Origin of the sequence: Paenibacillus sp. FSL R10-2771, from assembly GCF_038000205.1 — a bacterium.
Classification (GTDB): Bacteria; Bacillota; Bacilli; order Paenibacillales; family Paenibacillaceae; genus Paenibacillus_AQ; species Paenibacillus_AQ phytohabitans.
Window position 1 is genome coordinate 2,998,919 of record NZ_JBBOBM010000001.1, and the last position, 57,671, is coordinate 3,056,589.

The window sequence follows — 57,671 nt, forward strand, 5'->3', positions numbered from 1 at the left end:
GGTGCGGTTACGGGTTGGGCTGGAAAGTGACATATCAAAGACGATAAATTCCCCTGCATCTGTTGCAACTCTGAAGCTCACGGAACGGTCCTGCTTCTGTATCCGTACTTCTTCCATATGATTCAACCTCCTAAGACTTTCCTCTAACCATAAATATTATACATAATTATTCCATTCCAGGCATAGCGAAGAAGCTCCGTTGATTGTATTCTCCTGCCAGCTCTGAACTGGCGGGATTTTTGTATACATCTGTGCCGGAAATAACCCGGCCCTCCCAGATAGAAATTTCTCCTAACGTACGCGCGATTTGTTAACGCTGCTGAAAATAAGATAATATGAAACTACGCATAATGTATGCATAGAAATCTTTTACTTCATTGGAGGCGTTGCACCATGTCAGACTTTAAAGCCCATAACGAGAATGATCCGCTCAACCGCACATTGCTGAACGAAGCCGGTCTGGAACTGAATGAATCGCTGGACCTCACGAACTGCGACAAGGAGCCGATCCATATTCCCGGGCTTATTCAGCCGCATGGCGTGCTGCTGGCAGTGACGCAAGGCAAGGACAATCTTATTGTCCAGGCCAGCCGGAACACAGATGTACTGCTGGGAATTCCTGCAGAGACGCTGCTTGGAACTTCTATGGCTGAGCTGGTAGGCGATAGTCAGCTTCAGGCCTTACTGGAGCGCAGTGTGAACGCCAAGGAAACCGCAGATTTACAATATATTGTCCTGAAGATTGAAGTTGAAGGAGAGATGACCGATTTCTTCAGCATTATTCACGAAAGTGAAGGGCTGATGATTGTCGAGCTGGAGCCAGCCTCCGAAGAGGAGGGTGCAGGAGCCAATGATTTTGAATGGATCCGCACGTTCTTCGGCCGTATGAAGCAGACTGCAGGCCGGATTGAAGCCAGTCAGGCGGCGGCTGAACAGGTCAAAGAAATGCTCGGTTATGACCGTGTGATGATCTACGAATTCGATGAGGAGTGGAACGGGAAAGTTGTAGCGGAAGCGAAGGAAGAAGGTCTGGAACCGTTCCTCGGGCATCACTACCCGGCATCTGATATCCCCAAGCAGGCGCGTGAGCTGTACTTGCGCAACTGGCTGCGGACCATCGTGGATGTGCACTATACGCCAGTACCCATTATCCCGGTGCTTCAGCCCCTAACCGGCAAGCCGCTGAACCTCAGCCTGTCGATCCTGCGCAGTGTCTCCCCGCTGCATATCGAATATTTGCAGAATATGGGGGTTGGAGCGACTACCACCATCTCGTTAATTCATAATAACAAGCTCTGGGGACTGATCACCTGCCATCACCATTCGCCAAAGTATGTACCGCATCGCATCCGCAATCTGTGCAATTTCCTGGGTTCCTTCTTCTCCAGTGAGCTGTACCAGCGCCAGCAGCTGGATACGTATCAGACAGAGCTGCAGCTGCGGACCAAGGCGACGCGGATTGTCGATGTATTCACAGGAAATTCAAGCTCCTTCCGGGTGATTGAGCAGCTGGGAGAGGAAGAGCAGACGCTGCTTGCGCTAATGGATGCTTCAGGAGCAGCGGTATGTTACCAGGACAAGCTGATGCTGTACGGGGTTACGCCTTCCCAGGATCAGGTACGGGAGCTTGCGGGCTGGCTGGCCGGTAAAGCCAGGGACTACACCTACTGTACTTCGAGGCTCAGTCTGGAATATGAATCAGCCAAAGCTTACAAGGACAAAGCCTCCGGCGTGCTGTATCTGGCTCTGACTCCCGGACAGCAGAACTATATGATCTGGTTCAGACCAGAAGTTGTAGAGATTGTGGACTGGGCAGGAGATCCTGCAAAGGCTGTCATTCAGGAGAATGACGGGATGCGTCTGTCTCCCCGGAAATCTTTTGAGAAATGGCGCCAGGTCGTTCAGTCTACTTCACTTCCCTGGAAAGAGCAGCATCTCAACATTCTGCCTCAGCTGAAATCTATCCTGCGCGGCCAGACGGAGAATCAGCTGCGTCAGGCCGAGGAACAGGCACTGCAGAATGCACGAAGTCTGCGTCATAATGAACAACGTTATCTGCAGCTGATGGAGCTGTCACCGGTAGCTTTCTTTATGATTACCGATGATCTTATCGTCTATAGCAATAACCGTGCGCTGGACCTGATGGCTATGGAGAAGGGCAAGTCCCTAACGGGTCAGCCATTCCTGAAATATGTGCACGAATCATACCGTCCTGCATTGCGTCAATATTTCTCGGAGCTCAGCCTGAACAAGAGCCAGTTCGTAACCGGCAGCGGACAGTTTCAGAATGCGGATGGACAGACTCTGGACATGAACCTGACACTAGCCTCAGTAATCCATGGCGGCAAATCTTCGATTATGGCTGTTCTGAGTAAAGGGTCTGACGCTGATGCGAAGGGTGAAGCCTACACCAGTGTAACTACCCAATTGCAGAGTTACCTGACAACGGATTCCTTAACAGATCTGCCGAACCGGCTGGCGCTCGAGAACGAGCTCACTAGTACATGGAAGGATTGTTTGCGCGCGCAGGAGCCGCTTCTATTATTGTCTATCGACATCGATGATTTCCATTCCTATAATGCGGTCCACGGATTAAAAGGCGGAGATCTGTGTATTCAATCGGTGGCGGATGTACTGAACATTATCGGCAAGCAGCATGGCGCTTTCGTCGCCCGCATCAGCGGAGCGGCTTTCATACTGATCTTATCCGGGGTAACCTCCGGAGAGGCGGAGCAGCTGGCCGAAGCTGTGCGCAAGGGTGTCTATGATCTGCAAATTCCCCGCGACCGTTATGAAGAAGAAGGTGTGGTCACCGTAAGTATTGGCGGTCTGCTGAAAGTCCCTCTTACAACGGACCGTACTTCAGAGTTCATTGCCGGGTCGGAGAAGGCACTCTATGAGGCGAAATCCAGCGGAAAAAACCAGGTTGTATTTCATTGAATAACCGTTATGAACACAGAAGCCGGGTAAGGTCCATCTGGACTATACCCGGCTTTTTGCCGCGCCTGTCTATGTGTCCAATCCACCATTGGCGATCCGCATACATTACAGAATAAAGCGAATGTACTTCTGCATACGTGAACGGAGGTGAAACGCGGTGTCTGTCGAGAAGCATATGCTGGCAGCAGGAACTCCCTATGCCACACCTTATTATGTCGTGAACAGCGTAGCTCCCGGTCCTGTATTTATGATCATCTCCGGCGTCCATGGCAATGAACCGGCGAGTACCCGTGCGGCACAGGGGATCGTAAGCCGGTTCAAGCGCGGAGATTGGGTTCTGCGCAGAGGGAAGCTGATTATTGTCCCGCTGGTGAATGTATCCGCACGGCGTAAGGGCATCCGCGGCATACCTGATTTGAACCGTACCTTCCCGGTAGGTAGAGGCGCTAAGGCTAGACATCCGCTGTCAGCTGCGGTGTTCCAACTCGCCGCACGTTATCGTCCATCCTGGTATTTGGATCTGCATGAAGCGAACGGGCTGTCACAGCTTAATCCGCGGCGCGTAGGGCAGACGCTGATTATCAGCCCGGCTAGCCGGGTGGCAGGTGTGGCGAAGCAAATTGTGAAGAAGATGAACTTGTCGGTTCCGAATAAAGCTTACCGCTTCAATATCCGCCGCCGCGAGCGCACCGGGACTTCACGGATGGCTATGCAGCGTCTGCTCGGAGCGAGAGCCGTTACAGTGGAAACCTGCTGGAGTCTCGATTTCTCCTTAAGGGTGCGGCTGCAAAGTGAGATTGTCAGTCATTTCCTGCTGGCTGCGGGTTTAATCGGCTGATGCCGTATAGTTCAGTTGCTCTGTAACCCCGGATCTTCCTTGGGCTGCTTTCCGTTGCCGGGAACAAATACACTCCCGTAGCTTCCTTTGTAGACAGGAGTGCCGAGTGCTTTTACCCAGTCCTGATACAGCCTCAAGGAGCTGCCGTTTCGCACAATCACATAATCCGGGCGGTCATATTTCACGATATCAGGCAAGTATTCGGAGAAGCCGTACATGGAGCGTTCGAAGGCATTCCAGCCCATGATCCCAATCGAAGCCTTGGTGATAAAAGGGTCCTGGCGCCCGTCACAGAGCACATCCCCGCCGCGGAACATCACATAACCTGAAGACCCGTAGCTGGACAGCACCTTAGGCCGCCTGCCGGCCGGTGTATGCTCCAGTACATAGCTCATCTCTAAGACAGGGTAATCTGCAGCAGTCACCACTGGCGGGACCGTGAAGATATATACAGTGTTGATCAGCAACCCGGTGATAAGTCCAAGGGCAACCGCTCTTCCGCTTGTCCGCAGCCTGAGCTTGCCCGGAAGCGGAACCGCTTCGAAGAAAACTGCCGCGAAATAAGGAATGAACAGCCACATGAACAGATTCTGCTTGAAATTTGATACTCCGAGATAGAGAATGCCGGTCATCAGGAAGAAGCGGAACGGCTTCCGCTGCAGGGAGAAGGGCAGGGTGACCGCGAAAAAGAGCAGCAAAAGCAGAATCGGCAGCTGGTCCGGCCGGCTGAAGGAGAGAGGCTGCCATTCATTAATGAGCAGATTGTAGTTATTGTGTGTGACGGTGAAGATGAACAGCAGCCCTTGAAGTTCTCCCGGATTCGGCAGACCGGCCAGCAGGACCAGCAGGAAGACGGCAGCCCGCTTCCAGCTGAGATTGCGTGCAATCAGTGATTCCAGCACGGCCATACCGGTAAACACGGCAATCACCAGCCATACTCCGGTATGGACATTGGCAACGGCACAGGAGAGGATCATCATTGCTGCCGCATACCTGGCCCCGGGCTTCAGCTGATACTCCCGCATGCAGATGAAGAACCAGACAATCAGCGGAGAGGAGACCATCTGCGGTCTTCCCTTGAAGTAGTTATAGTAGATCCAGCAGGATATCAGCAGGACAAAGGGCAGGAGCAGAACATGATTCTCCCGGAGACCCAGCTCTTTACGTGATACTTCTCCAAGACGTATAAGCCCCAACAGTAAGCCAAGCAGGCAAAGGGCGGTCAGCAGATAGATCCCCGGCCAGCCGAACCACTGGTACAGCGGTGTAATCAGCAGCTGAAACCCGGCTTCATGGGGGATATACGGCAGCTTGTCTCCATAAAAGGTATGTATCGCATGATGCAGCACCTTCCCGCGCTCAAGCATGTAGCGTCCAACCTCCAGATGCCAGAACGTATCCGGATCATTATACGAATATTTAGGCTGCATGAGCAGCATAACGGCAGCCGTCAGCAGTCCGCAGATGAGCGGATAGACGGCGGTTTTTCTAGACATATGAACTTCCCCTCTGTGTAAGCATTCGGCTTCCGCCTCTATATAGCATCACCACTTCCCATAAGTGATTAGATCAATACCTGCGAGAGAGCAGGAGTCCTAATATGCGCCGCAGCTGTAACCAGACAGTGCTAATTTAGAGGATTGACACCACTGAACATAGTGTATATATTATATATATACATTAAATACAAATACCGCAAAGGACGCTGGTGCTGCTGCATGAATATTTTGATATCAAGTACATCCGGTGAACCGATCTACGCCCAGATTGTGGGACAAGTCCGCCAGATGATTCTGCAAGGGGAGCTGGTCTCCGGTACGCCGTTGCCATCGATCCGCTTATTGGCCAAGGAACTGCAGATCAGTGTCATTACCACGAAGCGGGCTTACGAGGAGCTGGAGCGTGAAGGGCTGATTAACTCTATTGTCGGCAAGGGCTCTTTTGTCTCCGGGGCAGATCAGGAATATATCCGGGAGCAGCGGCTGCGGATTGTAGAGGGCAAGCTGAAAGAAATCATTGATGAGAGCAGACTGCTGGGCATGGAGTATGCCGAACTGGCGGAGATGCTGAAACTGCTCTATGAGGAGGAACAGGAATGAGCGATGTAATCCGGTTAGACCATTTAACCAAAAGCTACGACCGGTTTGAGCTGAGGGATATCTCATTGTCCATCAAGGAGGGGTTTATTACAGGCCTGATCGGCCCGAACGGTGCAGGCAAAACCTCGCTGATCAAAATGATGATGGGTATGATCTACCCGGATCAAGGCAATATCACGATGTTGGGTCAGAATAACCAGCTATATCAAGCAGCGGTCAAGGAGCGGATTGGGTACGTCTCGGATGAGAATATCTATTATGAGAATCTCACCGTCAAGCAGATGAAGAGAGTTATCGCGCCGTTCTACACCCGCTGGAATGAAGATACATATGTGAAGTTTCAGGAGCTGTTCAAGCTTCCGCCCGGCAAGAAGATTAAGGATCTGTCCAAGGGGATGAAAATCAAATTCTCGCTCGCCATCGCCTTATCCCATGGTGCCGATCTACTTATTATGGATGAGCCTACCTCGGGGCTTGATCCGATTTTCCGCAGAGAGATGCTGGAGCTGCTCAGTGAGCATATTCAGGACGAGAAGAAATCGATTCTGTTCTCCACCCATAACACGATGGATCTGGACCGGATTGCCGACTATATTGTATTCATCAACGAGGGGCGGATTGTTTTCAATGAGATGAAGGAGAGTATCAGCGAGCGTTACCTCCTGGTCAAAGGCGGGAAGGAGCTGCTCGACCGTGATGTCCGGCGATGGTTCGTCGGTATCCGCGAGAACGGGCTGGGGTTCGAGGGTCTTATCAGCAACCGTGCGGAGGGCGAACGGTATTTCAGGGATACGGCTATCTGCGAGACGCCTACTCTGGAAGAAATCATGTATTTTACGGTAAAAGGAAGTGAAGCGCATGTATAGCTCCCTGCATCTGATCCGCAAAGACTTCATCCTTACCCGGAAATTCATTCTGCTGCTGGTGCCGTATTATATACTCATGGGATATACGAATGCGGATGCCTACACTATGTTCTCGCTGTTTCCGGCCATGCTGCTGCTGATCAATGCCTGCACTATTGATATGCAGCATAACAATCAGAAATTTCTTGTCAGTCTTCCGGTACCGAGGCAGCGTCTGATTCAGGCCAAATATTTAACGCTCATTCCTTTCTTGGCCTTCAGCATCCTCTGCACACTGCTGCTCTATCTGTTTGCATTTGCGATGGGGAAGATAGACGCTCCGCTCCGCTGGAGAGAGCTGGGCCTTGCGGCCGCGTCTTTTCCGCTGCTTGCTTCCTTCTATCTGCCGCTGTATTACTGGCTGGGACAAAAGGGCATGCAAGTCGTCAATTTCGTATTCATCATGTTAATCATGCTGAACGTCACGGCATTCAAAAGTTTATCTGAACGGTTTCCGGCACTTGCAGAATGGTTCCAGACCGGCAGGCTGGACAGCACGCTTCTGCCCGTTATTGGTGTTCTGGCCTATCTGATTATTATCTACGGCTCTTATCTGCTCTCTTTGCGGGTTTTTGTTAAAAAGGACGTATAACCCCAGCCGGGTTGCAGGCAAGCCGGCATCATAAAAAACGGCCTCAGATTCCACTTTAAAGTGGAATCTGAGGCCGTTTTGGTTCTGTGCAGGGGCAGGTCAGCGGAAGGTACCGCCCTGTTCCAGATTGTCGATGAAGTCCTTGGCATCCTTCAGGGATAAATTCCGTGCTTCCCGCATTACCTTAATCGCCTGAATCTTCTTGCCCTCCGCGAGCAGCAGATGCAGTCTCCGCTCCAGATCAGGAGCAATCTCCGGGTTCTGCACGAACAGCGGGGTCGGAATGCCGGCTATCCTGCCTCCAGCTCCTGCAGGTCCCCCATACGCGTCCCTCTGCGCCAACTGAGACTCCAGCTCTGTTACGCGCTTTTTCAGACGGAACACACTAAACATAAGCAGCAACACAAGAACCAAAGCCAGAATTGCGATAATATCCGTATTGTCCATGGGAGCGGCTCCTTTCTGCCCTTATAGCATCGATCACAGTAACTAGACCTATCATATTCTACTACCCGCTGAGCAGAAGAATGAACACTTCACTCTTGAAATAGGAACAGATCAAACGTAGTTCTGCGGGGCCGGTTGAACAGACTTCATCCCGTTTCATGCAGAATGTCATATTCAACCCTCTAAAATTATGATATTTTTATGCGAAATTTCAAATATTTATGGAGATGGGGGGCTTACCGGTGATAACTCCGTACAATCTTGAAGAATATTATGTAAGGATCGGCCGGCTGAAGCAGCGTTATTTGTCAGAGCGGTTTGAGCAGGAGCTTCCGGCATTCCATTCTCACCTGGAAGCGGCCCAGTGGTTCCGCAGCATGTTCCCGGGCGGGTTCATTTTTGTGGAGGAGATGGAAGCGGCTAACGCTGAGAGCTATTACTTGTATGACATCATCCACGACCGCGAGCTGTGGGAGCGCAGACAGCAGGATTTGAAGACCAAAGGCACCGCTTCCGGACTCGGCATGCTCCTATGCACCCAGCGGGTCGATATTTACGAGGACGGATCGGTGCAAATCGCTTTTTAACAATAAGTGCTGTTTCAGGACAAATGAATCAAAAGTGAGATTAAATGGTGTATAATCATGGAAAGGGAGGTGATTTCATGGCTGACTTCTTTAATCCGGGACCACATGCGAATTCGACTGATCCCGGCGGGCATAAAGCCAACCATGACGTGAATGCGCAGAAGTATCACACCGAAGGCCCTCCAGGCTTATGGAGGCAAATATCCGATCTGGTTATTGCTATAGCTGTCATTGCCTTTTTCATTTTTGTGATCATGTGGATCTTTTGATCTGTCTCCCCAACAAGCGGCTGTCCAAGACTGGTTTCATGGTCCTGGTGCATCCGCTTTTTGTTGTTTTACAAGTGAATAAATCAGAGTATCCAACACATACTTACAGATACATCTTTTACAAGTAACAGGAGGGGTACTCAGGTGGAGGCAGATGCAGTCTTTGAAGGCGGCGGCGTAAAGGGAATTGCTTTTGTAGGAGCCATTGAAGTGATGGAATCCAGAGGATATACCTGGAACAAGCTTGCGGGGACTTCAGCCGGCGCGATCATTGCAGCTTTGTTGGCCTGCGGTTACAATAGTGCTGAAATCAGAGAGCTGATGAGCTCGCTGGACTATATGAAGCTGCTCGGGCGTACCAGAATGAACAGCCTGCCGATCTTGAACAAGGCGCTTCCGTTAATGATGAAGTCAGGCATTTACAGCAACCACATTTTAGAACAGGTAATGACGGATTGGCTGAAGCGTAAGAAAGTTGTAACGTTTGGAGATATTCCCGAAGGCAAGCTTTCGATTATAGTCTCGAATATAAGCAATGGGCGGATTGCAGTTTTCCCTAATGATTTGCCTCACTATGGTCTGAAGGCGTCAGAATTCTCCATAGCCGCAGCAGTACGGATGAGCACCACGCTGCCTCTCTTTTTTCAACCCTATGTCTGGCATACACCCCTGCAGAAGAAACCCTATTATATGCTGGACGGAGGAATGCTTAGCAATTATCCGATCTGGCTGTTTGACGTAGATGGAGTCCCGCGGTGGCCAACCTTCGGATTCAGACTGTCGGAAAGGCGAACCTATGCCCAATCGATAGAGATCAATGGTCCGGTCTCGTTACTCAAAGGGATGTTCAAAACCATGCTGCAGGCTCATGATCAAAGACATGTAGACAAACATGCGGAAGAGCGCACAATATTTATTCCCACTGGAAAAGTAACGACGACAAAGTTCGAATTGACGGAAGAAGATAAGTATTTCTTGCTCTCATCCGGCCACGCTGCGGCAGATAAATTCCTGGAGACATGGGACTTCGAAGACTATAAGCATAAATTCAGAGAAAATCATGCGGCCATACCGGTTCAGCCCTTTTCCGGTGAATCGCAGCAGGAGTCCGGTATTTATCACTGAAACGCAAGGCTACTACTTCCACATTGAGGAGCAGTAGCCTTTTGTCTGGGGATTCACAAATTTGCCAATAGCACTGCCGGGAATGGGAAGGTTTCTTTTATAGAGATCAAGAATATAGACACAATGCCGAAGTGTGAGAACAGAGTGGATATTGAAGCTTCTTTATAATGAGGAGTGATGCTTAAGATGGAGTATGAATTTGATAGCGAGATCAAGATGCTGGAAGGCAAAATGAAATGGAAAGTAGTGTATTTCCCTTATCCAGTGAAGGAAATATTCGATACGAACGGTAAAGTGCCGGTTCAAATTACCGTTGACGGACACCGGTTCGAACATACGCTGCTGCCGTCAAAAAACGGGCATTATTTTGTATATAATGAATTCATCCGAAGAGCCGTACTTAAAAAGCCCGGTGACAAACTCCATGTCATTCTTACAAAAGATGAGAAGAGCCGTAATATTGTGGTGCCGGACTACATTACCAGAAACCTTGAAGATCACGATATGCTTAATCCATTCCTGGATCAGCCAGATTATCTTAAGCGGGAGCAGATCCATTACATCGAGCTTGCCAAAAAGGAAGAGACGAAGATTAACCGCATACTGGCTTTAATTAACACACTGAAAGATAAATGAATCCTGTTGAAGGACCTAAAGCACAATGGCACTGCAAACGGATTTGGAATGCTTCTCTGTACCCACAATCCGGCATCTATGAAGGACGGTCTGGTCCATTTGGCCTTTTGAGAGGAAACGACAATAAATACTATATAAGATAAATATACGTTTTAATTTGAAAAGTCTGCAATAAAAGGTTGCAGGCTTTTTAATTATTTCAATTTTGTGAAAATTAGCAGATTAAGGAACTGAAAGGCTGGAATTTATTAAAAAAAAGTAACAAAGTTAATAGTAACACTATAATATTGATTATAGCCTATATATAAGTAGTAAGAGCCTATAAATGTTAAATATGTAATCTGTGATTTGGGAGAAATTCAGCCGCGTGGTTCTGTTAAATGAGATGAACGAGAGGACGATCCGATGAAAGCTCTAATGATGGGTAATGAGGCAATTGCCAGAGGCGCTTATGAAGCAAATTGTAAAATCATTTCATCCTATCCCGGAACACCGAGTACGGAAATTGTCGAGAGCATCAGTGTCTATGAGGGCGTGTATGCCGAGTGGGCACCCAACGAAAAGGTAGCGCTGGAAGTAGCAGCAGGCGCCTGTATCGCCGGTATCCGCAGCCTGACCACCATGAAGCACGTAGGGGTGAATGTGGCGGCAGATCCGCTGTTCAATATGACCTATGAAGGTGTAAATGCCGGTCTGGTCATTGTTTCGGCAGATGATCCGGGGATTCATTCCTCGCAGAACGAACAGGACAACCGCATTTATGCCAGTCATGCCAAGATGCCGCTGCTCGAGCCGACCAGCTCCCAGGAATGCAAGGATATGATTGTCGAAGCCTACGAGATCAGCGAGCGCTTCAATACGCCTGTCCTGTTCAGGACCACAACCCGGGTGTCCCATTCGAAGGGGATTGTTCACTTCCAGGAAGACCTGGCAGTGGAGGAGAAATTCAAAACCTATAAGAAAAATAAGCTGGACAGGCTGCTCCTTCCGGCCATCTCCAGAAAGCGGCATCTGGAAATCGAAGCGAATCTCCTGGATATTCAGGCGTACTCCAATTCCTCCCCTCTAAATGCAATAGAGTACAGCTCCCCGGAGATCGGCATAGTGACGAGCGGAATATCCTATCAATATGTTAAGGAAGTGTTCGGAGATACGGTATCCGTGCTGAAGCTGGGTATGAGTTATCCTTTTCCGGACGAGAAGGCCAAAGAATTCGCTGCATGGGCCAAAACAATCTATGTTGTCGAGGAGGGCGAGCCCTTCATCGAAACCTCACTTAAAGCGATGGGCATTGCCTGTACCGGTAAGGAGATCATTCCCGTCTGCGGTGAGCTGAACCCGGAAATTATCAGAAAAGCGATCACCCGTGAAGAATTCGACTGCTACGAGGGTGTCCAAGTACCGCCAAGGCCGCCAAGGCTGTGTGCAGGCTGCGGTTATCTCGGACTGTACAGCGCAGTCAAGCAGCACAGGGACATTATTGCCGCCGGAGATATCGGCTGTTATACGCTGGGCGGCACCGAGCCGATCAAGGCGCTCGACACCGTGCTCTGCATGGGCGCTTCCATCTCTATGGCAACGGGCATGCAGCGGACTCAGGATTTCAAACCGATGGGCAAGAAGGTATTCGCCTTCATCGGTGACTCCACCTTTTTTCACTCAGGTATGACCGGACTGCTGAACGCAGTTTACAACAAGACCCCGATTGTCATCTGTATCCTGGACAATCGCTCCACATCTATGACCGGCAATCAGGAGAACCCGGGCACCGGGCGCACACTGCAGGGCAGCACGTCGGAAGTCATACGGATTGAAGATATCGTGCTCGCGCTAGGCATTAAACCGGACAACCTCAGAATACTAGACCCCACCAACCTCCAAGAAACGCAGCAGTGTGTGGACACAGCCAAGCACAGCACTGAACCGTTCGTAATCATCTCCAGACATCCTTGTGAACTTCTCAAAAGCAAAGCGGAACCCACAAAAAAATACATCATTGACAATGTTACCTGTGTGAATTGCAAAAAATGCACTATGCTAGGCTGCTCGGCTATCAAAATTGTGGACCGCCAAATCATGATTGATCCGCTGGACTGCAAGGGCTGCAGCATCTGCCAGCAGGTTTGTCCCTATGACAGCATTAAGGAGGCTTAAGCGACCTATGACAGCAGCTACAAGCATTATTTTAGCCGGTGTGGGCGGAAAAGGTGTCATTACTGTAACCAATGTGTTATCCCAGGGACTGGTTGCGCTCGGGTATGACGTGAAGGTCTCCGAGGTGCACGGTATGTCGCAAAGAGGCGGAAGCGTGCATGCACAGGTTCGTTTTGGCGACAAAATCTACTCTCCCCTGATTGAAATGGGCACAGCGGACTATATTGTCGGCTTCGATCAGATCGAAGCGCTGCGCTGGGGAAGCTTCCTGAAACAGGAGGGGCGGATGCTCGTCAATCTGGCAGAGCTGAATGAAGATACATACAAAGGAAAGTACGAGGACAACTTCAGCCGGTATAAGCATGTCACTTATGTCGAAGGAACTGCCATTGCGAAGGAAACGGGAAATGTGCGGAATGAGAATTTCGTCATGCTGGGCGCGCTGCTGCAGGCTCTTGGCTTTGAATTCGATGTCTGGAAGAGCACGATGGAGAAGTATATCAAGAAGCAGTATCAGGAGGACAGCATTCTTTCTCTGCTTAGAGGGATGAGGGAACAACGGGTCGCCAGAGAAAAGGAGACGGTATATGAGCTCTAAGGCTTCGGCAAGCAAGCTTAAGCCGCGGAGGGCTGCAGCCGGGCAGGATGTGGCGATTGTCGGCATCGGGTGCAGATTCCCAGAGGCAGAGAATTACAGCAGCTACTGGAACAACATGATCAATCATGTGAATTCCGTCAAGCCTATCAGTTATGACCGCTGGCAGAACGGAAGATACGGACTGAAGAACGAGGCCGACCTCGGCTGGGACAATGAGCAGTTTGTGAAATACTGTGCTTCTTTATCCGGCATCGACAAGTTCGACAATACCTTCTTTAACTTGTCACCCAGAGAGGTGGCGAGCATGGACCCCCAGCAGCGGATTCTGCTGGAAGAAACATGGCATTGTCTTGAGGATTCAGGGATTCCGCTGGCCGAACTCCAGAAGGAACGGACTTCTGTGTATGTCGGGGTTACCGGCAATGACTACGGTCTGATTGCATTGACCGGCGGTGATAAGGTCGATCATTATGCGGGCCTCGGCAACTTCGAGTGTATTGCGGCGAACCGCATCTCGCATACTCTGGGCCTGAGCGGAGAGAGCCTCTCTCTGGATACCGCTTGCTCCTCCTCGCTGGTTGCTGTTCACAAAGCAAGACAGAATCTCCAGGCCGGAGAAGCGAAGTATGCCATAGCGGCAGGCGTGTGCCTGGCCTATCATCCTTGGCGGTACGTGACCTTCTCCAAGTCGAATATGATGAGCCGGGACGGACAATGCAAGGCTTTTGACGAGAATGCGGACGGATTTGTGCAGGGAGAGGGCGTTGGCGTCCTGCTGCTGCAGAAGCTGGAGGATGCGGTCCGGGACGGCAACCATGTCTACGGCGTTATCCGGGGAACGGCAGTGAACCACTGCGGCGCTTCACAGACCATCGCTGCACCGAGCATGAAAGCGCAGAAGGAATTGGTTGAAGCCGCTTTGCGGCAAGCCCGGGTAGATGCTTCGACCGTCAATTATATTGAGGCGCATGGCACCGGAACCGCTCTTGGCGATCCGATTGAAGTCGAAGCGCTGACCCAGGTGTTCAGGCAGTACACCGATCAGGAACAGTTCTGCACCATTGGCTCGGTCAAGACCAATATCGGCCATTTGGCAAGTGCCTCTGGCGTTGCCGGGATCATCCGGGTACTGCTGATGATGAAGCATAAGACTATTCCCAAGCTGCTCAACCTTACCGGTCTGAATCCGCTGCTGGACTGGGAGCATACCCCGTTTAAGGTAGCCACGGCCAACACGGATTGGGTGCCGGTCAATGAAGATACACCGTTGCGGGCGGGCGTAAGCGGCTTTGGCTTCGGCGGAGTCAATGCCCATGTGATTCTTGAGGCCTACGAGCAACCGAAACCGGCCAGAGCCAGTAACAAATCCGTACCGGGTGCGCAGCTCTTCACTCTCTCTGCCCTGAATAGCGACAGTTTGAACGAGAGTATAGCCGTCTGGAAGTCTCATCTGAATTCGCCGGAGATAGCGGACGTATCCATCGGAGAGTTATGCAAAACGCTGCTTGCAGGCAGACGCCATTGCCGGGAATACAGAATCGGCGCTGTCATCCGGAGCAGGCAGGAGCTAGCCGAGTATCTGCAATCCGCTGCCTCCGCTGTTGAGCGGCTGGAGCCGGGCCGCAAGCGCTGGTCGGTACATTTCACCAATGTCATCTATACAGGATACACGGAGATTAAGAGCGTAATGGAAGAGCCGTATATCCGCGAAGTTCTTGAAGAGGTTATTGCCGAAACTGAGCTGCGCGGCGGGCCGGCTGCTATCCGGAGTGGCCTTACAATTGCCAAATGGAACAAGGATAAGCTTGCCGCCTACTCTTTCCTGATTAATTATACGCTGGCTAAAGTCCTGATGAGCCTGGGAGTAGAGGTTGAGTCCGTGAGCGGTGAGCAGCAAGGGACGCTGCTCGCAATGGCGGTCAGCGGAATGATTACGCCTGTTCAGGCGTATGACATTCTGACCGGCAGGGCTACTCTTGCGGAAACGGTGCTGCAAAGACCGGAGCTGACCTTCATAGACCCTGTTCATCAAGTGAAGATTCACCGTATTAACATTGGCCCGGCGTATATTGCCGGCTTGCGCAATGTATGCATCACCGGTGCTGACGCTGCGGCGTTCAGGCATTATGTGGAGAAAGCCAGAATACTCAGCCGGACGCAATTTACCTTTAAGAAATATTTGCGGGATTGGGATCAATCCCCGGCGCTGCAGGCAGCGAAGCTGTCCACAGACTCGCTGCTGCATCAGGAGCAGTTGTTAGCTGCCGGTGAGGGTGGCGAGGCAATGGAGCGGCAGCGTGTTCTTCTGCTGTTGATCGTCTACGGTTCGCTGCTGAAGCTGAATCAGAAATGGGATTTGTCGGAACGCATCACTTTAAGTGATGCGCGGCTGAGTGAATGGGTCCAGCTTGTTCTGGATGAGGTTATATCCAAGGAAATGGCCGTCCGGCTGTTAACTTCCTCTGATGAGGAAGAAGCTGGAGTGCTGGAAGCAGTCCGGAATCAGCTCAATGAACGGCAGGATCAACTGAATTTAAATGTCCCCTACACCTGTCTGCACGAAGCCAATCAGCATATGGCAGAAATTGCCGGGCCTGCAAGCTGGAGAGAACAGCTTCAGGAGCAATGTGCCGGGCAGAGCGTCCTGCAGTCTGAGGTGATCCGGCTGTGTGCAGGGGATAAGGAAACGGCAGCATTATCGCCTCAGAGTGACGGAGTCTTCGGGTTCCATGAGGTTCTGCTGAAGCTATGGCTGGCTGGGGCAGATTTAGATTGGAGCAGGCTGTATCCCGGCGGAAGCTTCAAGAAGCAGCCATTGCCCGGCTATGCCTTCAACCGTTCTTCGTATTGGATGGCGGCCCCTCAGGCTGCTCCGGCTCAGAGCCATCCGATGATTGATCTGGCGAAGTCCAGCCCGGAGCGGCTGCTATTCGTGAAGACACTTAAGGTGAGCGATTTCTATGTTGGCGAGCATATTGTGGATGAACGGGTGATTTTGCCGGGAGTCGCTTATCTGGAGATGGTCAGGGCGGCCGGCGAATTCGCGGCCAGGACGCAGGTGCATTCCATTAAAGATGTGCTATGGGTGAACCGGCTGGAAGTGGCCGATACACGGGATGCCTATATTCAGCTCACTCCCGAATCAGGGTATATGAAGTTCCAGGTGTATACTGCTGAGAACAGTACCCGGCTTATTCATTGCACGGGCAAGCTCTATACCGGGACTGCACAGCAAGCGGAGCGGCGCAGCTTCAATCTTGACGCTATTCAGGCCCGGGGCGGAGTCAGAATTGCCAAGGATTTCTGCTACAACGAGGTGTTTGGCAGCTCCATCGGTTTTCAATATGGGCCAAGCTTCCAGGCTACAACAGAAGCATTGTGCGGAAGCGGAGAATCGCTGGAGAAGCTCGACCTTCCTCCGGACCTGCTGCCTGCATTTAGCCAATATATGCTGCACCCGTCCCTTGTCGATGCTGCGCTGCGGGCAGTGACCTGGATCGGCGGAACCGAAGCGTACAAGCAGCTAAGATTGCATATTCCGTTCGCACTCGGTGAAGTCCGCATCTACGGCAGGCTGACGCCAAGCTGCTATTCATATGCGGAGATCGTACCCGAGACCGCAGGCAAGGCAGCGGGGATGAAGCGGTTCAATGTCTATATTCTGAATGAGCAGGGGGAAGTGCTGGTGGAAGCCAGGGACTTCACGATCCGGGCCATTCAGCCAACCAATGCGGTTAGTGCGGCAAGCCGCCGTATTCACCTGTACAACGAGCGCTGGCAGGAAGCCCAGCTTCCGGAAGCCGGGGGGCTTGGCGGCCATAGTGAAGGGATCAGCAAGGCCGAAGTGAAGAATATGCTGTATATGGTCCGGGACAAAGGGAAGGCTCACCGGCTGGCAGAAGCATTCGCCCGGGAGCATACGGTGCCGGACAACGTCATTATTGTGAATCCGGGAGCGGACTACAGCGCAGCTGCAGGAAGTAAGGAATACAGCATCCGGCCTGAACAGGAAGCGGATTATGGCAGGCTGCTCACGGAGCTGCTGGCTAAGGGGATAAGGATTGACGCTATTCTGTATGAGTGGGATGGGGAACAGGCGGAGATCCTGAACGCTTTTTATCCGGTTCTGTATCTGTTCAAGGCGGTTACTCAGCTCTATTCCCAGGATCAGGTCCGCTTCTTGCTTGGCGCAGTCCACAGCGGCAGCCAGCCGGGAGCGGGAATGCTGCGGGGGCTGTCCAAGGCCCTTCAGGCCACCAACCGCAGCTTCATCCCGTCCGTGATGTATTGCAAGCGTGCAGAAGAAATTCCGTTCTACGCGGCGCAAGAGCTGCTGTACCGCAAGCAGGCGTCATTTGTGGAAATTAGTTATACAAGCGGAGCGAGAGCCAGCCGTGTGATCCTTCCGCTGGAGTCATTACCCGAAGCAGAGTTCAGCGGTTTCCGCAAACAGGGTACCTACCTGATTACCGGCGGAATGGGTAAGCTGGGACTTGCCGTGGCCGAATTTGCCCTGCGGAATTATGAAGCCAATGTGGTGCTGACCGGAAGATCCGCACTGGATGAACCGAGAAGCCGTGAACTTGAGCGGCTGCAGAGTTATCCCGGGCAGGTTATTTACTTGCCTGGTGATATCGCGGAGCGGCAGACTGCCGCAGAGATCGTGGCGCAGGCCCAAGAGGCTTTTCATTCCATTCACGGCGTCATTCATTGTGCCGGAGTGCTCGGTGAGCAGCCGCTGATGGAAGCCAGTCCTGAACAGATGGCAGAAGTGCTGCTGCCCAAGATCCGGGGGGCGATCAACCTGGATGAAGCTACGCAGCTGGAGAAGCTGGATTTCTTCGTGCTTTTCTCGTCCGTTTCCGCAATCATTGGAGATTTCGCCAGAGGCACTTATGCGGCGGCGAACAGCTTTCTGGATCGCTTTGCCCTGCTCCGGGCTGAGCAGGTTAAGGAGGGTATCCGGTCAGGTGCCTCGCTGTCTATCAACTGGCCGGTGTGGAATGACGGCGCGATGCAGTTGTCCGGAGAGGAAGCCGTACAATACCGCCAGCAGGCCGGGATGGAGCAGCTGGATACACAGGCCGGTCTTGAACTGCTGGAGCAGTTGGTCCGCACGGGTGAATCCCGTATTATTGTAGCCTGCGGAGAACGGCAGCAGCTGAGCCGGGTACTTGCGGCAGTTACAGAAGAGAAGCCGCAGCAGGAGAAGGTGCTGAATGCTTCCGTGCAGAGTGTTCATGAGCGGCAGCGGGCAGCAGCGGTAACGGTAACGGGCGGGGCAACAGCTCCACAGAAGCTTCCGGTTCCGCCAATCCAGCAGCAGCCGCTTCAGAGCGGTCTTGTCTCCACCGTTAAGGTGGAGGAAGCTGTTCAGCAGTACTTGAAGGGAGTCGTGTCACAGGCGACCGGGGTTCCGGCAGCGCAGCTTGAAGCCTCAGCCGACTTCTCCAAATACGGCATCGACTCCATCATGATCATGGAGCTGAATGGAATACTGGGCAAGGACTTCTCCGATTTACCAAGCACGCTTTTCTTTGAATACAGCACGATTGCCCTTCTGGCGGCATTCTTTATGGATAATCATGCGGAATTCTTTCAGAAGTCCGCCGGGGAGCCAGGTCAGAACGGGGGAACGGAGCAACAAGGAACGGCAGTGGAAGAAGCGGCGGAACAAGTGATGCCAGAAGTGATGACAGCACAAACGGGAACTGTACAGGAAGCTGCTCTAAAAGAGGAAGCTGCCCCCGCCATGTCCCGGCATCAGGGAGCAGAAGCAGTAAGCGGGGATATTGCGATTGTCGGCTTAAGCGGACAGTACCCGATGGCGGATACGCTGGAGGAATTCTGGGATGTGCTAAGCGGGGGGCAGGACTGCGTTACGGAGATTCCGCCGGAGCGCTGGGATTACCGCAAGGATTACCATCCTGAGAAAGGCAAGCCGGGCAAAGTGTACACCAAGTGGGGAGCGTTCATGAAGGATGTCGAGAAGTTCGATGCCGGATTCTTCCATATCTCCCCGCGGGAAGCGGAGCTGATGGACCCGCAGGAGCGGCTCATGCTCCAGACCACCTACCATACGCTGGAGGATGCGGGAGCTGCCGCGGAGACTCTCTCCGGCAAGAAGGTTGGCGTATTCATCGGCGTTATGAATTCCCATTATCAGCTGCTAGGTGTCGAGCAATACAATAACGGCCGGCTCATGGATGTCCGTTCTTCGTTTGCGTCCATCGCCAACCGGATTTCATATCATTTCAACTTCAAGGGACCGAGCCTGGCCATTGATACGATGTGCTCGTCTGCGCTGGTGGCTATCCATATGGCCTGCGAGAGCATCCGGCATGGCGAGAGTGAAATGGCACTGGCTGGAAGTGTCAACACCCTAGTGCATCCGGCAAAATATATCTTCCTGACCGATCAGCGATTCGGCTCCACGGAAGGCAAGTGCCGGGCCTTCGGCCAGGGCGGGGACGGCTATGTTCCCGGTGAAGGTGTTGGCGCGGTTCTGCTGAAGCCGCTGGAGGCGGCGCTCCGTGACGGGGACCCAGTCTATGGCTTAATCAAAGGAACGGCGGTCAATCACGGCGGCAAGGTCAGTTCTTATACTGTGCCTAATCCGAATGCCCAATCCGAGCTGATAGAGGAGGCGCTGCGGAGGTCTGGCGTGCATCCCGAGCAGATCAGTTACATTGAGGCCCATGGTACCGGCACTGCGCTGGGAGACCCGATCGAGGTGGCCGGGTTAACGAAGGCGTTCAAGAAATTCACCGCCAAAACGCAGTTTTGCGCCATTGGCTCGGTCAAGAGCAATATCGGACATCTCGAATCGGCAGCAGGTATGGCTTCCTTGACCAAGGTGCTGCTGCAGATGAAGCACAAGCAGCTGGTGCCTTCAATTCTCGCGGAGCAGCTCAACGAGAATATAGATTTTGCCAAAACGCCGTTCTATGTACAGCGTTCGCTCCAGCCGTGGAATCCGCTTATGGAGGAGACGCCGGATGGGCTGAAGGTTCAGCCGCTCAGGGCGGGCATCAGCTCCTTCGGGGCAGGAGGTACCAACGCCCATATTGTGATTGAGCAATATGAGCCGGACGTACCTCCTGCAGCGCAGGGTGAGGAGCAGCTCATCGTGCTGTCCGCCAAGAACAGGGACAAGCTGCAGGCGCAGGCCCGGCAGCTCGCGGCATTTATCGCCCGCCACCGGACGGGGGGACGGGCTGTGGACACAAGTGCGCGAATAACCGCCCGATTACAGGCTGTCCGGAACCGCTGTCTGGACGTTGTCGCGGAAGTGCTTGGCGTGAACCCCGGGCAGATCGACTACGACGAAATTCTGACTGAGCTGTGCGCGGATGCTGTGCACCAGGTTAGGCTGGCCGATGCCATCAATGAGCTGGTCCAGGAACATGCTGCCGACAGCACATTAGGGGCTAACTGGTCGCTGCGTGAGCTGATGAGTCATCTGGAAGCGGCTGAGCTTAGCCGGAGGAATGCCGGAATCGGATTTGATACCCAGGCTTACGCCGAGACTGCTGTAGCTAGTGCGGCGGAGATGGATGCCGCCGATACAGACGGATACACACTGCGACTAGTGGATGTCGCTTATACGCTGCAGGTTGGGCGGGAAGCTTTTGCCGAGAGAGTGGCCATTGTCAGCCGGGATATCGGGGAGCTTAGGGAAGTATTAATCCGCTTTGCCGCCGGAGAACCGAATTTGCCGGATGTTTACACAGGCAGCCTGGACCCGCAGCGTGATATTGCTGCCATTCTGTTCCAGAACGAATCCGGGCATCAGTTTATCGCCAGCGCGGTTCGCAACAGACAATGGCCGCAGATTGCCCAGCTCTGGCTGCTGAAGGCGAAGATAGACTGGAAGCTGCTGCATGATGAACGCAGCGGTGGACGGGTGATCCCGCTGCCGAATTATATTTTTGACAAGAAGAGATATTGGATCGGCAATGGCTTCTCGGCAGCTGCCGCTGAGTCCAATCGCTACACGCTTGAAGCGGAGCCGGATTGGGAATCGGAACCGGCCTGTGATGAGCAGAACAGGAGCCTTCGGCCACAAACTTCACAGACTCCGCAAACCGTGACTCCGGCAGAATCGATCGGATATGTAGACACGTCTGCAGACTCGGTGGAGCAATGTCTGAACCGCACCCTGGAGGAGGTCATTTATTTGGAGGCCGGAGAGGTTAACGCCGATCTTCCATTCTCGGAACTGGGCGTGAATTCAGTCTTGACGCTGGAATTGGTAGACAAGCTGAACGACCGGCTCGGCCTTGCACTGCATTCTAATGATCTGTTCAATTACAACACGGTACGGCTGCTGACTGCCCATATTCTGGAGACAGCAGGAACGGGATCTGCGGCCTCCGGGAACTCCGGGCTGGCGGTGGATAGCCCTATAGATCTGAATGAACTTGAACTCTTACTGGAGGGGAGCTAATGCCTATGCAGAGCAGAACACATACACCGGACTTTACGCAAAATAATGGGAATGTGCGCAGCGATGATATCGCCATTATCGGCCTCTCCGGCAGATTCTCCGGCGCCCGCAATGTGCAGCAGTATTGGGACAACCTTGTGCAGGAAGTGAGCAGTCTTCAGGAAGCGCCTGCTGAACGCACGGAGCTGACCAAGCTGACCCCGGCGCAGAGGGCACATATCCGTTATGGGGGCTTTCTCCCGGGCGCGGATCAATTCGATCCTTTGTTCTTCCACATCTCACCCAAAGAAGCGGAGCATATGGACCCCAGACAACGGCTGTTTCTGGAAGAATCCTGGAAGGCCATAGAAGATGCGGGATATTCGCTGCAGGATATGTCAGGCAGCAAATGTGGCATATTCGTGGGCCTTCAGCAAGGGGAGTACCTGGAGCGGTTCCTGGGTGAGACGAACGAGCATGTCCCTACGGGGAACAGCTTGTCGGTCATTCCGGCGAGGATTTCCTATCTGCTGAATTTAAAGGGGCCGAGCATCGCCCTGGATACGGCCTGCTCATCGTCACTGGTAGCTTTGTCACTCGCTTGTGACAGCCTGCATAACGGCAGCAGCGAGATGGCGATCGCCGGAGGTGTCCAGCTTATGCTCACGCCATGGATTTATATGTCGCTGGGCAAGCTGGGGATGCTGAACACCGACGGAATCTGCAAGCCGTTCGCCGAGGAGGCGGATGGCATAGGCCTGGGCGAAGGCGTAGGCGCTGTGCTCCTCAAGAAGTATGCTGCCGCGAAGCGGGACGGGGACCATATCTACGGAGTCATCGCAGGCATCGGGGTCAATCAGGACGGTAAAACCAATGGCATTACCGCCCCGAATGGTCTCTCACAGGCAGCGCTGGAACGTGAAGTCTATGAGAAATCCGGGATTAACCCTGAACATATCAGCTATGTGGAGGCACATGGCACGGGCACCCGGCTGGGGGATCCGATCGAGGTCGCTGCCCTCACAGAGACCTTCGGCGCATTCACGGACAAGAAGCAATATTGCCATCTCGGATCAGTCAAAGGCAACATAGGACACACCCTGTCCGCCTCGGGCATGGCGGGTCTAATCAAGGTTCTCCTTAGCCTGCAGCACGGCAGAATTCCCGCTACGCTTCACTCTGGTGAGGGGAACAAGCTAATCGATTTTAAGAACAGCCCATTCTATGTGGGAAAAGAGACCGAGGAATGGCGCAGGGAAGCCGGACGGCCAAGAATGGCAGCGGTCAGCTCGTTTGGAATGAGCGGAACCAATTGCCATGTGGTGGTTGCGGAGCATATAGAGCAGGAAGAAGAAGCCGTCACCGGCACAGCCGGGGACAATGACGGGAAAGTGCTGCTGTTCGCTTTGTCAGCGAAAAGTGATACGGCACTCGAGGCCAAGGTACAGCATCTGCGGGATTATCTGCAGGAGCGCACAAGCTTGGGCAGACTGGCCAATATATCGTATACACTGCTGACCGGAAGAGATCATTACGCCTACCGCAGCATGTTCATTGCCGCAAGCAAGGAAGAGCTGGTCCGGGAGCTGGAGGCTTTTCTTCATAAGCAGCCAAGCTCAGGCTGGTATAGCGGCGGCGGATCGGGCGGCAATGAGCGGGTGAACCCTGCGCTGAAATCCAAGATGGAGCAATTGCTGGTCCAGTTTCATCAGGACCGGCTTACTCCGCAGGAACGGGCAAAGGCGGCGCAGTTGATTGCCAATTATTACATCAAAGGCTATGCAGCCGATTTCAAAAGCCTGTCCGCTGCCGGGAGCTTCCGCAGGGTGCCGCTTCCAGGCTATCCCTTCGACTATATGCGCTGCTGGATCGAGGCAGCGGATGAGAAGGGAAGCTCGGAGAATGGCGGGGCTGCCGGAAGTACCGCAGCTGCCGGAGGCGCTCGCGGAGTATCCGGAAGTGGCGGAGCTGCCACAGGAGCTGACCAGATATCCAGAAGCAGCTCAGCTGCCGGGGCTGCCGGAAGTGCTGGAGCAGCGGCAGAGGGGCAGCTACATCCGCTGGTTCACCGCAATGTGTCAACGGTGCAGGGAATCGGCTTCATAAGTGAACCGGAGGCTGCCGGAAAGGCCGTGTTCGGCAAGTCTATTTATGGGGCAGCGGTATTCAGCGAAGCTATTCTGCTGGCTATAGGCGCGCAGGCTGCACTGCTAGGAAGTGGTGCTCCGGGTATTGCCTCACTGGAGCAGATTCAATTCTGCCATCCTGCTTCTGACAAGCAGCAAGTGAAACTGAATATTCAACTTCAAGGTGAGGGTGAGGGGGATTCCCTCCGGTTCGCTGTCCTGCACGAAGGATCGCAGCAGGATATCCTTGCAGCAGGTACGGCCAGAACAGGCCTGGCTTATCCGTCTCACGAACCGGCAGCGCTGGATATAGGCAAGCTCAAGCAGGAAGCAGCGCAGGTTCGGACTGGGGATGAAGTCTACCGGGTACTTGAGAATCAAGGTATAGCTTATGAGGCACAGGCACAGATCATAACTGGCTTGTACAGCAGCCTGACAGACCACTTGGCGGTAATCTCACCAGGCCCGTTCCATTCGGCGGACGATGTCCTGGCAGCTATGCTAACTGAAGCCGTCCTGCAGGGGCTGAACATGGACATTATCAGCAATGGCGGCACGGCGTCTGCAGCTTATGAGATCGGTGAAATACAGCTTATCCGCCAAGCCTCATCGGCGAAATATGTTCATTTTCAGTCGGGTGGTCTGGAGACTGCCGGCAGTGAGCTTCATTATGACGTTCATGTGCTGAATGAGTCGGGTGAAGCGGTGCTGTCCTTTAAGAACATCCAGATGGTTCCCGTCAGCACCCGTGAGATTGTTACCGGGGAGCAATACGCTCTGCTTATGAAGGAATGGATGAAGTCGGAGCAGCCTCGTGAGCGCAAACGGGTTGAAGGGCAGTATCTCATCATCGTAAATGAAGAGATGGATGATGACGCACTTGCAGCGGTCAGAGCAAGCTTTGAAGAACCGCTAATCCTGTGTGACGGAAAGGCGCAGCAAGCCCGTGACTCCGTGTTACCCGTTGACTTCACGCTTACAGAGGATAGTGAGCAGACGATTGAAGCCGTACTCGGGATGAAGCTGAAACTCAAGGGAATCGTTGATTTCTCCGATCTCCATGCACAGCCGAAGCCCATGTCCAAGCAGAGCTACGGTAAAATCATGCTTCTGCAAGCGCTGGTTAAGCAGGCGGGCAAGGATTTTCGGATTGTCCATTTGACCGGCGGGGTTCAGAATCCGGAGAACCGCACGGTTACTCTGGCCGGAGCGGATATCGCCGGGATCATCCGCACGCTTGGCGCAGAATATAGACAAGTCACCGCCCGCACCGTGGATATCGGCCTGGATGCTTCGGATATTAACCGGCAGCTCCGGATTGTCCTAGGCGAATTAAGCCTGGAATCCGATACCGCTGAAGCGTGCTATGCGGACGGATTGCGGTATGAGCCGGTTATCACCACGTTGAAGCAGCAGAATAAATGGATCGGCCGCGAACGGCATAACCGGTTGAAGGTAGACCCCAAGAAGGTCTACGTCATTACCGGAGGCACGCGGGGGATCGGGGCCGAGGTGGCCCGTCTGCTGGTCCGAAGAGGCGCACGGAAGCTGGTGCTGATGGGGGTTCAGGCTTTTCCTGCCCGGGAGGATTGGCCGGACATCTTGTCCGGCACTATCCATGATCCGGGAAGTCTGGCACGAATCAAGCGGGTAGTGGAGCTGAAAGCCTCCGGTGCCCAGGTTGAGGTGTATTCCGGTTCGCTGACCGATGCCGGGCAGCTTATGCCTTTTGTTGAGAGCATCCGGCAGCAGTGGGGCGAAATTGGCGGTGTTGTGCACTGCGCAGGCTCCAATCTGAATCAGCACCCGGCCTTTGTGAACAAAAAAATCGCCGATATCCGGCAGGTCTTTGAACCTAAGGTTGAAGGGGTGGCGGCACTCCAGCACATTTTTGCCCAGGATAAGCTGGAATTCTTTGTTCTATTCTCCTCCATTTCAGCTCTGGCGCCGCTGTTGTCTGCCGGGCTTAGCGATTACAGCGCAGCCAACTATTATCTGGACCTGTATGCACAGCATCAGCACACCCTCGGAAACAGTTATTATCAGTCGATCATCTGGCCTAGCTGGTCAGAGGTCGGGATGCTGGCGGATTCCGGATTTCAGCTTAGCCCGCTCTATACACAGTCAGGACTTACAGCACACAGCCTTGCCGATGGCCTCTTCATGCTGGAGGACATCATCATTGGCAGTGATTCGCCAAGTGTGATTCCGGCTATCCTGGACATGGATCTTTACCGCCCGGAATTATTGATCAAGGCAAGCGCTGAACGGGGGAAGGGTTTACCTGGGGCGAAGGCCGTTGTGAAGAGTCAAGGCAGTCCTGACGCTGCGGTAGCCGGGGAGAATGTACAGAATACACTGAGTACCCCAAGTGAGCTGCAAAAAGCGTCCGCCCTGATTCTGGATATCTTCTGTGCAGAGCTGAAGCTGCCTAGGGAGCGTGTGCGGGAAGATGTTCCTTTTGCTGAAATCGGCGTGGATTCCATTCTGCTGATCGAGGTCATTAAGAAGCTGGACACCGCTTTTCAGACCCGTATGGATCCGGCGTTATTCTTCGAGCTTAGAGACATGCGCGCGCTGGCAGAGCATCTCTGCTCAAACGGCGCAGAATATAAGAGTCAGCCGGAACTGGAGCAGGATGACCCGCCTTTGCTGACAGGCAATAGAATCAGATTCGCTGAACCGTATAACCGGGTGCCGGAATTTCATTACGGCCGTGGCAGGGAAGCAAGAATGCAAGCGGTACACAACGTACAGGACGAAACGCCTAGCCCTGAAGGCAGGCATGACGGACGGATTGCCGTTATCGGCATGGGCTGCCATTTTCCGGGGGCTGGAGACAAGGACGCCTTCTGGAACAATCTGCGGCAGGGACTGGACAGTATTACGGAGGTTCCGGCCAGCCGCTGGGATAAGGATGAATGGTACGCTCCTGTCTATGCAGAAGGCAAAAGCATCAGCAAATGGGGCGGGTTCCTGGACGATATCGAGCGCTTCGACGGCGGGTATTTCGGCCTTAAGGAGAATGTGGAGCAGATCAGTCCGCTTATGCGGCAGTCCCTTGAGGTTACAGCGGAGACCATTCTGGATGCGGGCTATGAGATGGAGGACATCAGCGGGAAGAAGGTCGGTGTATTCATCGGCGCCCATCCAGGCTCTTATCCGGGCTGGGTGCAGGATATCAATAAGAATACGATCATCGGCATCGGGCAAAATTTCATCGCGGCTTATGCCTCCCATTTCTTCAATCTCAAGGGTCCCAGCCTAACGGTGGACAGCGCCTGTTCTTCCTCGCTCCTCAGTCTGCACCTGGCCTGCCAGAGCATCCGCTCCGGCGAGTCGGAGATGGCTATAGCGGGAGGGGTGGATCTGCTTCTGGATGAGCGTCCCCATCTCGTATTCAGCGCCTCCAAAGCCATGTCGCCGGACGGCAAATGCCATACCTTTGATGAGGAGGCGAACGGCATCGTCCCGGGAGAAGGCTGCGGGGCGGTGCTGCTCAAGCCGCTGGCCAAGGCCCTCGCCGACGGGGACAGAATCTACACGGTTATTGAAGCCTCGGCAACCAATAATGACGGCCGTACGATGGGGGTTACCACCCCAAGCATGCAGGCCCAGGAAGAGGTTATCGCTGAAGCGATCCGCCGTTCCGGTATTAACCCGGAGACGATTGGTTACGTGGAGACCCACGGCACAGGTACGATGATCGGCGATCCCATTGAGCTGAAGGCCCTGACCTCGGTTTACAAAAGATATACCGGTGCCACAGGCTTTTGCGGTGTGGGCAGCGTGAAGACCAATATCGGCCATTGCCTCAGCGCGGCAGGCATTGCCAGCTTCATTAAGGCGGCGCTGTGCGTCCACCACAAGATGCTTGTTCCCACGCTGAATTGCAGCCGGCCCAATCCGCGCTTCGACTTCGGGCACTCGCCTTTTTATCCGGTGCTTGAGGCCGCAGCCTGGGACAGCCACGGGGAGGCCCGGCGGGCAGCCGTCAGCTCCTTCGGATTCGGCGGCACCAATGTTCATATGATCATCGGGGAGTGCGGGGAGGATGCACTCAACGGTTATACCCGGCGCAGATATCCGTTGCCTGCACCGCTGTATAACAGGCAGCAGGCCTGGGTAAACCGCGGGAAGGAAGAGGGCAGGCAGACACAGGATGAACAGGATCAGCTGTCCTTTCTGCAATTCGTGGAAGAGTAGGCATGAATACGGGAGAGCGGAGAGGTGTGCACGCATGGACGCTTTAAATGGTGTGAAGTTCAGTACAGTAATTAAAAACAGCAATTATATCGTCAGAGATCATCGGGTTCACGGAGTACGGATCATGCCGGGTGTGACGCTGCTTGACATGATCTACCGGTTCCTGCAGACCAAGGGCATCAACCTGCGGGATATCGAGCTGCGCAAGGTTCTGTTCAGCGAGCCGGTCTCCACCAGCGGACAATATGATAAAAAAATCCAAATCTCGTTCACCAAAAAAGCGGACGGATACGAGGTCGTGGCGCAGAGCCGGAAGATTAAGGAGCACGAGCTCCTGGACAGTACCTGGGATGAAAACCTGCGCTGTGAGCTGCATTTGTCACCTGCGCGCACCGGCGAGCGGAAATCAATCGACATTCAGCAGATTAAAAGTCTGAGTCATCGCGTGGAAGATATGGACCATGCCTACAGCTATGTACGGAGAATTGATATCCGCCATCTGGAATTTATGAAGGGTCTGGGTAAGCTGTATTACGGCGATCAGCGTATCCTGGCTGAGATTACCCTGGGCGAGCTGGCGAGGGAATATATGGACCAGTTCTACATGCACCCTTGTTATCTGGATGCGGCAACGCTGGTTCAGGGATTCGTCGTATTGCAGGAGCTGGATTTCTCCAGGGAGATTCAGGCTTCCATACCGATGTTCATCGAATCCTTCCGTTCCTATGAACCGATGAAGGAGCAGATCTATGTCTATATCAAGGATGAGGGGTATCCGGATGGAGACATCAAGGATCTGATGTATTTCGATATCGAGGTGTATAACGGGCAAGGACAGGAGATTGCCAGCTTCAGACGCTGGGGTCTAAAGAAGATCCGCTCCAGGGAACTGATCAGCGGGCCTCAGAAGGTTCAATCTCCAGCAGCTTCCCCAGTGGCTTCGTCCGCACCTGCTAAGCAGGAGCCGGTCCAAGTCAAAGCCCAAGCTCCGCTGGTGCGTGCAGGAGTTCCGGCGGAAGAAGGTATGCGCAAGGCTGCTGTCACCGCTTATCTGAAACGGCTGGTAAGCGGTCTGTCTGGAAGGGATGAGGCTGAGCTGCGGACCGATGAGGGCTTTTACAATCAAGGGCTGAACTCACAGCATTTGCTTGACATCGTCAAGCGGCTGGAAGAGAAGCTGGGAAGCCCCCTTTACCCAACATTGCTGTTTGAATACGCCACGATGGAGGAGTTAAGCCAGTATATTCTCCGGGAGCATAGCGATTCGTTTTTCAGCTCCGATACAGCGGCTGGCGATGTTAACCAATCGGCCAAGCCGGAACCGTCCGCTGCGGCCATTCACGCCTATACCTCCGCTTGGATCAACGGCCCGCTAACACAGCTTAGCGAGTCAGGATACCCGGGGCAGCAGGAGCAGGTACTGGTCTTGTGCGGGCAGCAGGATGAACTGCTGTCTCTGGCGGGAATAGAGGCAGGCAATCGCTACACCTTCGTGCTTCCGGGAGAGCAATTTGCCGCAGCAGAAGCCGGCATTTACCGCATGAACTTTAACTGCGGGGATGATTACAAGCAATTGGCAGATGAATTACAGCTGGCGGACCGCATGCCCACAGTTCTGGTCAACAGCCTGAATTGCGGCGGGCGGAAGCAGGGCGGTCTGCCGGAGTCCGAGCAGCAGGTGATTCCCATGTTCTATATCCTGCGGGAGCTGCTGAGAAGCAGAATTAAATCGGCAGTAAAGGTGCTGTATTTCTTCGATCAAGAGGGGGCTGCCGCTCATCTGGGCGATGCAGCGATGGAGGGATTCCTGCACTGCATCCAATCCGAAACGGATAAGGTGGCTTATAAATGTATCGGCCTGGATGCGGAGAACCGCAGGCAGCTCCGGACAATTTTCCATAATGAACTCTACAGGGGCTGGGACAGCGGGCGCCGTGTGGTGTATGAGCGGGACATACGGAGAATACAGACCTACCGTAAGGCAGGACACGTAGCTGGCGGAGGTAAAACGGCCATTCGCAGCAATCAGGTCTACTTGATTACAGGCGGAGCCGGAGGCATTGGACTGAAGCTGGCAGCCCATGTTCTGCAGCAAGGCGGGACAGCCATTCTCTGCGGCAGAGCTGCCAAGCTGCCGGAAGAGGCTGCAGCCGGGTTAGGCGCGCATCACCGCCTGGATTATGTAGCTTGTGATGTAACGGACCGGACATCGGTCGAGCGCCTGCATGCTTTTGTGAAGGAGAAATATGGGGAATTGGACGGAATCTTTCATTGCGCGGGACTTACACGTGATTCGTTACTGGTGCATAAGGACAGTGATGAGCTGCGTCAGGTGCTGCGGGTGAAGGCGGAGGGGACGGCCAATCTCGATGAAGTGTTCAAGGGGGAGCCGCTCACGTTTTTTGCTGCTTTTTCCTCCGTGGCGGGAATTCTGGGCAATCCAAGCCAAAGCGATTATGCGTTTGCCAATCTATATATGGACGCCTATGTACAGCAAAGAGAACTCTGGAGAGCGCAGGGGCTGAGAAGCGGCAAATCCCTGTCCGTCAACTGGCCTCTCTGGCGCGAGGGCGGCATGAAGGGCGACGAACATACGGAGCTTGCGCTAAAACACAGATTTGGCATCTCGCTCCTGGAGACTTCCGCAGGGATAGAGGCGCTGGAATGGGCGCTGCAGCGGGAAGAAACCCTATTGCTCATGGTTCCGGGGGAAGAAAGCAGGATTGACGCTGTCTTGGTCCGGGACGGGGAATGGAATGAGGAGTTACATAAGGAAAAGGCGGCTACGCAGCCTGAGATGGCTCCGAATCCGATTATCCGTTCTGCCAGAAGTACAGAAGAGGATGACCTCGCGATTATCGGTATCAGCGGGAGATTTCCTGGTGCGGACAATCTGTCCGAGTATTGGGAGCTGCTCAAGGCAGGACGGGACGCCGTATCGGAGATCGATCCGCAGAGGTGGAGTCATGAGGAGCAGCAGCAGATTGCCCGGGAGAGCTGGGGCAAGGACAGCTCCAGGTGGGGCGGCTTCCTCCGCGATGTGGACAAGTTCGATTCACTGCTGTTCAATGTGGCACCTTATCAAGCCGTGCTGATGGACCCGCATGAGCGGGTGTTTCTGGAGCTGGCCTGGGAAGCATTCGAGGATGGCGGGTATATCCGGTCTGCGCTCAAAGGTCAAAAGGTAGGCGTATTCGCCGGAGCCATGTGGATGCAGTACCAGCTCTACAACACCAGCCGGCAGGTCTCCACTTCCACCCTCTCGTCGATTGCCAACCGGGTCTCATATTATTTTGGACTGACCGGACCTTCGCTGGGCATTGATACCATGTGTTCCTCCTCGATGACGGCACTGCACATGGCCTGTCAAAGCGTGAAGAATCAGGATTGTGCCATGGCCCTGGTTGGAGGGGTTAATCTCTCCGTGCACCCGGATAAATACCTTCTGTTGTCTCAGGGTAATTTTGCTTCCTCGGATGGCCGGTGCCGCAGCTTCGGCGAAGGCGGAGATGGTTACGTGCCCGCCGAGGCAGCAGGCGCCATTCTGATCAAGCCGCTAAGGCAGGCGGAGCGGGACCATGACCGGATCTATGCGGTGATCAAAGGCAGCGCCATTAATCATGGCGGGGAGGCCAGCGGGTTCACGGTTCCCAATCAGCGTGCGCAGGAGGAAGCCTTGTCCGAAGCGATCCGCAGAAGCGGCATCGATGCAGGCACCATCAATTATATCGAAGCGCATGGCACGGGGACCTCGCTGGGCGATCCGATTGAGATCAAAGCGCTGATGAATGCTTTTGCTCCCCATAAGGACGAAGCCTTCAGCTGTGCCATCGGTTCAGTCAAGTCCAATATCGGCCATGCCGAAGCGGCTGCGGGCATATCCTCCATCGCCAAGGTGCTTCTGCAGATGCAGCACGGGCAGCTTGTACCATCAATTCATTCTGAACGAATTAACCCGCATATCCGGCTTGGCGATTCGGGCTTTTACATTCAGCAGAAGCTGGAGCCGTGGAAGCCGGTCACCCGTACCGCAAACGGGAGGACAACGGTGTACCCGAGACGCGCCGGCATCAGTGCTTTTGGTGCGGGAGGTTCTAACGCCCATGTCATTCTGGAGCAATATACCGGCAACAGAAGCAGCGGGAATCAGGATCAGCAGAATGTTGATAATGATCCGTATATCTTCATATTATCCGCGCAGACCCCTGAACGGCTGCAGGCTTATGCCCGGCGGATGAAAGCTTTTATGGAACAAAGAACAACAGAGGGCCACGGTAGTCATAAGGACATGACAGCTGCCCTGCAGGAGGTCATTGCTCAAATGCTGGACCTTCCGGTCACCGGGATCGGACAGGATCACTCCCTGGAGGAGCTGGGTCTCGGGCCTGTTGAATTCATCCAGCTGTGTGACAGGCTCCTGGCGAGCTTTGGCATCCAGGCAAACGCTTCTGCCGTTAGCGGTGACTTAACAGTGGAAGAGCTCAGCAGTCAGCTTGTACACGGAGTGGCAGGTATGGAAGGTTATGAGGCTGCTGAAGTCAGGGCCGGGGCGGTGCAGGAACTGTCGTTGCCGGGGCTCAGCTATACACTTCAGGTAGCCCGGGAACCCATGAAGCACCGGCTGGCTGTCGTGTACCGTACACTCAGTGAGCTGCTGGTGACGATCGGGGATTATTTGGAGCAGCGGGCATCCGCTCAACTGTTCACGTCAGAGGCAGGCTTGGCTGCACAAGGGCAGGCAAGTAAGGCGCAAATGCAGAGACATGTACAAATCCAGGCTAATCCGTATACGCCGGGCGATGCTGAACGCCTGGCCCAGGCATGGGCGGAAGGCGCAGCTATAGACTGGCGGATATTATACGGGAATGACGTACCTGAGCTTCTTTCGCTGCCGCATTATCCGTTTGCCCGTAAAAGCTATTGGATCGAGCCGATTAACCCTTCACAACTAATTACAACTATACAAGAGTATGCAGAACCCGCTCCAACTGCCGGATTCGCAGCGCCTGAAGCAATTCCGGCGTATGCGGGAAATGAAGTTATGCTGGAGCATGTGGAGGGCGGCGTCGCTATTATCCGGATTCAGGATGCCAAGCATAACAATACTTTTACCCATGAGGTTATACAGGGGCTCACCCATTGCTTCCAGGCCGCACAGCAGGATGAGCAGATCAAGTCGATTGTGGTTGCCGGGAACGACCGGATCTTCTCCATGGGCGGAACCCAGGAGCAGCTGCTGGATATTTCCGACTCGAAGCTGAGCTTCACGGATGCGCCGATTTTGTACAGGGGTATGCTGGAGTGTCCTATTCCTGTGATCTCTGCAATGGAAGGCCACGCATCCGGCGGCGGGCTGCTGTTCGGACTGTATGCGGATATTGTGGTTATGGCTGAGGAGAGCTTGTATTCCGCTGCTTTTGCCAAATACGGCTTCACTCCGGGGATGGGCGCAACCTTCATTCTGGAGGACAAGCTGGGGAAGAATCTCGCTGTTGAGATGATGTTCACAGCCAAAATGTATTCCGGCGAACAGCTCAAAAGCAGATCAGCCTCCGTCATCTTCCGGGCAAAGGACAAGGTGCTGCAGGAGGCGGTGTCGGTTGCCCGGCTGATTGCCGAGAAGCCGAGGACCACGGTCAGTGTGCTGAAGCAGGAGCTGTCCAGCCGGGTGCTGGATTCATTACTGCAATGTGTGGAACGTGAGAATGAAATGCACCGGATTACCTTCACCACCTCAGAGGTCAAAGCAAAGATCCGCCACTTATACCGGGCCGCGGAACCAGTGGGGAATGAGCGGGAAGCTGTAAAGGCGGCAACACTGTCTGCACCTGAAGATAAAGGAAACAAGGCAAGCCTGCCGACCGGGGGTATACATTCCGGTTTAACGGACCATGACGGTTCAGCAGGTCTTGCCAGTTCAACAGACCCTGCTGACTCCATTCCTTCCATATATGCATCAGAAGCCGATCGGAACATTGAGCGGAACTTCAAGGACGAACTGACCCGGATCATCGCTAACCGGATACAACTGGATGAAGCAGAACTGGACGAGGATATGAATTTCAAGGATATGGGTGTGGATTCCATCAGCGGCGTTGAAATTGTGCGCGATCTCAATGAGAGCTTCAGCCTGCAGCTCGACACCATCGATATCTATGACTACTACTCTATTAATCTTCTTGCCGCGCATATCGGGCGCAAGCTGGGGTCGTTTTTACAGGTTAAGGAAGCGGAAGTACCGGGAATACCGGGATTATTGGCAGTACCCGCAGTCTCAGGAACATCTTCAGGTACAAGAGGGGAAGCAGCCGGGATCTCAGGAGGGCTTGCCGGATCAGGAGTATCAGAGATATCCGCCAGCTCTTCTGCCTCATCGGTTAACCAGGAGGACCGTGATCTGCTGGAGCTGTTGTCCAGGCTGAACGAGGATGAGCTGGATGTGGACGAAGTAGCCCAGTTTTTGGAGGTGTACTATGAGTAACGGCGAGACGATCAAGGACATATTGAAGCAGATCAAGGACCATAAGCTGGAGGCCCGCGAAGGTCTGAGACGTATCCATGAGCTGAAGCAGCGGGGAGATGCGGTTTCCGGTGCAGAGCAGACCCTCTCTCAGGAAGCCGTGGAGCAGCAGGTCAAGGATGTGCTGTGCCGGGTAGTGAAGCTTCAGCCGGAGGAGCTGAGCCATGAGCTTTCTTTTAAGGAAATGGGCATTGATTCGATCAGCAGTGTGGAAATTGTCCGCGATCTGAATGAAGCGCTGCATATCCAGCTTGACGGCATCGTGCTCTATGATTATCCGACCATTCCCGAGCTGGCCCGGTATATGGTAGATGAGATTCAGAAGAACAGCGGCGCAATGCCGGTGAAGGGAATCAATGCCAGTGCTGCGAATGCAAACCCGCAAGAGCAGATACACGAACCTGTGCAGTCCCAGCGTTTGAACCATAGATATGAATATATGAATGATCTAATCGATCAATTCTCGACAAACAAACCGGCAGCAGCGCCGTCCAAACCGAAAGCGCCAATGAAGGAGCCGGTAAACGACTTTAAGGAGCCGGTAAAAGCTTCTGAACCAGCCACAGTCTCGCCGCACGCCGCACGATCCCTGAAGCCACTAACCGGGCGTCAGGCCAAGGAGGAAAAAGCACTTGCGGCGCAGGCTCCCTTATCCGCTGGACAACCGGCCTCTGGAGCGCCCAAGCTGACACTGAAAACCGGCGCAGCCCCCATTGCTCCCGCAGCTTCAAGTACAGAGGCTACGGGCAAGATCAAACTGGGCTTTGCCGCCTCCCGCCCTGCGGAAGAACCGGTAAAGGTCACGCCGGAAGCTCCTCCAGGAGTTTCCGCTGACCAAGCCACAGCCGCCGCGGCAGAAGGCATTGCGATTGTCGGGTTATCAGGCAGATTTCCCGGCGCCGCTTCGGCAAGAGAGCTGTGGCGTAATCTCCGTGACGGTGTAGCCAGCACGGGTGAAATTCCCGCCAACCGGTTCGATATTCGGGCATGGTATGACGAAGACCGGAAAGCGGATCAGAAGACTTATTGTACGGTTGCCGGACTGCTTGACCATGTGGATGAATTCGATCCGTTATTCTTCAATATTTCTCCTAAGGAAGCGGAGATTATGGACCCGCAGCAGCGGATTTTTCTGGAGGAGGCCTGGAAGGCGCTGGAGGATGCCGGATATTCCGACCAGGCGGTGCAGGATACCCGCTGCGGCGTATTTGTCGGCTGTGCGCCAAGCGATTATACCAAGCATCTGGAAGCGAACCGTCTAAGCAATACCGCAGATGCGTTTACCGGGACTTCTTCGTCGATTCTGGCTGCGCGAATCTCGTATTTTCTCAATCTGAAAGGCCCGAGCATTTCAATAGATACCGCCTGTTCCTCGTCGCTGGTTGCCGTACACCAGGCATGTGTCAGCCTCTGGAATGAGGAGTGTGACATGGCGCTGGCCGGAGGTATCCGGCTGATGATTACCCCGGACAGCATGGTGCAGAGCAGCCAGATGGAGATTTTGTCAGCGCAGGGTGTATGCAGGCCCTTCGATCAGGAAGCAGACGGGACCCTGCTGAGCGAGGGCGTAGGGGTCGTGGTGCTGAAGCCGCTGAAGCAGGCGCTGGAGAACAGGGATCATATCTATGGTGTAATCCGCGGCTCAGGTGTGAATCAGGACGGCCGGACCAATGGCATTACCGCACCAAGCGTGAACTCGCAGATTCAATTGGAGAAAAGGGTGTACGAGAAGTTCCGCATCGATCCGGCCGAGATCAACTATGTCGAAGCGCATGGAACGGGCACCGCTTTGGGTGATCCGATCGAAGTAAAGGCCCTGACCGAAGCGTTCCGCGAATTTACGCAGGACAGCCAGTATTGCGCGCTTGGGTCAGTCAAAGCCAATATCGGACATGCCACAATGGCCGCCGGTGTCGCCGGAATGATCAAAATCCTGCTGTCTCTGAAAAACAGACAAATCCCGCCGCTGATCCACTATAACCGGCTTAATGAGAAGATCAGGCTGGACGGAAGCCCCTTCTACATCAACACCGAGCTGGTAGATTGGCCGGAGAACAAACGGGGCTCCAGAATGGCTGCAATCAGCGGGTTTGGCTTCAGTGGTACGAACTGCCATATCGTCATCGAAGAATACCGCAGGGGAAGCTAGAAGCTGTAAGAGCGGCCGGAATTCATACATTCATTAGGAAGAGAAGTGGAGGCTAAACAGATGAGCAATAATGGCATACATAGCGGCGAACGCCCTTTTTATCTGTTTCTCTTTTCAGCCAAGACCCGGGAGGGCCTGATTCGGAGACTTGCGGATCTAAAAGAGTGGATCAAGGAAGAGGCGGACGCCAGTACGGATGTCGGAAATATCGCCTACACGTTATCCGTCGGCAGAAGCCACTTTCCCGAGCGGGCGGCCGTGATTGCCGGCGATCTGCAGGAGCTGGAAACGGAGCTGCTGCGCACCCTGGAGGCGCTTGCTGCGGATACGGGCAGTGCCTCCCGCGTGCTGCGGCGAAACCAGAACGGGCGTGAGGATCAGCGCAGGCTTGATGACATTGTGGGGAAAGGATCAGCTGGCGGGGCAAACGGGGCTTCAGTCTCCCGGCAAGCGCTGGATGAGGCCGCAGGACTGTATATGGAAGGCTGCATTTGCAGCTGGAACGTCTTGTACAGCGACCGCCAATATAACAAAATACCGCTGCCTACCTATCCGTTTCAGAAACACAAGTATTGGCTGGAGCTGAACACGGCAGCGCCTTTAGCCGCAACAGGAGGCGCTGCGGTACAAGCGATAGGCCCGGTACTGGATAACAACCAGTCTACGGTGCATGAGCAGTGTTTTGCAAAAAAGCTGACCGGCACAGAGTTCTACCTGAACGATCATATCGTATCCGGCCATAAGCTGCTTCCGGGTGTGGTCCAGCTGGAGATGGCCTTGTCCGCTGCGGCCGCTTCACTGCCGGGTACAACGGTCCGCAGGATAACCGGTGTTGTCTGGGCTTACCCGATCCAACTGGAAGACGGCGAAGCCGCTAAGACTGTGCAGGTGCGCCTATATCCGGGGGAAGCGGAAGCTGAACTAGATTATGAGATTACAAGCCTGTCCGAAGGAAATACGGTCGTTCATAGCCAGGGCAGTATCAGTTACACAGCGGAAGAACCGTCTGGTAATCTGCTGGACACCTTGGATATTACCGCGCTAAGCCAAGGGAAGACGCGCGTCAGCGGAACCCAAATCTATGACAAGTTCAGACAACATCAGTTGCTGCTCGGCCCGTCCTTTCAGTCGATAACCGAAATGTTTGCCGGGGAGACAGAAGCGTTAGCTTTCATCGAACTGCCTGCACATTTGCGCGAAGGCTTCAAGGAATATACGCTGCATCCCACCGTGGTTGACGGAGTACTGGAAGCGGTCATCGGGCTGGTCAGCTCTCAGGAAGAACTGGAGGATGCGGTGGCACTGCCGTATTCTTTTGACAAGCTGGAAATCTTCGGGAGCCTGCCGGCGAGCTGTGTATCCTATGTGAAAAAGCTGGAGTCCGCCAATACCGGCGGTGACCAGGAGTTCGACGTCGTGCTGGCCGACGGGCAGGGCCGGGTCCTGCTGAAGTTCACCCGCTTTGTACTGAAGGTCTTCCATCAGGGAAGACAGCAGAGCACGGAGGAGATGAGCTTTGCCTACGAGTGGAAGGAGAGCGGTACGTCCCTTCCGCAGCAGGATACTATTCAAGGTGATGTGCTCTTATTTACCGGGCACTCTGAGCTATATAAGGAATTTGCCAAGGCCAATAATCATGCTGATTCAGGGCTGTTAACTATTGTAGAAGCCGGTGCCGAGTATCATCAGGACGGAGAAGCGCATTACCGGATTAACCCGGAGCAGCCGGCCGATTATACCCGTTTGATTCGTGAATTGAAGAACAGAGGCTGTACGCTGGAGACCATCGTGTATGAACAGCCGGAGGTCGCTGCTGCTTCTGCCGGGGCAGCTGCCGCCGGAGCTTATCTGCACCAGCTGTATCTGGCCCAGTCGCTGATGGCTGGCCAGGAAAACCGGCATACCCGGGTGATCCAGTTATGCCGGGGCGGGGAGAAAGAGGCTGTACCACCGGAGCTTGGAGCACTGAGAGGATTCAACAAAACACTCAGGCTGGAGCATTCCAAACTGCATTTCAGCACGCTGTTCACCGGACAGGCCAGCACGGAGGAGATATACCGGATGGTTGCCGCCGAGGTCCATTCAGCTGACGATGAAGTGCTGTACCAGCAGGGCAGAAGGTATGTTCATGCACTGAAGGAGATTGCACTGCCGGAGAAGGAAGCCACGCGGGATATCATCCGGCCGCAGGGCGTGTACCTCATTACTGGCGGACTTGGCAAGCTGGGGCTGATTGTGGCGGAGCATCTTGCCGGGCAGGTTCAGGCCAAGCTTGTGCTGATTGGCAGATCCGCACTTCAGCCGGGGCAGGAACAGCAAATCGCCCGTTTGCAGAAGCTCGGGGCAGAAGTGCTGTACGTGCAGGCGGATATTTCGCAGGAACAGGCAGCAGCAGCGGCTGTTGCCGAAGCAAGGAGCCGGTTCGGCAGCCTGCATGGCATCATTCATGCGGCGGGAGTCACCCGCGATGCACTTATCCAGGTGAAGGACGCGGAGCAGGCCGGCGAAGTGCTGGGGTCAAAGGTTCAGGGGCTGATCTATCTCGACCAGGCAACGCAGGAGGATAAGCTGGATTTCATAGCGGCATTCTCCTCAATAGCTGCGGTCACGGGAAATACCGGGCAGAGCGATTACGCGTATGCCAATGCTTTTATGGACGAATATATGCTGTCCCGACATGCCTTGGTGCAGTCGGGTCACAGATACGGAAAGTCCATCTCCATCAACTGGCCGCTCTGGAAAGAAGGGGGGATGCAGGTAGAGGAACAGACTCTCTTGTTCTTCCGGAATACCGTGGGTCTGAAACCGCTGGAGACTGCGGCGGGACTGGGCTATTTCGAGGCAATCCTGAACGGGAATGTACCACAAATATTACCGCTTCAGGCAAACCGCAAGAAAATCAGCGGCATTCTGGGCCTTGAATCAGCGGCTTCCGGTGCAGCTATAACCGGAGAAGGAGCCGGTCTCCGGGCGAATCTGGCGGCCGACTTACTGGAGCAGACTCAGCAAGCCATCACCAGAGTCATCAGCCGCTTGATGAAGCTGGATGAAGCTGTGATCCATCCCGATCAGGATTTGGGCGAATACGGAATGAGTTCCATTACGTTCACGGATGCGGCGGGTGCGGTCAATGATACGTTCCAGGTGCGGATGACACCGGCGGTCTTTTTTGAATATCCGACGGTCCGTGCATTATCTGCCCATCTGGCGGAGAGCTATCCGGACGAATTGGTTGAATATTTCAGTCACGGAGCCATTCAGGCAGCTGTAGCCTCTGTTGATTATGGGCCGGTTAAGGCGGGGACCTCCGGCACGAAGGCCAGACAAGGGTGGAAGGTGATTCAGCCGGAGTCAGCCGGAGCCGTCAAACGCGAACCTGTTGCCATTATCGGGATCAGTGGAGCCATGCCTGAGTCGAGGGATCTGGAGACATTCTGGGAGCAGCTGCGGCAGCAGAAGGATATGATCTCGGAGATTCCCGGCGACCGCTGGGATACTCAGGAACTGAACCGGCTGAAGGGCCGCGGCCCGGACAAGCCGATCTCCGGCTGGGGCGGCTTCATGAAGGACATCGACAAGTTTGACCCGGGCTTCTTCGGCATTAACCCGCGTGAAGCCGATCTGATGGACCCGCAGCAGCGGATATTCCTGGAAACCGTGTGGTCTACCCTTGAGGATGCCGGATATAAAGCTTCGGCATTGTCAGGCAAGAAGGTGGGGCTGTTCGTCGGGGTCTCTACGAATGATTACAGCACTCTACTGCAGGACAACGATATCGAGATAGAGGCTTATTCTTCCACAGGCAGCTCTCACTGCGTACTCGCCAACCGGATTTCTTACCTGCTCAATTTCCGCGGCCCAAGCGAGCCGATTGATACGGCCTGCTCCAGTTCCCTGGTGGCCGTGCACCGGGCGGTGGAGAGTATTCAGAACGGCGACTGCGAACAGGCGATTGCCGGCGGTGTGAACGTGATTGCCGCCCCAACCCTGCACATATCCTTCAGCCGGGCAGGCATGCTGTCACCGGACGGACGCTGCAAAACCTTCGATCAAAGCGCAAACGGCTATGTGCGCGGAGAAGGTACAGGAGCTGTTCTTCTCAAGCCGTTAAGCCAGGCCGAAGCGGACGGGGATTATATTTACGCGGTTATCAAAGGAACGGCGGTCAACCATGGCGGCAAGGTCAGCTCGCTGACGGTGCCGAATCCGAAGGCGCAGGCTGAGGTGCTGGTGGAAGCCTACGATAAAGCCGGAATTTCCCCGGATACCATCGGTTATATCGAAGCGCATGGCACCGGCACCAGCCTGGGTGATCCGGTGGAGATTAATGCACTGAAAAGTGCTTTTAAAGAGCTGTATCACAGACGCGGAATCCAGGCGACCCGGGAGCGGTATTGCGGACTGGGCGCGGTCAAGACCAATATCGGCCACCTGGAGGCCGCCGCAGGCATTGCCGGAATCCTGAAGGTTGTGCTGGCGATGAAGCATAAGACTTTACCGGGCAACGTTCACTTTAACCAGCTGAATCCGTATATCGAGCTTGAGCATTCGCCTTTTTATATCGTGGAGAAGACGCAGGAATGGACAACGCTTGAAGATGCGCCAAGACGGGCAGGGGTCAGCTCCTTCGGCTTCGGCGGAGTGAACGCCCATGTGGTATTGGAGGATTATACGCCTGCAGCCGCCATGGATTCTTCCGGTTCTGGTTCCGGTTCCGGGCAATCCGGGGAGTCGGGGCAGGGTAACGTGATCATTCTATCCGCAAAGACCAAGCCCCAGCTTCAGCAAAAGGTGCAGCAGCTTCTAAGTTACCTGACGCTTCATGGTGATAAGGAAGAGCTTACGCTGCATAACATCGCCTTCACGCTGCAGACAGGAAGAGAGGAAATGGCGGAGCGTATGGCTTTTGCCGCCGCCGGCAAGGAGGAGCTGGTGAACATTCTGCACAGCTGCCTCTCCGGGCCGGAACAAGCCTATGCAGTGTGCTACGGTCAGGTATCCGCACAGCCTGCGGCTGCACCATCGCTGTCCGCCAAAGCCGGAGACCGGTTATCGGCGCAGCCGGTTACAGCCTTGGAGCTTTCGGAGTTACCGGAACACTGGACCTCCGGAGAGGCGGTTGACTGGAGCCGCCTGTATGTGAACCGGAAGGGCAGACGCATTCCGCTGCCGGTGTATCCTTTTGCCAGAGAAATCTGCTGGGTCCGAAAAAATACACGCCGTATCGCTCCCAGGCTGTCTTCCGCAGAAACGGCTGCCGCCGTACTCCATCCGATGGTTGACAGCAATGTCTCCACTATGGAAGAGGAGAAATTCCGAACGGTACTTCGGCTGGATCAGTTTTTTGTGAAGGATCACGTGGTCGGCGGCAAGGTTCTGATGCCTGGGGTAGCCTATCTGGAGATGGTAAGAGCTGCTGCCGATTTGGCGGGAATCACCCCGGTAACGGGGCTGAAGGATGTCAGATGGATTAAGGCTGTGGAGCTGGAGGAAGACCGGAAGGAAATTTACACCTCTTTCCGGCTTGTTGAATCAGGAGAGCTGGAATACCGGGTGTTCAGTGAAGCCGGGGATCAGCGCGTTCTGCACTCCTCGGGGATAATTTTGCAGGAGACAACGCCTTCCGCCCAAACGCTGGAGATTGCGAAGATCAAGGAGAGAAGTACATCCACCTTCGATCATGCACAGTGTTATGACCATATCTTCAAGGGCGTCGGCTTCGATTATGGCCCTGCTTTCCGGGTGACGAAGACTGCTTACAGCTCTGTACAGGAAGGCTTGTCCGAAATTTCTCTGCCACAGCATCTTGAGGCGGATTACGCCGACTATGTGCTGCATCCGTCGATCATCGACGGTGCGGTGCGGTCGCTCTCATGGGCAGGAAGACGCAGCGATGAGGACTTGACGCTCCGGGTGCCGTTCGCCCTGGACCGTATGGAGCTGGTCGGTGAGGTTCCCCGGCAGTGCTACGCCTATGCGAAGCCTGCAGAGGGGGCAACCGGTACGGATGATGAGGGAACGCGGAAGTATGATATCCGGATTACCGACATGGAAGGCCAAGAGGTTGTGCGGCTGTTCGGATTCTCAATTAAGCATTACGCATCAGCCAAAGGAGTTGCACCCGTGCAAGCTGCCGGTTTATCGCTGTATGCGCCGGAATGGATAGAGGCTGGTCTGCCGCAGGAATCCGCTGCGCTGTCCTCTATTATAGTGTTCGGCTCAGCGGCTTTGGCCGTTTCTATCCGTGAGCAGGCTACGCAGCAAGGCTTGGCGCCAGACCGCTGTATTCAGGTTCAGGCAGGGGCCGAATATGCCCGGCTGAGCAGCACAGAGTATGTGATCAACCCGGGACAGGCAGCGGATTACCTCCGGTTACTGGAAGCTTTGAACACTCAGGGCGTGGAGCTACAGCATATTGTGCATGGCTGGAATGTGAATGCCGTTGCCGGGGCTGGGGATGCGCTGGAAGATACGGGAAGTCTGCAAGTTGGGCTGGCGGAATTTCTGGAGGCGCAAATGGATCAAGGGCTGTATTCACTGCTGCATCTCTTGCAGGCGGCGGCAGCATCGAAGCCGATGTCCAGAATCAGATGCTTATATGCCTATGACAGTGCGGAACATGTGCTGACGCCGCTGAATGAAATGGCTGCCGGATTGGCCCATTCAATCTCTGCCGATCATCCGTTGTTCCAATTGAGTCTTGTTCAGCTAAATACAGAGGCCCCGGCAGAAGCCGCAGAGCGGTTGGTCCAAGAATTACTGCCGCCGCAGCTTGCCGGCGGGACAGAAATCAGATACGACGGCGGTGCACGGTATCTGCGGAAGCTCCTTCCGCAGCCTATGCTTCACCAGGCCGGAGAATCCAGGTTCATCAGAGGCGGTGTCTATATTATTACCGGCGGCACCGGAGCACTCGGCATGCTGGTGGCGGCTGAACTGGCCGCTACGGTTCAAGCCAGGCTGGTGCTGGCCGGAAGGCAGCCGGTGGATGCGGCCATTCAGGCGAAGCTGGAGCATTTGGCGGGACTTGGCGCAGAAGCGGTCTACCTTCAGGCCGATGTTGCCGACATGGGTGGTGCAGTCCGGTTAATCGGACAAGCCAAAGCTCGCTTCGGCGGGATTAACGGCATCCTTCATTGTGCCGGAATCGGTGAGACGGTGAAGGCAGCGGAGAGCAGCAAAGCAGGCTTTGCCCGCATTCTCGGCCCCAAAGTCAGCGGGACCCTGAATCTGGATCTGGCCAGCAAGGTTGAAGCGCTGGATTTGTTCATCCTGTTCTCGTCCACCTCTGCACAGATCGGGGATATGGGAGCAGGCAGCTATGCGGCTGCCAATAGCTTCATGGACCGCTTTGCCGTCTATCGTGACCGTCTTGCCGCACAGCATCAGCGGCAGGGCAAGACCGTATCCATCAACTGGCCGCTCTGGCAGGATGGAAGATATCAGGTTGCCGCAGCCCAGCAGCAGGTGCTGGCCGATTATTACGGCATGCACCTGCTGGACAGCAGAACAGGCCTGGATATTCTGGAGGCTGTGCTAAAAGAGGATGTCGTGCAGGCCTTCGTCGGCTACGGCGATCCGCACAAAATCGCCCGGGCGCTCGGTATAAGCGGAACAGGTCAAACTGGTCAAGCTGGTCAGGCGGCCACAGCGGCGCAGTCAGCAAGCAGCAGCGTTGACAGCGGGGAACTGCTGGTACGGACGCAGGCTTATCTTGTCAGCCTGCTTGCCAAGACTCTGGGCATCTCGAAGGAACGGATCGGCCAGACTTCGCCGCTGGATGCCTTTGGTCTGGATTCGATCATGATTCTGGAGCTGAATGAGTCGCTGCAGCGCGATTTCAGCGGACTGCCGACCACATTATTTTACGAATATAACACGGTAGAATCGCTTGCCGGTTACTTCACCGGGCATTACGGAGCACAGCTTGCTTCCCTATTGAAGCTTGAGCAGCCGCAGAACCCGGAGGCGGTGAAGACGCCGGCAAAATTGCCGGTAAATCCGCAGGGCGGACGCTTCCTGCCGAAGGCAGGGGAAGCTGCACCGCCGGTAAGAAACGCGGTGAACAACGGCGGTATGGATATTGCGGTCATCGGCATGGATGGCAGATTCCCGATGGCGGGCAATATCTCCGAGCTGTGGGACAACCTGAGGGAAGGCCGGGACTGCATTACTGAAATTCCCGCTGACCGCTGGGACTACACGCGGGACTACGATGCGGAGAAGGGCAAGAAGGGCAAAATTTACACCAAATACGGCGGTTTTATAGATGATGTGGACAAATTCGATCCGTTATTCTTCCAGATGACACCGCGGGATGCCCAGTTGACGGACCCGCAGGAACGGTTGTTTCTGGAATGCGCCTACCACACCGTCGAGGATGCCGGATACACCCGTGAGAAGCTCGCCCGCTCCAAGGTCGGTGTTTTTGTCGGCGTCATGTATGGACATTATCAGCTAATCGGCACAGAAGGCTACGCCTCAGGCAATCTGGTAGCGCCTAACTCGTCCTTCGCGTCCATCGCCAACAGGGTGTCGTACTTGTTCAACTTCCAGGGGCCGAGCATGGCGGTTGATACCATGTGCTCCTCCTCGCTGACCGCGATTCATCTGGCCTGCGAGAGTATCCGCAGCGGTGAGAGCGAGGCTGCGCTTGCCGGGGGCGTCAATGTGACGATCCACCGCAACAAATACGTGTTCCTGTGCAGCCAGCGCTTCGCCTCCAGTGAAGGCAAATGCCGGGCCTTCGGCGAGGGCGGAGACGGTTATGTAGCCAGTGAAGGCGTGGGGGCAGTTCTGCTCAAGCCGCTCAGCAAAGCCATAGAAGACGGAGACCATATCTACGGAGTCATCAAGGGCACGGCAGTGAATTCCGGCGGCAAAACCAGCGGCTACACTGTGCCGAATCCGGGTGCTCAGGCTGCGGCTATTGCCGAGGCCCTCCGCAAGTCGGGCGTACATCCCAGAACAATCACCAGTCTCGAAGCGCATGGCACCGGGACTTCTCTGGGCGACCCGATTGAAATTGCCGGACTGTCCAAGGCGTTCGGCCAGTACACGGACGAGAAGCAGTTCTGCTCGATCAGCTCGGTCAAATCGAATATCGGACACCTGGAATCTGCCGCCGGGATTGCCTCAGTAGCCAAGGTCATGCTGCAGATGAAGCACCGGATGCTCGCACCGTCGATTCATACGGAGGAACTGAACAGCGGCATCCATTTCGAGGATACGCCGTTCTATGTGCAGCGAAGCCTGGACCGCTGGGAGCAAGCTCCGGGCAGCGGAGAGATGCGCAGAGCCGGCATCAGCTCCTTCGGGGCAGGCGGAGCGAACGTGCACCTGATTGCCGAAGAATACGTACCGGCACAGGCTGCTGCAGAAATCGCCGGAAGCAAGCTGATCGTATTGTCCGCCAAGAACCGGGAACGTCTCATGGAGAAGATTCATGAGCTGCACCGCTTCCTGGAGGCACCGCTTCCTGGAGAATACACACTGGCAAATATCGCATACACGCTGAGCACAGGCCGGGAGGAAATGGAGGAACGGCTGGCTTTTGCCGCCTCCACACTGGACGAACTGAAGTCAGCCCTGCAAGCTATTGCGGCAGGTGTTGTCCACGAAGGTGTACACCAAGGAAATTCGGCGGCAGCGCTAACGAACGGAGCCGCCATTCTCGGGAATGACCCCGAGGATATCGCTTATATCGCCGCGCTGGCCCGCAGGAATCAGCTGGAACGGATTGCGAAGCTATGGGTCCTCGGCACGCCGATTGACTGGAGTCTGCTCTTTGCAGGCTATAAGCCGCAGAAGGTTTCCCTGCCGCTGTATCCTTTTGCCAGAGAACGATATTGGCTGGAGAACACGGGCAGCGGCAGCACGGGAACAGCTGTAACAGCAGCGAACGGACAACCGGGGAACGGGCTAATGCCTGAAGGGCTGCTCTCCCTGCACCCGCTGCATCCGCTGGTGGATGTCAATATCTCCACACTGCGCGAGCAGCGGTTCCGCAAGCGGCTCTCTGTCGAGCAGTTCTACCTGCGGGATCATATCGTTGCGGAGCAGATGCTGCTGCCCGGTGTCGCTTACATTGAGATGGCCAGAGCTGCAGGTGAAATCGCCGCCGAAGCCACGGTCAGCGCGGTCCGGGACATTGTCTGGCTGAAGCCGGTAGTGATGACAGAGGATTCCATGGACCTGGATATCGTTCTGGAGCCTGAAGGGGAGGCCGTGCATTATGAAATCTTCAGTAATGCCCGGAGCGGCAAGGTTGTGCATTCCAGAGGCGTTCTGGAATTCGCTGAGATGCCTGCATCCCGGAGAAGCCGGAGCCTGGACCTGGATGGAATCAAGGGCCGCTGCCCGGGCCGCAAGGATAAATACGAATGCTACCAGCATGTATTCAAAGGAATTGGCTTCGATTACGGTCCTTCCTTCCAGGTGACGGAAGAGGTGCTGAGCGGGAAGGAAGAGACGCTGGCCCGCTTGTCCCTGAATGAGGCCTACAGAGCCGCATTGCCTGAATTTGTACTTCACCCGGCGTTATTCGACGGGGCGGTACGCTCGGTGGCCGCAGGCAGGGATGAAGCAGGCAGAGCCACGCACATTCCGTTCTCGATGGGGAACATCGGGATATTCGCACCGATTCCTGCCGACTGCTATGTGTACACCCGGGTGAAGGAGCAGCCGGGAGAGAACAATCAGGGATTGAACATTTTTGATATTGCCATTCTCGACCTGGACGGCCATGAAGTGGTCAGAATCGAGGATTTCATCGTCCGGCCGTTTGCCGGGAAGCCGGAAGGCCGTCGCCCGGAGGAGGAGATATTCTACTATACTCCGGTCTATGAGAATGAAGCGCTTGTCCCGGTAATGGGCGCAGAGCGGCGGAATGTTCTGATCTTTGGCGAACCGGCAGGCGGCGGGGGCAACGGTGATAAGGATGCCACTCATCCTCCGCTCCATATGTTGCCAAGCGGAGCAGACGGCTGCGTCTGGATTACACCGCATACGGAATACCGGGCACGTCAGGGAAATCATATGGCGATTAACCCGCAGAGGGAAGCGGATTATGTGAGACTGCTGCAGGAGCTGCGGGAGAGCGGCTTTGACGCCACCCATGTCCTGCATCAGTGGGCAGGAACGGCAGCGCCGCTGCCGCTGACTGCGCTAAGTGATGACATGATCCAGCCTGTGCTGACACAGATGCTGGAGAACGGCGTATTTTCCGTTGTCTCACTGTTCAAAGCCTTCGTCCAGGTGTACGGACAGCAGCCGCTGAAGCTGCTGTTCATCTACCGGACAGACCAGGGAGCTTTCTCGGCTCCTCATGAACTGCTTGCCAGCTTCGCGAAGTCGATTGTAACGCTGCACCATAAGTTTCAGATTGCCAGCGTATCGGCGGATGACCATACAATCAACGGTGCGGGCTTCCAGGAAAGACTTTATCAGGAGCTGTTCTCTTCAGAGAACACAGGTCATGCGGATATCCGTTATACCGGAGGACAGCGGCAGGTGCGGAAGATCAGACCGCTGGAGCATGGCGGCAGGAAGACGGCTGCTGCATCCCCCGTGACTTTTAAAGAGAACGGTGTGTATCTGATTCCAGGCGGTACAGGCGCGCTGGGCATGATTTTTGCCAGATATCTTGCCCGCACTTACCGGGCCGCCGTTATTTGCACCGGCAGACAGCCGGCAAGTGAACGGACAGATGTCTTTATGGCGGAGCTGGAGCGGATTGGAGGAGAGGGCCGTTATCTTCAGGGCGATATCGCAAGCGCCGGGGATGTGAAGAAGATCATGGGCAGCATCAAGAACGAGTTCGGCGTGCTTGACGGTATCATCCACTGTGCAGGCCAGGGCGGATCAGTACCAGTAACGGAAGCGGACCGCGCGGCAGGCCGGGAGATCATGAATTCCAAGGTACAAGGCTTGATCCACCTGGACCTGTTCAGTACGGATTTTGATCTCGGTTTTCTGATCCTCTTTTCCTCCATTTCGGTGGAGCTGGGTGATCTGGGCGTTGGTTATTATGCCATGGCCAACAGCTTCATGGACCGTTATGCACAGCTTAGAAATGAATCAGTGTCACAAGGGAAGCGCAAGGGCCAGACGATTTCGGTCAATTGGCCGCTGTGGAAGGACGGGGGATTTGAAATTCCCGAGAGTGAGTCGGCGTTCTATTCCAGCTACCTGGGCATGAGCATGATGGATGAGGATACGGGCATCCGGGCTTTTGAAGCCATCTGCCAGGCGGGCAGCGGTAATATCATAGTTGCTGCAGGGAACAAGCCCAAGATTGATCATGCGTTCAAGCTGGAAAAAAACACACCGGTGCAAGAAGTTCCGCTAGAGGATAAGGGGGCCATTGTTGACCTGCTGACCCGGCTGCAGGCCGGAGAGATGAGCGAAGCGGAAGTGGAACAGTGGATGGGGGGCCTACGATGAGTGACGCAAACCTGGAAATGGGCAGAATTCTGGAGCAGATCAAGCGGGGAGAGATAGACCCCGAGCAGGGCTATACGCTGATCCGGCAGCTGAAAAGCCAGCCCGCAGTGCCAGCAGACACCAAGCGGACAACCGGATCAAATGCAGATGCACAGGGAGGCCAGGGGCTGCATGACTATGCTGTCCAGTATTTGAAGGGGCTGCTCTCGCAGGTCATCGGTCTGGACACAGACCGGATCAATGCGGGGCAGAGCCTGGAGGAGTATGGGGTGGATTCGGTGGCGATTATGGAGATCAACTCGCTGCTGGACAAGGATTTTCCGAATCTTCCGAAGACGCTGATGTTCGAATACGGTAACTTGGCTGAGCTTGCCGGGTATTTTGTACAGAATCAGCGGGAGCTGCTGGAAGGGCAGGCCGGGTACCGGCAGACCCGCGAGAATCACCAGGCGGCCAAGCCCGCCGTACCGGCGGCAGACCTTGCACCGGTTCAGAAGAAGAGTGAAGAACCTTCGAAGAAATACAGAACCTTCGTAACGCCCGGCAAGAGCCGGGACCAGGAAGTGGAGCAGGCTCATCCGGCAAAGGACGGGGGGATTGCGATCATTGGCATCAGCGGCGCTTTTCCGGGTGCCCGTAATCTGGATGAATTCTGGAATAATCTGAAGAACGGTGTGGACTGCATTTCCGAGATTCCGCCGCAGCGGTGGGATCACAGCCGATTCTACGATCCGGAAAAAGGCAAGAAAGGCAAAGTGTACAGCAAGTGGGGCGGTTTTATCGACGAATATAACTGCTTTGATCCGCTGTTTTTTCAGCTGACGCCAAGGGATGCAGAGCAGCTAGACCCGCAGGAACGCCTTTTCCTGGAGAGTGCACACAGCGCCATTGAGGATGGCGGATATACCCGGCAATCCCTGTGGAGCAGTAAGACAGGTGTGTTCGTCGGTGTCATGTACGGCCACTATCAATTGTACGGAGCGGAGGAGACCGCCAAGGGAAATACTCTGACACTCAGCTCGTCGTATGCCTCCATCGCCAACCGGGTGTCCTATTTCTTTAATTGGAACGGGCCCAGCATTGCGCTGGATACGATGTGTTCCTCGTCGCTTACCGCGCTGCATCTCGCCTGCGAGAGCATTTACCGGGGAGACAGCGAGATTGCGATCGCGGGGGGAGTGAATGTCACCATTCACCCGGATAAGTATCTGTTCCTCTGCAATCAGCGGTTCGCCTCGAGTGAAGGCAAATGCCGCGCCTTCGGCAGCGGCGGAGACGGGTATGTGCCCGGCGAAGGGGTGGGTGCACTGCTGCTGAAACCGCTCGCCAAAGCAATGGAGGACGGAGACAACATCTATGGGGTGATCCGGGGAACCTCGATTAACCATGGCGGCAAGACGAACGGCTACACCGTTCCCAATCCGAATGCCCAGTCGAATATTATCGCGGAGGCGCTGCGCAAATCGGGCGTCCATCCACGGCATATCAGCTATATGGAGGCACATGGAACGGGAACCGCGCTCGGTGATCCGATAGAGATCAGCGGCTTGACCAAAGCCTTCAGAACCCGGACGGCAGATAACCAGTACTGCGCGATCGGCTCGGTCAAAAGCAATGTCGGTCATCTGGAATCGGCGGCCGGGGTGGTCTCCATCATTAAGGTGCTGCTGCAAATGAAGCATAAGCAGCTTGTACCCTCGCTCCATTCCGAGGTGCTGAATCCGAATATTAACTTTGCGGAGACCCCTTTCTATGTTCAACGACGCCTGGAAGAGTGGAAGCCTGCCATTATTGAAGAGGGGGGCGTGTCCAGGGAATGCCCGCGTTACGCGGCGGTAAGCTCATTCGGTGCAGGCGGCACGAACGTGCATGTCATCCTGGAGGAATACAAGGGGAAGCCGGAAAGTGTCTTGTCCGCACCGCACATTGACCGCGGCTGCGGGCCGTACATCTTTATTTTATCCGCCAAAAACAAGGAACGGCTGAAAGCTTATGCCAAGCATGTCCTTGATTACATTGATCTGCACACGGTTTGGCAGGGAAATGCGCCGGAAGAGATCAGCAGCACTGCACTTAGAAAATATGTGATCGCCGACATCACCGCCTGCTTCCTGCAATCGGCCCTCCTGCCTGCATACATCAGCGCCCAGGAGGCCATTGAGGAATACGGCCTGTCCAAAGAAGAGCTGATGGCTGCTGCGGACGCTCTTTATGAAGCTTATCCGGTCCGGCTGCCTATGGGCCTCCTGACGGGCAGCGCCACGATTGAAGGCATTGCCGGTCATCTGCTGGAGCAGCTGGGTTCTGCAGCCATTGCGGCCAGACATGGACTTGGAGCGGGAACGGCAGAATCAACGGAAGATGTGGAAAGCGCAATAGATGCGAACCGTACGGCCGCCTATGATTTCCGCCTGGAAGAGCTGATCTATACGCTTCAGGTTGGCCGGGAGCCCATGGAAGAAAGACTGGCGATCGTGGTATCCGGCACGCAGGAGCTGAGGGAGAAGCTGAGCCAGTTTCTGGCCGGCAGCCGCAAAGTCTCCGGGGTCTATGCGGGAAATATCAGCTCCGGCAGCGAGATCCGCGATGTTTTCACGGAAAGTGAGGAAGGGGAAGCCTTCCTGCTGTCCCTGGTGCAGTCCGGCAAGCTGAGCCAGCTCTGCAGACTGTGGGTTAGCGGGGTGAGCTTCAACTGGCAGCTGCTGTATGCGCAGAGCAAGCCGGGTAGAATCTCCTTACCGACTTATCCGTTCAACCGGACACGCTACTGGTATAACTCGACGGAAGCCGCTGCAGCAGTATTCAGCAGCAAACCCGCAGCCCTGGCGGCGGTCATCGATTCCAATGAATCTGTATTTGAGGAGCAATGCTACAAAAAAAGCTTAAGTGCAGCCGATGCCTACCTGCGCGATCATGTGGTCCAAGGCCGGATGGTGCTGCCGGGAGTGGTCTATCTCGAAATGGCCTGGCGGGCAGGGGCGCTCTCCAGCCGGGAGTGGAAGGTGCAGTCGGTTACCGATGTGAAATGGCGCAGAACGCTGGAGCTGCCGGCAGACAAGGATGTCCAGGACATCTTTGTGGGGCTGGTTGCCCAGGAAGACGGGATCGGAGCCAATATCTATTCCCTGAACGGGAACGGTCAAAGAGTACTGCACTGCACCTGTACGGTGAATTATACGGACGGTGAAACCGAAGCCGCAGATGCGGATGCTGTGGATATTCCGCATATCCTCCAAACAGCCAGCCGCACCCTTTACCGCGAAGACTGTTATGAGCTGTTCTCGGCTCACGGAATGAAGTACGGCCCCAATCTGCGGACCATTGAAGCGGTATATACCGGAGATCACGGCACCTTGTCCAAGCTAACACTGCCGGTACACACGCAAATGCCGCTTCAGGAATATATCCTTCATCCCGGATTTGCTGACGGAGCGATGCAGACAGCATTGTATTCGGTGCTCAGCGGCCAGCGGCAGAATGGAACCTTTGTCCCGTTTGCCCTGCAGTCTGTAGAGGTCTACAGACCGTTCACACCTGTGAGCTATTGTCTGGTTGCGCCTGCCGCTTATGCGAAGGAGCAGGATATGCAGTTCGATTTGCTGCTGCTTGACAGCTCAGGCCTTCCGGCGGTGCGTTTCTCCTGTCTTTCAGGAAGAGATTTGACGTCTTCTGCGCAGAACACGAGGGCGGCGGAAGCAGAGTCGGCTGCTTTGGCGGGAACTGCGCTGCTGGATGAGATGCTGACCAAGCTGCTGAACGGAGAAGCCGGGGTAGATGAAGTTGAGAGAATGCTGGGGGGAATCTAAGTGAGATCAATTATTGAAAGGATCGCCAGCGGAGCCATCTCCAAGGAGGAAGGCCTCCGGCAGATTGCGGCGCTTAAGCGCTCGGATAAGCAAGTGCTCCTAACCTTCACCAAGACTTTGGCGGAACAGCCGCTTACAGACCTTAAAGGGGATTCTCTCGGACATGTGCTCGTTCTGGCAGCCGATAGGGGGCTTGAGCCCAAGCTGCGCGGCCAGTTTGCCTCCTTGTTCCAGACGCTTACGTTTGTGACGGCGGATGAAGCAGGCACCGGGGCGGAAACAGGTCAGGACAGGCTTCCTTTGCAGGATCAGGAGGATTATACACGGCTGCTGTCCGGCCTGGAGCGGCAGGGACGTTTTCCCGGCAGCATTCTTCATCTCCTGTCCCAGGAGGAAGTGGCCGATGGAGAGGCGGATGCTGCCATGGAGAGCGGCGTATATTCAATGTTTGCGCTGACCAAAGCCCTTTTGTCCTTCAAAAAACGCGCAAAGGTTAATATCCTGTTCCAATATAAACAAGCGGAGAATCACGCGGTGCATGCTGCACTGGACGGTTTTGTGAAAAGTGTCATGATCGAGAACCCCGGCCTGCTGTACAAGACGGTATCCACCGATCTGGGCCGCGAAGCTTTTGACCCGCAACTGCTGGAGCAGCTGCTGCTGGAGCTTGGCTCCATGCAGAACGGCCACCGGGAAATTCATTACCGGGGTTCCCGGCGGTATGTGCCGGTTTTTGAACGGTATACTGCTCCGGCAGATCACCTCCCTGTACAGCAGCAAAGTCCCGCAGCTCATCCGGTCTACCTCATCACAGGCGGTCTGGGTGCGCTCGGCTACACGTTGGCCCGCCATTTGGCGGATACCTGTTCAGCCAGCCTTATTCTAACCGGAAGAACGCCGCTGAACCGTGCGCTGGAAGAGAAGCTGCAGGCGCTGCACAGAAACGGTAATCAGGTGAGGTATGTCTGTGCTGACGTGGCAAGTCCAGCCGATACCCGGGCGCTGCTCTCCGAAGTCAAAGCCAGCTTCCCCCGGCTTCATGGCATCCTGCACTGTGCCGGAATGACCAGTGATTCCTTCATCCTGCATAAGGAGCGGGAAGAGCTTGAACGGGTGCTGGCCGCGAAAGTTGCCGGTACGCAGAACCTGTATGAGGCATTTGGGCAAGAGCCGCTGGAGTTCATGCTGCTGTTCTCCTCCATCTCCGCCGTGACCGGCAATGTGGGGCAATGCGATTATGCTTACGCCAACAGCTTCATGGACCATTTTGCCAATGAAAAAAGAGCCGCTGCCGGTGTAAAGATACTCTCGGTCAACTGGCCGCTGTGGCAGGAGGGCGGGATGATGACGACAGCGGACAGCCTGGACATTATGCGGAGGAACCTTGGGATATCGGTCCTGCCTACGGCCGAAGGACTGGATGCATTCGATAAGCTCAGCTGCCAAATGGCGGAGAATGCCTTAGTACTCTACGGCGATGCTGCACGGATAGAGCAAGCGGTAGAGGCAATCAATTATCCGCAGCAGGGGGACAAGCCAAGGGCTGACACGGCGGTTTCCGGTGGCGGAGCTGTATTATTGCCTGAAGCATCACCCGCTATATCTATAGATACGGAGGCGCTGAAGCAAGGCGCGGAGCAATATTTGAAAAATATTTTCATCAAAGTCACCAAAATCCCGCCGCATGCGCTGGGCCTGGATGATTCGTTCGAGAAGATCGGCTTTGATTCCATTATGGCGATGAGCATCAACGAGGAGCTGGAGGCCAGCTTCGGCGAGCTTTCCAAAACGCTGTTGTTCGAATACCAGACGCTGCGGGAATTGAGCGAATATTTCACTGAGCAGCACAGGGAGGCACTCGCCGGTCTGATTGAGCCTCCTGCCGCCAAGAAGGCTGCTGTGCCGCCGCAAGGACTTCGTTCAGATGTGCGTCCGCAGCTCCCAGGCAAAACGCCTATTCCGCCTAAGCGGATTCAGCCTTCCGCAAACGCCGGGCAAGCTGCCAGGCAGCGGGACCGCAGCCGGGTGAATGAGGATATTGCGATCGTCGGCGTCAGCGGAAAATTCCCGATGTCCCCGGATCTGCAGGTCTTCTGGAATAACCTGCTTCAGGCGCAGGACTGCATTACCGAGATTCCAGCAGACCGCTGGAGCATTGACGAATATTACACTACCGATAAGAATCAGCTCGGCAAAATGTACTGCAAATGGGGCGGATTCCTTGACGATGTGGACCGCTTTGACGCTTTGTTCTTCAATATATCGCCCCGGGAAGCGGAGATTATGGACCCGCAGGAGCGGCTGTTCCTGGAGTGCGCCTACAGTGCCATTGAGGATGCCGGATATACACGTGATACGCTGGGCAGCCGCAAGGTCGGTGTTTTTGCCGGTGTGATGTATGGCCAGTATCAGCTCCTGGATGCCGAGATTGACGGCAATAAAATCGCCTTATCCTCCGTCTATGCGTCGATTGCCAACCGGGTGTCCTATCATCTCAACCTGAATGGACCGAGTATCGCACTGGATACGATGTGTTCCTCGTCGCTCACTTCGATCCATCTGGCCTGTGACAGCATCCGCAGGGGCGAGAGCGATTTTGCCATCGCGGGGGGTGTGAATGTCTCCATTCATCCCGATAAATACATATTCCTAAGCCAGCAGAAGTTCGCGGCCAGTGATGGGCGGTGCAGAAGCTTCGGTGAAGGCGGAGACGGATATGTTCCCGGGGAAGGCGTTGGCGCTGTTCTACTGAAAACGGTGGACCGGGCAGTACAGGATGGCGATCATATCTACGCCGTAATCAAAGCCAGCTCCATCAACCATGGCGGCAAAACCACAGGCTATACCGTGCCGAATCCGACCATGCAGGGTGCGGTGATCCAGGAGACCTTGCAGGCTGCGGGAATTCATCCGCGTACGGTCAATTATATTGAAGCCCATGGCACAGGAACCTCGCTCGGTGATCCGATTGAAGTCAGCGGACTGGTCAAAGCATTCAAGGAGGGGACAGGTGACAAGCAGTTTTGTGCCATCGGCTCAGTGAAGTCCAACATCGGACACTGCGAATCTGCAGCCGGGATCGCGGCCATCACCAAGGTGCTGCTGCAAATGAAGTACGGCGTGCTTGTTCCCTCGCTTCATTCCGAGGAGCTGAACGGCCACATTAACTTTGAGGAAACGCCTTTTTATGTGCAGCGGCAGACGGGGCCGTGGGATCGTGTGTCGCTGCCGGAAGGCGGAGGTCAGAAGGAATATCCGCGCCGGGCAGGGGTCAGCTCCTTTGGGGCAGGCGGAGCCAACGCGCATATTATTCTGGAGGAATATATCCCGGCCCCGCAGAGCAGCAGTCAAGACAGCAAAGGCAGCGGAGAGCCGCACATCATTGTCTTATCCGCCAGAGCGGAGGACCGGCTGAAGGCTTACGCGCTGAAGCTGGCACAGTATCTGGAGTTGCCAGAAGCGGAAGCGGCCAGTCTTAAGGACATTGCCTATACGCTGCAGGTGGGACGGGAGTCTTTTGCAGAGAGGCTGGCGATCATTGCCGGTTCGGTCTCCGAGCTCAAAGCGCTGCTGGACGAATTCAATCAGGGCCGATTGCCGGGCGGCAAGGTATACCGTGGCAATGTCAAAGGCTTCAAGGATTATATCGAGCTGTTCAACGCGGGTCAGGCGGGAATCTCTTATGTAGACCTGCTGCTGGACGGCGGCAATACCGGTAAAATAGCCCAGCTCTGGTCCCTGGGACTGGATGTGGACTGGCGGAAGCTCTATGAAGCAGACAGCTGCACAAGAGTTCCGCTGCCGACCTACCCCTTTGCCCGGAACCGTTATTGGGTCAGCGAGGTGAAGCGGCGGGAAATCCGCATCCCGGCTCTGGTCCCGGAGGCTGCCGGTATGGGAGAGCTGGTCGAGCATAATCTGTCTACCATCGACGGCTACCGTTTCTCTTCCCGGTCTGCGGTGATCAGCAGCTGCTATGAACCCTATACCTGGCAGGGACAAGAATACATGAACAGTTTCGGTCTGCTGGCGTTTGCACGGGAGGCACTGGAGCTGGCCGGCTATAAGCAGGACGGGCTGCTGCTGGAGAATATGGTGTGGTCGGGTCTGATAGACCGGCAGCAGCTTCCGCCGGCACTGGACGTTCACATTTTCCCGGACAGGGGAACCGGAGCGGCCGAGATCCGGATCGGGGAGCAGGTCGTCTTTCAATGTGAGGCCGCTATAGGAGCGGACCTGACTGTAGATGCAGCCTATGCCACCAAAGATATTCCGGAAGCAGGACAAGGGGAGCCGGTCCTGAAGCAGGCCCGGCAGGCACTACGCTTACTCTATGGCATTGAGTCCGGACTGAAGCATGTCACCGGCTTGCGGCAAGACAAGAACATCTTGCTGGCCTTTGTTGATCTGGGAGAAGCTCCGGCAGCGGATTCCCTCTCCGCAGAGGCCGTGAATTCAGCCTGCCACACTCTGCTGGCTCTCGCTGCGCTGGAGCAGCCGCAGCATCCGGCGGTGCTGCATTCCATCCGCCAAATGTCATTCCGGCACAAGCCGTTGCAGCAATTCGTGATTCGTGCCGAGCGCATTGCCGGGGATGAATACACACTGGCTGTATTAACCGGAGATGGGGCAGTGGTCTGGATAATGCAAGGCGTTCGGCTTGCCGGTCTTCAGGCACAGGAGGTACAGGAACGGGAAACCGTCCAATATTACACAACCGCGTGGACCCCAAGTCCGCAGGAGACGGCCGGAAATCTGACCGGTAATGTGGTGCTGTTCCTGGATGATATGCAGGAGCTGCC

The 57,671-nt window shown here is 54.9% G+C and carries 21 protein-coding genes (2 of these 21 running past the window's edge); 18 read left to right on the forward strand and 3 right to left on the reverse strand.

Features of this window, described 5'->3' with window-relative positions:
• Positions 1 to 117 carry the 5' portion of a hypothetical protein gene (locus tag NSU14_RS13125; RefSeq protein ID WP_042137665.1) on the reverse strand. Its footprint begins 105 nt before the window's first position, so 117 of the gene's 222 nt are visible here — the first part of the coding sequence; its start codon is at positions 115 to 117; the stop codon falls past the left edge of the window.
• 276 nt (positions 118 to 393) lie between these two features.
• Here NSU14_RS13125 and NSU14_RS13130 point away from each other — a divergent pair, with 276 nt between their 5' ends.
• Both NSU14_RS13130 and NSU14_RS13135 read left to right on the forward strand, forming a co-directional pair.
• Positions 394 to 2,940, forward strand: a complete 2,547-nt coding sequence (locus NSU14_RS13130; RefSeq protein WP_340945256.1) for a diguanylate cyclase domain-containing protein — start codon at positions 394 to 396, stop codon at positions 2,938 to 2,940.
• Between the two features lie 157 nt (positions 2,941 to 3,097).
• The gene (locus NSU14_RS13135; RefSeq protein WP_340945259.1) at positions 3,098 to 3,778 is read left to right on the forward strand and encodes a succinylglutamate desuccinylase/aspartoacylase domain-containing protein; all 681 of its coding nucleotides are present in this window, start codon (positions 3,098 to 3,100) and stop codon (positions 3,776 to 3,778) included.
• Between the two features lie 11 nt (positions 3,779 to 3,789).
• Here NSU14_RS13135 and NSU14_RS13140 read toward each other — a convergent pair whose 3' ends face one another.
• On the reverse strand, positions 3,790 to 5,274 hold the full coding sequence (locus NSU14_RS13140) for a hypothetical protein (protein ID WP_340945261.1): 1,485 nt from the start codon (positions 5,272 to 5,274) through the stop codon (positions 3,790 to 3,792).
• Between the two features lie 222 nt (positions 5,275 to 5,496).
• Here NSU14_RS13140 and NSU14_RS13145 point away from each other — a divergent pair, with 222 nt between their 5' ends.
• The 3 genes from NSU14_RS13145 to NSU14_RS13155 are packed head-to-tail and all read left to right on the forward strand — an operon-like array spanning position 5,497 to position 7,374.
• The gene (locus NSU14_RS13145) at positions 5,497 to 5,877 is read left to right on the forward strand and encodes a GntR family transcriptional regulator (RefSeq protein ID WP_042137658.1); all 381 of its coding nucleotides are present in this window, start codon (positions 5,497 to 5,499) and stop codon (positions 5,875 to 5,877) included.
• Complete coding sequence (locus NSU14_RS13150) at positions 5,874 to 6,743, forward strand: ABC transporter ATP-binding protein (RefSeq protein WP_336103344.1); 870 nt, start codon at positions 5,874 to 5,876, stop codon at positions 6,741 to 6,743. The genes NSU14_RS13145 and NSU14_RS13150 overlap by 4 nt, the downstream gene beginning before the upstream one ends.
• Positions 6,736 to 7,374, forward strand: coding sequence for an ABC-2 transporter permease (locus NSU14_RS13155; protein ID WP_340945266.1), 639 nt, complete (start codon positions 6,736 to 6,738; stop codon positions 7,372 to 7,374). The genes NSU14_RS13150 and NSU14_RS13155 overlap by 8 nt, the downstream gene beginning before the upstream one ends.
• Before the next feature lie 99 nt (positions 7,375 to 7,473).
• On the opposite strand, the gene NSU14_RS13160 is transcribed toward NSU14_RS13155, so the two are convergent.
• Positions 7,474 to 7,821 carry a ribosomal protein L7/L12 gene (locus tag NSU14_RS13160; RefSeq protein ID WP_340945268.1) on the reverse strand — a complete coding sequence of 116 codons (348 nt, stop codon included), beginning with the start codon at positions 7,819 to 7,821 and terminating at the stop codon, positions 7,474 to 7,476.
• A gap of 242 nt (positions 7,822 to 8,063) precedes the next feature.
• Here NSU14_RS13160 and NSU14_RS13165 point away from each other — a divergent pair, with 242 nt between their 5' ends.
• From NSU14_RS13165 to NSU14_RS13225, 13 genes are all read left to right on the forward strand, one after another.
• Entirely contained in the window at positions 8,064 to 8,408 is a 345-nt protein-coding gene (locus NSU14_RS13165; RefSeq protein ID WP_039291910.1) for a hypothetical protein, read from the forward strand.
• Positions 8,409 to 8,485: 77 nt separating this feature from the next.
• The gene (locus tag NSU14_RS13170; RefSeq protein ID WP_039291913.1) at positions 8,486 to 8,677 is read left to right on the forward strand and encodes a hypothetical protein; all 192 of its coding nucleotides are present in this window, start codon (positions 8,486 to 8,488) and stop codon (positions 8,675 to 8,677) included.
• 144 nt (positions 8,678 to 8,821) lie between these two features.
• Entirely contained in the window at positions 8,822 to 9,802 is a 981-nt protein-coding gene (locus NSU14_RS13175; RefSeq protein WP_340945272.1) for a patatin-like phospholipase family protein, read from the forward strand.
• 186 nt (positions 9,803 to 9,988) lie between these two features.
• Positions 9,989 to 10,438: a YdeI/OmpD-associated family protein gene (locus tag NSU14_RS13180; protein ID WP_340945275.1), complete on the forward strand. Its 450-nt coding sequence runs from the start codon at positions 9,989 to 9,991 to the stop codon at positions 10,436 to 10,438.
• A 417-nt stretch (positions 10,439 to 10,855) separates the two neighbouring features.
• Positions 10,856 to 12,592 (forward strand): indolepyruvate ferredoxin oxidoreductase subunit alpha, encoded by a 1,737-nt coding sequence (gene iorA / locus NSU14_RS13185; protein ID WP_340945278.1) that lies wholly within the window; start codon positions 10,856 to 10,858, stop codon positions 12,590 to 12,592.
• A 7-nt stretch (positions 12,593 to 12,599) separates the two neighbouring features.
• Positions 12,600 to 13,190: an indolepyruvate oxidoreductase subunit beta gene (locus NSU14_RS13190; RefSeq protein WP_042137642.1), complete on the forward strand. Its 591-nt coding sequence runs from the start codon at positions 12,600 to 12,602 to the stop codon at positions 13,188 to 13,190.
• On the forward strand, positions 13,180 to 21,639 hold the full coding sequence (locus NSU14_RS13195; protein WP_340945281.1) for an SDR family NAD(P)-dependent oxidoreductase: 8,460 nt from the start codon (positions 13,180 to 13,182) through the stop codon (positions 21,637 to 21,639). The genes NSU14_RS13190 and NSU14_RS13195 overlap by 11 nt, the downstream gene beginning before the upstream one ends.
• A gap of 5 nt (positions 21,640 to 21,644) precedes the next feature.
• A complete protein-coding gene (locus NSU14_RS13200) occupies positions 21,645 to 27,950 on the forward strand; it encodes a beta-ketoacyl synthase N-terminal-like domain-containing protein (protein WP_340945283.1) in 6,306 nt (2,101 codons plus the stop codon).
• Between the two features lie 34 nt (positions 27,951 to 27,984).
• The gene (locus NSU14_RS13205; protein ID WP_340945286.1) at positions 27,985 to 34,431 is read left to right on the forward strand and encodes an SDR family NAD(P)-dependent oxidoreductase; all 6,447 of its coding nucleotides are present in this window, start codon (positions 27,985 to 27,987) and stop codon (positions 34,429 to 34,431) included.
• Positions 34,424 to 36,619 (forward strand): type I polyketide synthase, encoded by a 2,196-nt coding sequence (locus NSU14_RS13210; RefSeq protein ID WP_340945288.1) that lies wholly within the window; start codon positions 34,424 to 34,426, stop codon positions 36,617 to 36,619. Before NSU14_RS13205 ends, NSU14_RS13210 begins: the two co-directional genes overlap by 8 nt.
• A 60-nt stretch (positions 36,620 to 36,679) precedes the next feature.
• Positions 36,680 to 49,063: an SDR family NAD(P)-dependent oxidoreductase gene (locus NSU14_RS13215; protein WP_340945290.1), complete on the forward strand. Its 12,384-nt coding sequence runs from the start codon at positions 36,680 to 36,682 to the stop codon at positions 49,061 to 49,063.
• Positions 49,060 to 52,869, forward strand: a complete 3,810-nt coding sequence (locus NSU14_RS13220) for a beta-ketoacyl synthase N-terminal-like domain-containing protein (protein WP_340945292.1) — start codon at positions 49,060 to 49,062, stop codon at positions 52,867 to 52,869. Before NSU14_RS13215 ends, NSU14_RS13220 begins: the two co-directional genes overlap by 4 nt.
• On the forward strand, positions 52,870 to 57,671 hold the 5' portion of the coding sequence (locus NSU14_RS13225; RefSeq protein WP_340945297.1) for an SDR family NAD(P)-dependent oxidoreductase. The gene runs 4,444 nt beyond the window's last position; the window shows 4,802 of its 9,246 coding nt (coding positions 1–4,802); it begins with the start codon at positions 52,870 to 52,872; its stop codon lies off the right edge, out of view.

Bases quoted from the DNA above. Each gene is read 5' to 3' on its own strand.
- iorA (WP_340945278.1), top strand. From the start codon at position 10,856: ATGATGGGTAATGAGGCAATTGCCAGAGGCGCTTATGAAGCAAATTGT.
- NSU14_RS13195 (WP_340945281.1), top strand. From the start codon at position 13,180: ATGAGCTCTAAGGCTTCGGCAAGCAAGCTTAAGCCGCGGAGGGCTGCA.
- NSU14_RS13150 (WP_336103344.1), top strand. From the start codon at position 5,874: ATGAGCGATGTAATCCGGTTAGACCATTTAACCAAAAGCTACGACCGG.
- NSU14_RS13220 (WP_340945292.1), top strand. From the start codon at position 49,060: ATGAGTGACGCAAACCTGGAAATGGGCAGAATTCTGGAGCAGATCAAG.
- NSU14_RS13160 (WP_340945268.1), bottom strand. From the start codon at position 7,821: ATGGACAATACGGATATTATCGCAATTCTGGCTTTGGTTCTTGTGTTG.
- NSU14_RS13140 (WP_340945261.1), bottom strand. From the start codon at position 5,274: ATGTCTAGAAAAACCGCCGTCTATCCGCTCATCTGCGGACTGCTGACG.
- NSU14_RS13210 (WP_340945288.1), top strand. From the start codon at position 34,424: ATGAGTAACGGCGAGACGATCAAGGACATATTGAAGCAGATCAAGGAC.
- NSU14_RS13170 (WP_039291913.1), top strand. From the start codon at position 8,486: ATGGCTGACTTCTTTAATCCGGGACCACATGCGAATTCGACTGATCCC.
- NSU14_RS13180 (WP_340945275.1), top strand. From the start codon at position 9,989: ATGGAGTATGAATTTGATAGCGAGATCAAGATGCTGGAAGGCAAAATG.
- NSU14_RS13130 (WP_340945256.1), top strand. From the start codon at position 394: ATGTCAGACTTTAAAGCCCATAACGAGAATGATCCGCTCAACCGCACA.
- NSU14_RS13205 (WP_340945286.1), top strand. From the start codon at position 27,985: ATGGACGCTTTAAATGGTGTGAAGTTCAGTACAGTAATTAAAAACAGC.
- NSU14_RS13155 (WP_340945266.1), top strand. From the start codon at position 6,736: ATGTATAGCTCCCTGCATCTGATCCGCAAAGACTTCATCCTTACCCGG.
- NSU14_RS13190 (WP_042137642.1), top strand. From the start codon at position 12,600: ATGACAGCAGCTACAAGCATTATTTTAGCCGGTGTGGGCGGAAAAGGT.
- NSU14_RS13145 (WP_042137658.1), top strand. From the start codon at position 5,497: ATGAATATTTTGATATCAAGTACATCCGGTGAACCGATCTACGCCCAG.
- NSU14_RS13215 (WP_340945290.1), top strand. From the start codon at position 36,680: ATGAGCAATAATGGCATACATAGCGGCGAACGCCCTTTTTATCTGTTT.
- NSU14_RS13200 (WP_340945283.1), top strand. From the start codon at position 21,645: ATGCAGAGCAGAACACATACACCGGACTTTACGCAAAATAATGGGAAT.